The organism is Candidatus Magnetaquiglobus sp. (assembly GCF_058402785.1).
Window position 1 is genome coordinate 1 of sequence record NZ_JBZVFG010000014.1, and the last position, 57,671, is coordinate 57,671.

A 57,671-nucleotide genomic window follows, 5' to 3' on the forward strand; every position below is an offset into this window, starting at 1 on the left:
CACCTCCTGCGAGACAGGATATGGATCAAATTATTGAATGTCAACACGCCCTAAGGGAATTTTAATATTTCCGCCTGCAAGCGATCTCCCGGATGGAGTTTTATTGCAGCGCAACAAGGATTTTTCGAAGCATGGAAAGGAGTGATCGCGAATTAACTTTGACAAAATCCTGATCTTCCCTTATGTATAGCTTCCCGTGAGGGCGGGATACTCGTTTTGTAAACCGAACGAGGAAAATTCAAGGCAGTTCGCGTGGGAAGGCCGAGAATTCCCGGGGGACACAAAGGGTTTGATGTTGCATTGCACTATAATTGGAGCGAGAATTATGCTGCATTGCACCATGATCATCTTTCCATGATGGTACTGCCGGTTGTAAATCGAGGAATATCACTTCCAACAATGTCACCCGAGCAAAGCACGTTTCCAAGGAGTCCATGGTATGAGCAGTGACAAAATCTATTCCGTACCCCCTCAGGTTGCCTCCAACGCATGGATCAATCGTGAGCAATACGATGCCATGTACGCCCGTTCCGTTCAGGATCCCGAAGGGTTCTGGGCCGAGCAGGCCGAAAAGACGATCCACTGGTTCAAGAAGTGGGACACGGTTCTCGACTACGATTTCAACAAGGCGCACATCCGCTGGTTCGAGGGGGCGCAGGTCAACGTCTCCTACAACTGCCTGGATCGCCATCTGGAGACCCGTGGCGATCAGACCGCGATCATCTGGGAAGGGGATGACCCGAACAACTCCAAAAGAATCACCTACCGTCAGCTGCATGAGGAGGTGTGTCGCTTCGCCAACGCCATGAAGGCGCGTGGCATCAAGAAGGGCGATCGCGTCTGCATCTACATGCCGATGATCCCCGAGGCGGCGGTGGCCATGCTGGCCTGCACCCGCATCGGCGCGGTTCACTCGGTGGTGTTCGGCGGTTTCTCGCCGGAGTCGTTGAAGGATCGCATCCAGGATGCCCAGAGCTGCGCGGTGATCACCGCCGACGAGGGGGTGCGCGGGGCCAAGAAGATCCCGTTGCGCGTCAACGTGGACGAGGCGATCAAGGTCTGCCCCTCCGTGCATACCGTCTTCACCGTGCGCCTGACCGGCACCCCGATGCCGATGGATCCGGCCCGTGACGTCTGGTATCACGATGCCGTGGCCGCCGCTTCCGCGGATTGCCCCGCCGAGCCGATGGAGGCCGAGGATCCGCTCTTCATCCTCTACACCTCCGGCTCCACCGGCAAGCCCAAGGGCGTGCTGCATACCACCGGCGGCTACATCCTCTATGCCTCGATCACCCATCGCTACGTCTTCGATTATCACGACGGCGATGTCTACTGGTGCACCGCCGACGTGGGCTGGATCACCGGTCACAGCTACATCGTTTACGGGCCGCTCGCCAACGGCGCCACCACCCTGATCTTCGAGGGGATCCCCACCTATCCGGACGCCTCGCGCTTCTGGCAGGTGATCGACAAGCACCAGGTCAACATCTTCTACACCGCCCCGACCGCGTTGCGTTCGTTGATGGCCCAGGGCGACGAGTTGGTCAAGAAGACCAGCCGTTCCTCGCTGCGTCTGCTCGGTTCGGTGGGCGAACCGATCAATCCGGAAGCCTGGGAGTGGTATTATCATGTGGTGGGCGAGGGGCGCTGCCCGATCGTCGATACCTGGTGGCAGACCGAGACCGGCGGCATCATGATCACGCCGCTGCCGGGCGCCATCGCCACCAAGCCGGGTTCGGCCACTCTGCCGTTCTTTGGCATCCAACCCGAGATCGTGGATGAGAAGGGTGTGCTGCAAGAGGGTCCGACCGCCGGCATCCTGACCATCGCCCATCCCTGGCCGGGCATGATGCGCACCGTCTACGGCGACCATCAGCGCTTCTTCAACACCTACTTCGCCGCCTATCCGGGCCGTTACTTCCCCGGCGACGGTTGCCGTCGCGACGAGGATGGCTACCACTGGATCACCGGACGCGTGGATGACATCATCATCGTCTCCGGCCACAACCTGGGTACCGCCGAGATCGAGTCCGCCCTTGTGCTGCACGAGAAGGTGGCCGAGGCCGCGGTTGTCGGTTATCCCCATGCGATCAAGGGCCAGGGCATCTATGCCTTCGTCACCCTGATGGTGGGCGAGACCCCGACCGATGCCCTGAAGAAAGAGTTGGGCGCGCTGGTGCGCAAGGAGATCGGTCCGATCGCCCACATCGACGTGCTCCAGTGGGCTCCCGGCCTGCCCAAGACCCGTTCCGGCAAGATCATGCGCCGCATCCTGCGCAAGATCGCCGCCAACGAATTGGACAACATGGGTGACACCACCACCCTGGCCGATCCGAGCGTGGTTCAGAAGCTCATCGACGAACGCATTCCGACCAATTGATCGGTTGCCTCAAGATCACCGGTCGGTCGGCTGGCGACCGACCGGTATCCGCCAATCGGGTGGCGCGAACCCGGTATTCGTCGCTGGAGGTGCCGTTTTGGTGCCATTCATCGACGTTCCCCAGAATAAATCAGGCTGAGCTTTTGGCGCGGGAACCGCACCACGCACGCGGAAACGAGGGGAGCCTTGAGCAGGTCAATCACTCGAACAGGAGACTGCCCATGAGTACAGATGCTGAGCGACAGCTCATCGAAAGGATTCATAAGAATCCGAAGTATCAAGCACTGCTAGTCAAGCGTTCCAGATTTTCCTGGACCTTGAGCATCATGATGTTCTTCATCTACTACGCGTTCATCTTGATCGTGGCCTTCGCGCCGAAGTTTCTCGGCACGAAGATCATGGCGGGCAGCGTCATTTCGATCGGTATTCCCATCGGAGTGGGCGTCATCGTCTCGGCTTTCGTGTTGACCGGCATCTATGTCGCACGGGCCAACAGCGAGTTCGATGAATTGAATCGTCAGATCAAGGAGGATACGAAATGAAGCAATTGACGGCTCTCGCATCCGGCCTGGTCGCCGGATCCTGGACCTCCCTCCTCTGGGCCGCGGACGCGCCCAAGCCGACGGTGGGTAATCTGAACGTCACCGCCATCATCATGTTTTTCATCTTCGTGGCCGTCACCCTGGGCATCACCTACTGGGCCGCCGCGCGCACCAAATCCACGAAGGACTTCTACGCCGCCGGTGGCGGCATCACCGGTTTCCAGAACGGCCTGGCCATCGCCGGCGACTACATGTCGGCAGCCTCGTTCCTGGGAATCTCCTCCATGGTGTTCGCCAAGGGCTACGACGGACTCATCTATTCGGTGGGTTGGCTGGTGGGTTGGCCCATCATCCTCTTCTTGATGGCCGAACAGCTGCGTAACCTGGGCCGCTACACCTTCGCGGACATCGTTTCCTTCCGTCTGTCTCAGGTGCCGGTGCGCACCATGTCCGCCCTGGGCACGATCTGCACCGTCATTCTCTACCTCATCGCGCAGATGGTGGGCGCGGGTCAGCTGATCCGTACCCTCTTCGGTCTGCCGTATGAGTTCGCGGTGGTGGTCGTCGGCGTGTTGATGATCCTTTATGTGGCCTTTGGCGGCATGATCGCCACCACCTGGGTGCAGATCATCAAGGCCGTTCTGCTGCTCTCCGGTGCCACCTTCATCGCCCTGGGCGCCCTCAATCATGCGGGCTTCAACCTGGAGCACTTCTTTGCCACCGCTCAAGAAGGGATCAAGGCGAGCGTCCTGGCCGACCACAAGAAGATCGTGGCAACAGGACAGGATCTCTTCGCCCCAGGCGCATTGATCAGCGATCCACTCTCGGCCATCTCCCTGGGTCTGGCCCTGATGTTCGGTACCGCGGGTCTGCCCCACATCCTGATGCGCTTCTTCACCGTTTCCAACGCCAAGGAGGCCCGCAAGTCGGTCTTCTACGCCACCGGCTTCATCGGTTACTTCTACATCCTCACCTTCATCATCGGCTTCGGCGCGGTGCTGCTGGTGGCCCCGGAAGCCCGTTACATCGACGCGGTGAAGGGAACCCTGATGGGCGGCAACAACATGGCGGCCATCCATCTGGCCCATGCCACCGGTGGGGACCTGTTCCTGGGCTTCATCTCCGCCGTGGCCTTCGCCACCATCCTCGCGGTGGTGTCGGGTCTGACCCTGGCGGGCGCTTCCGCGGTTTCTCACGACATCTACGCCAGCGCCATGAAAAAGGGCGTCGTGGATGAGCGGACCGAGATGCGCATCTCCAAGATCGCCGCCCTGGTGATCGGCGTCATCGCCATCTACCTGGGGATCCAGTTCGAGAAGCAGAACGTGGCCTTCATGGTGGGTCTGGCCTTTGCCATCGCCGCCTCGGCCAACTTCCCGATCCTGATCCTGTCGGTCTACTGGAAAAACCTCACCACCCGTGGCGCCGTCCTCGGTGGTGCGCTGGGGTTGATCTCCACCATCACCATGGTGGTGCTCTCCAAGACTGTCTGGGTGGATGTGTTCGGGAATGCGGCCCCCTTGTTCCCGTACAAAGATCCGGCCATCTTCTCGATGTCCCTGGCCTTCTTCGGTTGTTGGATCGGCTCCAAGCTCGACAACAGTGCGCAGGCACAGCTCGAGCGGTCTCGGTACGACGCCCAGGCCGTGCGCTGCGAAACCGGCATCGGTGCCTCCGGAGCTTCCGGTCACTGATGTGCCTGAAAAAATCCGATCCGGGAGCGGTTTCGTTCCCGGACCGGAAGCGCAGGTTGAGATGTTGTTCCAGCCGACCCCCTGCATGCAGGGGGTCGGCCATTTGTCAGGCCAGAGGGCGTGTTGACCTGTGCTGGCAGCGCGTCTTCGACATTTGTCAGGCCAGAGGGCGTGTTGACCTGTGCTGGCAGCGCGTTTTCGAACAAGGCGCGACGCGCGTGGCTCGGCCTGTGCGATCGCATGCGGGCGGCGCGGGGGTGTCGAATCGCCGTATCAAGGCCACGGATGCCACAAGTCAACCGACCCTGAAGAGATGCATCGTGGACTCCGAAAACACCGAGAACTCCGACGCCCCCCTGCTCACCTCGCGCATTCGCGATCTGCATCTGACCAAACCGGTCATTCTGGATGCGACCGCCACGATTCGCGACGCCGCCGCCAAGATGCGCGCGCGTCGCATCGACGCCATCCTGGTGCGCGAAGAGGGGCGTCACGGGGTTTTGACCAGCGCCGACATCCGCGACGCCCTGGCCCTTTCCGAACTGCCCGTGGACTCCCCCATCGGACCGATCGCCACCTGGAAGCTGGTGATGGCCTCGCCGGACGAGTTGCTTTTCAAGGCACTCCTGACCATGACCAAGCGCGGCATCAGTCGCGTGGTGATCGGCACGGGCACCCATGTGGTCGGGATCCTGGGTTTGACCGAACTCCTCTCCTTTCTCACCAACCACGCCTCCCTTACCATTCAGCGTATTCTGCGCGCCACGACTCTCGCCGAGTTGGCCGACGCCACTAGCCATCAGCCGATGATGGTCGAGTCCCTGGTCACCAAGGGGCTCAAGGCGCGTCACATCGGTCGCCTGGTGCGCGAGCTGGATCGTCAGGTCTATGAGAAGGCCGCCCATCTGCTGGCCCCGCCGGAGCTTCTGGATCATGTTTGTCTGCTGGTGATGGGGAGTGAGGGACGCGGGGAGCAGATCACCAAGAGCGATCAGGACAATGCCATGATCGCCGACGAGCGTTGCCCCACCGAGGCGTATGAAGCCTTTGCCCATGCGTTCACCGCAGCCATGGCGCAGTTGGGATATCCTCCCTGCCCGGGTAACGTGATGATGACCAACCCGCAATGGTGCGGACGGGTCGCGGACTATGAACGGTTGATTTTATCCTGGATTCGCCAGCCATCCCCATCCAACCTGATGCAGCTGGCGATTTTCTTCGATGCCCGTCCCATGGCGGGACGAAACATCCTGTTCCAAAGCGCGCGGGATTTCATGCTGGAGAATCTGCCGAGCGACCCGAGTTTTTACGCCCATTTTGCCAAGCCGATCCTGACCTTCGATACCCCTCTGGGATTTTTCAATCGGTTCATCGTGGAAAAGGGGAACAAACAGGGGCAGATCGATCTCAAAAGAGGGGGGGTGTTTCCGATCGTTCACGGGGTGCGCAGTCTCGCCCTCGAGCATCGCATCAAGGATCCCAACACGATCCATCGCATCCGTGGTCTGGCGCGGCGCGGGGTGCTCGAGAGCACCTTTTGCACGGATCTGATCGACGCGTTCGATTTTCTGAGTGCCTTGCGGGTGCGGGTGAAGCTGGATCCGCATCTGAAACATGGGGCAGAGGGTGATTATTTGCTAATCGAGAATCTCGGCAGACTCGAAAAGGAGTATCTGCGAGATTCCCTGGTGGTGGTGGATGGGTTCAAGGATTTGATGATTCACCATTTCAGATTGAAGCAGTTGCAATAGAGTCGGTGGGGGAGCCGGGAATGGCGATTGAGATTTTGATCGTGGACGATGCGCCGAATATCGTTTTGTCCTTGGAGTTCTTGATGAAGAAAGAGGGCTTTTCGGTGCGTTCGGTGGGGGATGGAGACTCCGCGCTTCTGGCGGTGGAGGAGAAACGACCGGATCTGGTGTTGTTGGACGTGATGATGCCCAAGAAGAACGGCTACGAGGTGTGCGAGGCGTTGCGCGCCGATCCGCGTTGTCAGGGGGTGAAGATCGTCATGCTGACCGCCAAGGGACGCGAGGTGGAGCAGGAGAAGGGGTTGGCCCTGGGTGCGGACGACTATGTGACCAAGCCCTTCGCCACCCGTGAACTGGTGCTCAAGGTACGAGCCATGCTGGGATTGGCCAACGATTGATGGAACATGAATATTCGTAGTCGTTTTTGGGGAATATTGGGGATCTTTCTGCTGTTGGCCTTGGGGGGGCTGGGCGGAATCGTCTGGGAGGCGTCGCGGAGCATGCCCGAGGTGGATGCCGCCACGTATGCGTGGTTGCAGAGCCGGTTGGTCTATCTGCTGTTGCTGGTGTTTGTGATTTTCGGGGTGTTGGCGCAGATCTGGGGTTGGCTGGATGGCGCGGTGTTCAAGCCGTTGATCCAGGTGACCCGTGATGTGGGGATCATCGCCGGGGCGGATCCGGCCCGCGAGATCCAATTGCGTCCCGATCACCTGTTGGGGGAGTTGCCCGACGCGGCCCGACAGGTGGGGACCGCGCTGCTTTCCGCCCGGCGGCAGGTGCGCGAGGCGTTGGCCAATCAGGTCGAGGGGTTGGAACGGCTGGAAAAGGTGATCAAGCACCTGAACGTGGGGCTGATCGTCATCAACGCCGACGCCGGGATCGTGCTTTACAATCTGGCCGCCCAGAATCTCTTCCGCACCCGCCAGGATGCCTTGGGGTTGGGTCGCTCCCTGTACGAGCTGTGCGCCCGCATGCCCCTGGAGACCACCATGGAGTTCCTCAACCGCTGTCACGCCTCTCCCGAGGGGTGCGCGGACAAGGGGGATGCTCGTTTTTTTTGCGCGGCCCTGCACGAGGACGTGATGCTCGATTGCGCCATGAGCCTCTTCCCCTGCCAACGGGCGGACCAGAACTACTATCTGATCACCTTCGAGGAGGCGACCCGGCGCGTTTCCGGTCTGCGCCGCAGCGACCGGTTGATCCGTCATACCCTGGAGAACATTCGTGGTCCGGTGGCCAACCTGCGCGCCGCCGCCGAGACCCTTATGGATCACGACGACATGGATCACCAGGAACGCGAGAAGTTCGTCAAGGTGATGCATGACGAGGTGGCGGAGCTTTCGGTGCGACTGGACGCCATCGCCACCGAGGCCGATACCCTGGCTGCCGAACACTGGGTGTTGAACGATGTGTTGACCTCGGATCTGATCGAGACGTTGAACCGACGCATGGAACGGCATCACGGCATGTCGGTGCGCGCCGTGGGCGAGGCGTTGTGGATCCAGGCCGATGCCCCGGCCCTGCTGTTGGCCCTGGAGAGCATGCTCGCCAAGATCCGGTTCCACGCCGGGCCGGTGGAGATCGAAATCGAGGCGTTGATGGGCAATCATCGGATCTATCTGGATCTGATCTGGCCCGGCTCGGCGATCTCGGCGCGCATCGTCGAGTCGTGGCATGCCGAGAAGCTCGAGGAAGGTGGCGCGGTGATGCGTCTGGAGGAGATCCTGGAGCGGCACGGTTGCGAAATCTGGAGTCAGGCGCACCGCCGTCCGGGGCATGCCATGCTGCGTCTGCCGGTGGCTCCCTCGGCGCGACAGTGGCAGTTCCATGTGGTGGAGATCTCCGAGCGTCCGGAGTTCTACGACTTTTCGTTGATGAACGGTTTCAGCTCTCTGGGCACCCGCCTGGCCATGCCGCTGGCCAATCTGAGCTATGTGGTGTTCGACACCGAAACCACCGGCTTGCAACCCTCGAAGGGGGATGAGATCATTTCCATGGCCGGAGTGCGCATCGTCAATGGCCGGGTGTTGTACGGCGAGCGGTTCGAGCGGCTGGTGAATCCCGGTCGTCCGATCCCCGCCGAATCGACCCGCGTGCACGGCATCACCGATGCCGATGTGCAGGACAAGCCGACCATCACCGAGGTGTTGCCGCAGTTCAAGGCTTTTGTCGGCGATGCGGTTCTGGTGGCCCACAACGCCGCCTTCGACATGCGTTTCCTGCAACTCAAGGAAGAGAGTTGCAAGGTGCGGTTCGACAACCCGGTTCTCGATACCCTGCTGTTGTCGGTCTACCTGCACGACGAGGTGACCGATCACACCCTGGATGCCATCGCGGACCGGTTGGGGGTGGATGTGCAGATCCATCTGCGTCACACCGCCATGGGCGATGCGATGGTCACGGCGGATGTGTTTCTGAAATTGTTGGTGATGCTCAAGGCCAAGGGGGTTTCCTCGTTGGGTCTGGCCATGCAGGCCTCGGACAGCATGGTGCGGATCCGTCGTCAGCAGGCGGAGGCCAACTACTGACATGCCGATGATGAAACGTCGCAGGGAGCGTCTGGTGGTGTTGGCCGTGCTTGGGGTGCTGGCGATCAACTATCCGTTGATCGCCCTGTTCAGCCAGGAACGGATGGTCCTGGGCGTGCCGATGTTGTGGTTTTATCTGTTCATTTTCTGGTTGGGTTTCGTCGTGTCGATCGCCTTGATCATGCGGCGACTGCCCGGCGACAAGGGCTGAGCGATGTCCTGGCAGTGGATCGTTCCCCTGATGTCGATCGCCTATCTGGGGCTGTTGTTCGCCGTGGCCTACCACGCCGACCGCCAGGCGGCGCGCGGTCGATCCCTGGTCAACAACCCCACCATCTACACCCTCTCCATCGCGGTCTATTGCACCTCCTGGACCTACTACGGCAGCGTCGGGCGCGCGGCGGAGACCGGCATCGGTTTTTTGCCGATCTTTCTGGGGCCCACCATCATGGCCGCCCTCTGGTGGCTTCTGCTCACCAAGATCATCGCCATCTCCAAGGCCAACCACATCACCTCCATCGCCGACTTCATCGCCTCGCGCTTTGGCAAGAGTCCGGTTCTGGGCGGCATGGTGACCTTGTTCGTGGTGATCGGCGTTCTGCCCTACATCGCCTTGCAGCTCAAGGCCGTGACCGTCAGCCTGGATGTGCTCGTCCATCATCTGGACGACTTTCAGGACATGAGGGGTTCCACCGGGGCTGGGTGGGGCGATACGGCGCTTTACGTGGCCATGATCCTGGCCCTGTTCTCGATTCTGTTCGGCACGCGCCATCTCGATGCCAGCGAACGCCACGAGGGGATGGTGACCGCCATTGCCTTCGAATCGATCGTCAAGTTGGGGGCCTTTCTGTTCGTCGGGCTGTTCGTCACCTTCGGTTTGTTCGACGGCTTCGGCGACCTGTTCCGCAAGGCCATGGCCGACCCGTCGCTCAAGCGTCTGATGACCTTCGATGCCATGCCCGGTGGATTCGCCGCCTGGTTCTCGATGACCCTGATCGCGATGATGGCGGTGATGTTTCTGCCCCGGCAGTTCCAGGTGCTGGTGGTCGAGAACGTCAATCCGGTCCACATCCGTCAGGCATCCTGGCTGTTTCCGCTTTATTTGTTGGCCTTCAACCTCTTCGTGCTTCCCATCGCCCTGGCCGGACGGCTGTTTTTCTCCGGCGGGGGGATGGATCCGGACACCTTCGTCCTGATCCTGCCGATCCAGGGCAACCAGGTGTGGCTGGCGTTGTTCGTCTACCTGGGAGGGCTTTCGGCGGCCACCAGCATGGTGATCGTCGAGGTGATCGCCATGTCCACCATGGTCAGCAACGACCTGGTGCTGCCCTTGCTGCTTCGTTTTCGCGCCGCCTTTCGCGAGGATCTCTCCGGCATCATCCTCACCATCCGGCGCGGCATCATCATCGCCCTGATGCTGCTCGGCTATCTCTACTTCCGTCTGATCGGCGAATCCCACACCCTGGTGAGCATCGGCATCATCTCCTTTGCCGCCGTGGCCCAGTTCGCCCCGGCCATCCTGATCGGCATCTACTGGCAGGGGGTGAGCCGGCGCGCGGCCATGGGCGGGCTGATGGCCGGCTTCATCGTCTGGTTCCACACCCTGCTGTTCGCCTCGTTCGCCAAGTCGGGCTGGATCGCCGCGAGCTTCCTCACCCACGGTCCCTGGGGGATCGCCTGGCTCAAACCCCAGGCTCTCTTTGGCCTGACCCTCTTCGATCCCCTGACCCATTCGGTCTTCTGGAGCCTTCTGGCCAACATCGGCACCCTGGTGTTGATCTCGTTGTTCGACCGCCAGACCGCCGTGGAGCAGATCCAGGCGTTGAATTTCGTGAACGTCTTCGAAAAGGGGGCGCGCGGCGGCAACGAGTATCTGTGGAGCGGTTTCGTGTCGGTGGCGGAACTCAAGAAACTGCTCTCCCGTTTCATCGGTCCGGCCCAGGCGGAACTCGATTTCGCCAATTACATGCAACACCGTCTGCTCAAGCTCGAGGAGCATGCCCAGGCGCCGGCCCATCTGGTGGCCTTCGCGGAGAAACGGCTCACCGGCGCCATCGGTTCGGCCTCGGCGCGGGTGATGGTCTCCTCGGTGGTGACCGGCGAGGAGCTGGATCTTCATGGGGTGATGCGCATCCTGGATGAGACCAGCCAGGTGATCGAGTACAGTCAGCGGCTGGAACTCAAGTCCCGTCAGCTGGAGGCGGCCACCCGGCAGTTGCAGGAGGCCAACGAACGGTTGCAGGAGCTGGACCGTCTCAAGGACGAGTTCATCTCCACGGTCAGCCACGAACTGCGCACCCCCTTGACCTCGATCCGCGCCTTCTCGGAGATCCTGCGGGACAACGAGGAGATGGATCACGGGGATCGTCGGCGTTTCACCGAGATCATCATCAAGGAGGCGGAGCGGTTGACCCGTCTGGTCAACCAGATCCTGGACCTGGCCAAGATCGAATCGGGCAAGATGGAGTGGCATCTGGAACGGGTGGATCTGGTGGAGATCGCCCAGGACGCCATCGACGCCACCCATCAACTCTTCGAGAACCGATCGGTGCGCTTGAGCTTTCATGCGCCCCCCTATCCGGTGATGCTGAAAGCGGATCGGGACAAGATCATCCAGGTGGTGATCAACCTGCTCTCCAACGCGGTCAAGTTTTGCGCGGCGTCGGTCGGCGCGGTCGAGGTCCATCTGCGTCAGGTGCCCGAGGGGGTCGGCATCGAGGTGGTGGACAATGGACCCGGCATCCCGCGGGAGGATCTGGAGAAGGTGTTCGAGAAGTTCCATCAGGTCGATCAGGCGCGCGACGAAACCATGGATGTTCCCCTGGGGACCGGTTTGGGATTGACCATCTGCCAGAGGATCATCGAGCGGCATCGGGGGCGGATCTGGGTGGAGAGCGAGTTGGGGCAGGGGGCGACCTTCAAGTTTCTGGTGCCCCTGGATCCGGGTGCGTGAGCGGCGTTCCGGCCCGCGTGCCGGGGGTTCCGGTCAAGAAAACGCCAGGACCATGGGGTGACGGGTTCGTCCATCAGCCAGTTTGTAATCGGATATCACTTGTATTGACAGGGCAAGTGAGTACAATAGCGTCCCATGAAGGGATGCGCGCTTCAATCATTGAAGAACAGGGGAGGTCCAATGTCCGCGGAGTTGATACAACCGATTGCCTGGAGACCCGATTTCACCACCGGGGTGGGGATCATCGACGATCAACACCGGGTTCTGATCAAAATGCTCAACGAAGCGGCCACCCGACTCACCGATCAGAGCAGCCTCGAGGAGTTGGCCAAGATTGTCCAGGGGTTGATCAACTACGCCGATTACCACTTCAAGACCGAGGAGCGGTTCATCGTCGAACAGGGGTACGAGCGGCTGCGTCCCGTGGATGCCGAGGCCCATCTCACCCAGCATCGCGATTTCGTCGCCAAGGTTCTGGCCGTGCGCGAACAGATCCATCAGGGCCAGCGCGTGCCCAAGGATGTGTTGGTTTCGTTCCTTTCCGAGTGGTTGACCCACCACATCCTGCATACCGACAAGGCGCTGGGCGCCTTTCTTCTGGATCAGAAACAGCGGGCGGCCCAGTGATTCGCTCCGGTTGTCCACGACCGAAAAACGTCTGATCGGATGCCTTGCGGCTGGTGGCGTTTCCGTCAAGTTACTGTGATTAAGCTGTTGTCAACGCCTTGGATGGCCCGCGGAGTGGGGGATGCATTTCGGCCTGCGTGAAAAGATGATGCTCTATCTGGTCGGGGGGGTGCTCCTGATCGGTGGCGTCACGCTCACCATGGTGCGCTCCATGCAGGAGCGCATCCAGCTGGAACTGACCCGCTATTCGGTGGAACGCTACGTGATGTTGCACCGGGAGAAGGCCCTCGGCGGCATCCAGGGAGATCTGATGCTGGCGCTCAAGCTGGCCGATTCGGAGGTGGTGCGGCGTTGGGTGCGCGATCCCGCCAACAGGGAGGCAACCGCCCCGGCCATGCGCGAGTTGGGCAGTTTTCTGTCGCTTTTTACCAGTCGCGAGATGTTCGTGGCCTCCAAGCCGACCGGACAGTTCTTTTTCGTCGATGCCCAAGCCATTCGGGACGCGCGCCAATCCCCCATCAAGCCGGCCCAGATCCTCACCGTCGATGACCAGGACGATGCCTGGTTCTTCAAGACCCTCGTGGATACGGCCCCGTATAATTTCAACGTCGATCACAACAACAAACTCAACGTCACCAGGCTGTGGATCAACGTGGTGATGAAAGAGGGGCAAGAGCCGGTCGGGGTGGTGGGAACCGGCATCGACATCACGAAATTCATCGAATCCTTTGTCAAGAGTCGCGAGGAGGGGGTGACCGGGATGTTCGTCGATGAGGCTGGCGCCATCCAGGGGCATGCCGATCCGTCGTTGATCGCCCAGAATGCCCCCATCAACTCGGGACAGGCCACATCGACCATCTGGAAGCTGTTGGCCAACGAACAGGAGGCGGAACGGCTCAAGTCGTTGATGACGCGGGTCAAGGGTGGCGGCCAGGGCGAATTGTTGCAGTTGACCCTGAGTGGCGTGCCGCGCGTGGTGGCCGTGGCCTACATCCCCCCGCTCAAATGGTTCACGGTGGCCGCTTTCGATCGTACCAGCGTGGTCGGCAGCCGCGATTTTCTCACCGTGCTGGCGGTCATGCTGATGGCCATGGTGGTGTCGAGCCTGATGGTCTACGTGGTCGGCAACCGTTTGGTGGTCAAGCCGTTGCGTATGTTGGCCGACGGCACGCGTCGGGTCGCGGAAGGGGAGTTCGACCTGCACCTGCCCGAGGAGCGCAAGGACGAAATCGGCGAGGTGATGGTGGCCTTCAGTCGCATGGCCAGGCAGATCTCGGAGTCCCGTCGTCTGGTGCAGACCAACGTTGCCACCATCACCGCCGCGTTGCAGCGCGCGACCGGTTATTGGGAGCTGTCCCGGATCTTTTTCACCCATGTGGCGCCCCTCCTGGATGTCGGGGTGGGAGGGTTCTATCGGGTGGATCCGTTGCGCCGGGTGCTGGTGGCCTGCGGAGGCCATGCCCGCTCCGGCGCGGATGCCGTGCCGGATGAGATCCCCTTCGGGAGCGGCCTGGTGGGCCAGTGCGCCAGCGAACAACGCATGATTCGCATCGAGAATCCGCCGGAAGGGTATCTCAAGATCGGTTCGGTGCTCGGCGCGTCGCCGCCGCGGGTGTTGATGCTGGTGCCGATCATGCACGCCGGAACCCTGCTCGGGGTGATCGAGATCGGCTCGTTTCGGGAGTTTCGCGACGAGGAGATCACCCTGCTCGAGGGGATTCTGACCGTGGTGGCGATGTGCATGGAGATCATCGAGCGCAACGAGCGCATGGGGGGAGTCCTCGCCCTGGAGGCGACGCGATGAATCGCTTCACCGCCTGGGTGGCGACCCATCCGCGCTGGTCCTGGTCCTGGATTCTGCTGATGAGTCTTGGGATCGCCTGGAGTTCGGGCGAACATCTGCGCGCCATGCAGGAGCGGGAGCGAATCGCGCTGTTGGAACTGCACGCCGAACGGACCGCCGTGGAGATGCTGGCCCTGACCATGAACGGCAATCTGATGGGCTCGGTGGCCATGTTGGGTCTGGTCGATCCGGAAGTCAAGCGCGACGCACGTCTGGAGAGCCGGCTCAACGATCCCGATTTCGTCAGCATGCTCGAGAGCGTCGGTCGTTCCCACGGGGCCGAGGGTGTGTTCGTGGTAGGCACCAACGGCGTGGTGCGCAGCTGCTGGGATGACTCCAACAAGCCCTCCACCGGCATCGATGTCCGTTTCCGGCCCTATTTCAAGATGGCGTTGCAGGGCAAGCAGTCGGTCTACGCGGCCATCAGCCTGGCCACCGGACGGCGTGCGATCTATTTCGCTTCGCCGGTCTTCGGCACGCAGAACGTCACCGCCGAGAAGATCGGCGCCATGGTGGCCCGCTCCGATCCCAAGTCGATCGACAAGCTGTTGTCCAACCAGTCGGATGTCACGCTGTTGCTGTCGCCGCAGGGGGTGGTGTTTTCCAGCAACCATCCGGAGTGGATCTCCTGGCTGGATCATCCTCCCACCCCGGAGCGTCTCAAGGCGATCCGCGACTTGAAGCAGTTCGGGGCACTGTTCGAGAATCGCCAGCCGGATGTGTTGCCCCTGCGGCCCGAACCGGGCTTCATCGAGTACGAGGGGAACCGGCATGCGGTGGCCAGCGCCAAGGTACCCTGGAACGATCCGTCCGGGGATTGGCGTCTGGTGCTGGTGGAGAACCTGGAACGCAGCGCGCCCCTCGAGGGGCGTCTGGGGAGAATGATCGCCAGTGGTCTGGGCGCGTTGGTGATGCTCTGGATGATTTTCAAGGTGTTGCGCGGTCATCACGCCCAGGGGGTGGCCGGGTCGAAACTGCAGATCTATGCGGCCCGCCAGGAGCACAGCGCGCGGCATAAGTCCCGTCTGGCCGAGATGTCGGTGCGCATGCAGCAGGCCAAGGGGATCCAGGAGCTGACACGGATCTTTTTGTCCGAGGCGCATGCGCTTCTGGGGGTGTGTCGGGGGGTGATCTACGTGCGCAACCGACCGGGGAGCGACACGTTGCGGCTGGAAGGCGCTTTCGGGGTGGATCGGGAGGTGCCGCGTCTGCTTCTGGAGGGGGATGGCCTGCTGGGTCAATGCGCGCATGAGGGGCGTCCGGTGATCCTGACTCCCCCCGCGGGGTATTGGGGCAAGATTCGCTCCGGTTTGGGCGAAACCACCCCCGACTCCCTGGCCATCCTGCCGATCCGTCTGGGGGATGTGGTGCTGGGCGTGGTGGAGCTGGCCACCCTCGGAGTGGACGAGGAGCAGTCCGCCGCCATGCGCGACGAAATGGTGGCCATGCTCGCCCTGAACCTGGAGATCCAGCGTCGCAACCGCGATGCCGAGGAGATTCTGGCCGCCACCGCCGAGGCCGAACGCACCAAGGCCGGTCAGCTGGTGTTTCAGCAGGCACTCCTCGACACCATTCCCTATCCGCTCTTCTACAAGGGGGTGGATACCCGCTTCATGGGCTTCAACCGCGCTTACGAGGATGCCTTCGGGGTGAAGCGCGCGCAACTGATCGGCAAGCGGGTGGGGGATCTGGAGTACCTTCCCGAGGCGGATCGCAACGCCTATCAGGCCGAGGATGAATCGGTGATCGCCACGGGCACGACGGTGCGGCGCGAGGTGGCCATGCCGTATGCCGATGGCCAAATCCACGACACCCTCTATTATGCCTCGGGATTCCGTCTTCCGGATGGTTCGTCGGGCGGCATGGTCGGCACCTTCATCGACATCAGCGAGCTGCGGAACGCAGAGCGCAAACTGATGCACATGTCGGATCGCGGATTCAACCTGTTGGCCAAAAGATACGAGGAGCAGACGCGCGCCCTGCGCGACGAGGTGAACGAACTGGCGCTGGCGCTGGGGCGCCCTCCCCCGTATGGTCCCGATGACGCGGAGATCGCCCCATGAAGTCGCTCCTCACGTTTCTGGAGAGGCGTCAGCTCCGCGTGAAGCTGTTGATCGGTTTTGCGGGCTTTCTGGGCGTCACCGTGGGACCGATTCTGTTCTACCTGTGGCATTTGGGTCAATTGCGCGGGGAGTTGCCGTTTTTGCTGCTGGCGGGTGGCATCGGCGTCGGCGTGCTGATGGCCCTCGTGATGGGCGGTTCGGTGCGACGCCCCATCGAACAACTGCGCGACAGCGTGGAGGAGTTGGCCGCGGGCCAGCTCGACATCGTGGTGCCCAGTACCGATTTCCCCAACGAGATCGGTGATCTGGCCCGCTCCATCGCCGTGTTGCAGTCCGGCGCCATCGAAATGGAGGCGCAACGCTGGATCAAGGTCCATCAGGCCACCATCTCCACGGCGTTGCAAGAGGCGGTGGACTTCGCCGATCTGGCGCGACGCTTCCTGGCCGGCGTAGCCCCCTTGCTCCAGGTGGGGCAAGGGGCGATGTACCTGCTGGAGGGGGAGCGGCTGCGCCTGTTCGGCGGTTACGCCTTCCGGGAACGCAAGGGGTTCCATGCCGTTTTCGAGTTGGGCGAGGGGCTGGTCGGTCAGTGCGCCCTGGAGAAAACCCCGATCGTCATCACCCGTCCCCACCCCGACTACCTGCGCATCGGCTCTTCGGTCGGCGAGGCGATACCCCGGGCGATCATCGTGCTGCCGGTGATCCGCAACGATCAGTTGCTGGCCGTGGTGGAGCTGGCATCCTTCAAGATGTTCGACGCCCGGGAACAGACGCTGCTCGATGGTCTGATGCCGATGCTGGCCATGAGCATCGAGATCCTGGACCGCAACCTGCGTACCCGTCAGTTGCTCGAGGAGACGCGCCAGCAGGCGAGCACCATGGAGGTTCAGGCGGCCCAACTCTCCGCGCAAACGGTCGAGCTGGAGGAGCGGCGCAACGCGCTCCAGGCCACCGAGGAGTGGTATCGGGGCATCATCGAATCGGCTCCGGACGGCATGCTGGTGGCGGATCGGGATGGGGTGATCATCCTGGCCAATCCACGCATCCATGCCATGTTCGGACATGCCGACGGCGAGTTGGTGGGCAGACGCTTCGAATCCCTGTTTCCCGAGGAGTCGCGGGAGGAGAACATCACCCAATGGGAGGTTTTCATCACCTCCGGACACGCCAGGGCGCGCGAGTCGGAGGTCGAGGCGCTTCGCGGGTTGCGCAAGGATGGCCTGGTCTTCCCCCTGGAGATCTCCCTGTCCCGGCTGCCGGCCCTGGGCGGACGCGGGATCTGCGTCTGCGCGTCGATGCGCGACATCACCCAGCGCAAGGTCGCCGAGGCGGCGCTGCGCGACAGCGAAGCCTACAACAAGATGCTGTTTCAGGAGTCGGCGCGCCCGATCGTGATCCACGATCCGGCGGGCGCCGGATTTATCGACTGCAACCCGGCGGCGGTGCGGATGTACGGGTATGCCAGCCGCGAGGAGTTGTTGGGCAAGACCCCCCTGGATGTCTCCGCGCCGACCCAGTACGACGGCTCCGACAGCCGTGCCGCCATGGTGCGCATCGACATGCTGGCCCTGCATCAGGGGCCGCAATCCTTCGAATGGCGCCATCGTCGTCCGAATGGGGAGATCTGGGATGCCCAGGTCCATCTGATGATGTTCCATTTCGGTGGGCGCGAGTTGTTGCAGTTCACCCTCGACGACATCACCGAAAAGAAACGGGCCGGGGAGGAGATCGAGCGGCAACGGGCCACTCTGGGTGCGCTGATCGACTCGATTCCGGATCTGATCTCCTACAAGGATCCGGAAGGGATCTATCTCGGCTGCAACTTCGCCTTTGCCGAGCGGATCGCCAAGCCGGTGGAGGAGATCATCGGGCGCAGCGATTACGACATCTTCCCGCCGGAAGAGGCCTACGAGATCCGCCAGGGCGATCACGAGATGATGGAGTCCCTGAAACGTCATGCCGAGGAGGAGTGGGTCACCTATCCGGATGGGCGTCGGGTGCTGCTCGACACGGTGCGGGCGCCGTTCTACGACGGCAAGGGGCGTCTGTTGGGACTGCTCGGGATCGGGCGGGACATTACCGAACGCAAGGCGGTGGAGCAGGCGATGGCCGAGGCGCGTCGCGCCGCCGAGGATGCCACCAAGGCCAAGAGCGACTTTCTGGCCAACATGAGCCATGAAATCCGCACCCCGATGAATGCCATCATCGGCATGTCGCATCTGGCGCTCCAGACCGAACTCAACCAGAAACAGCGCAACTACATCGAAAAGGTCCACCGTTCGGCGGAAAACCTGCTCGGGATCATCAACGACATTCTCGACTTCTCGAAGATCGAGGCCGGCAAGATGACCATGGAGCGGATCGACTTCCGCTTCGAGGATGTGATGGACCACCTGGCCAATCTGGTGGGGATCAAGGCCGAGCACAAGGGATTGGAGCTGCTGTTCGACACCAGGCCGGACGTGCCGATGGGGCTGATCGGCGATCCGTTGCGGTTGGGACAAGTTCTGGTCAATCTGGGCAACAACGCGGTCAAGTTCACCGATCGCGGCGAGATCGTCATCGGCGTGGAGCGGGTCGCCGAGATCGGGCAGAGTGTCGAGTTGCATTTCTGGGTCAAGGACTCCGGCATCGGCATGACCCCGGAGCAGTTGGGCAAGATGTTCCGGTCGTTCAGTCAGGCCGACTCCTCGACCACCCGCAAGTATGGTGGCACCGGTCTGGGTCTGGCGATCTCCAAGAACCTGGTCGAGCTGATGGATGGCCGCATCTGGGTGGAGAGCGAGCTTGGCAAGGGATCGGTGTTCCATTTCCATGCCCGGTTCGGCTTGCAGAGCGAGGCGATGCCGCGACGCATGTTCCGGGCCGACGAGTTGGCCGGTCTGCGGCTGTTGGTGGTGGACGACAACGCGGCGGCCCGCGAGATCTTTGCCGACATGGCCAGTCACCTCGGATTCCACGTCGATGTGGTGCCCGATGGTCAGAACGCCTTGGCGTGCATCTCGGAGAAGGATCGGGCGGGTTCTTCGTATGATCTGGTGCTGATGGACTGGAAGATGCCGGTCATGGATGGGGTGGAGTGTATGCGGCGCATCCGCGACGAGGCGTTCGTGCACACCCCGGCCATGATCATGGTGACCGCCTTTGGCCGCGAGGAGGCGCTCAACGAGGCGCAGCGTCAGGGGGTAGGGTTGCGTCATGTGGTCACCAAGCCGGTGACTCCTTCGGTGTTGTTGGAGAGCATCGGCGAGGCCCTTGGACGTGGTGTGGCGCGGGAGGGCGACGGGCGTCACGAACGACCGGATCCGGCGGGCGAGGCCAAGGCGAAGTTGCGGGGCGCGCGGGTGTTGCTGGTCGAGGACAACGACATGAATCAGGAACTGGCCACGGAGCTTTTGGGCGAGGCCGGTTTTGAGGTGGTGGTGGCCAACAATGGTCGCGAGGCCTTGGATCGTCTGGAGGCGGGTGACCGTTTCGACGGGGTGTTGATGGATTGTCAGATGCCGGTGATGGACGGCTACACGGCGACGCGGGCGATTCGCGAGAATCCGGCCTGGGCCAGGCTGCCGGTGATCGCCATGACCGCCAACGCCATGGCCGGGGATCGGGAGAAGGTGATCGCGGCGGGGATGAACGATCACATCGCCAAGCCGCTGGATGTGGTGGATATGTTCGTCACCCTGGCCAGGTGGATCGTGCCGGCGGTGAGGGGTGGCGGGGCGGTGGTGGAAGCCGGGGATGGCGTGGCGGAACCGTCTGGCGTCATTTCCGGGGGCGCGCCGTCGGGAACGGGCGCGCGGGTGTTCGATGTCGGGGATGGGATCCCGCGCGGGATTCCGGATCTGGATGTGGAGACCGGTTTGAAGCGGATGTTGGGCAAGAAGGGGTTGTACCTGTCGATGTTGCGCAAGTATCTCGTCGGTCAGAGGGATGCCCCGGCACGGATTCGCGCCGCGCTCGCCGCCGGGGATCATGCCACCGCCGAGCGCGAGGCGCATACCCTGAAGGGCACCTCCGGGAACATCGGCGCCGACCCGGTGCAGGCCGGAGCCGCGCGGGTGGAGGCGGCCATCAAGGAGGGGGGGAAGGAGGCGGAGATCCTGGAGTTGCTGGTTTCGGTCGAGGCGCATCTGGGGGTGTTGATTCAGGCTTTGGAGGCGGCCTTGCCGGCGGATGTGGAGGCGGTGGTGGTTGTCCCGGTCGAGAGGCCGGCCTTGGATCTGGAGGCGTTGCGGGTCGCGGCTGGCGCGTTGGCCGGTTTCCTGGCGGATGACAACTCCGAGGCCTCGGATGTCTGGCATGATCGGTTGGAGCTTTTCAAGCAGGCCATGCCGGAGCAGTGGCGACAGGTCGGTGAGGCGATCGAGGGGTTTGATTTCGAGGGGGCGTTGGAGATTCTGCGTGCGGCGTTGCGGCCTCATGGGGTGGCGGTGTGAGTTGACGCCCAAGGGGGGATCGCCGGGGTCCGGCCCGGACCCCGGACCCCGGTGTCCGCGACAGTCGGTTCCTGGCTATCCCTTGGCCGCGTCTCCCCTGGGGATGGTGACAATCACCTCCAACCCCCCGTCCGGACGGTTGCGCAGGGTAAGCTTTCCGCCATGCGCGCGCACGATGTTGCGGGCGATCGGCAGTCCCAGTCCCGTGCCCCCGGTATCGCGGTTGCGGGAGTTCTCCAAACGGGTGAAGGGCTCGAACACCCGTTCCCAATCCGCCTCCGGAATGCCGGGTCCGGAGTCCGCGATCGAGATGCGCAACCGATCCCCCAACAGGTCGGCACGCATGCGCGCCTTTTGACCATAGTGGACCGCATTGTCCACCAGATTCACCAGACACCGCTTCAAACTCTTGGGCATGACCGGAAACGGCGGAAGATTCTCCGCGTGGATCTCCACCGTGTGCCCAAGCTCCGCGAAGGTCTCGCCTATCCCTTCCAGAAGCGCGGTGATGTCCACCCGCGCCACCGGCTCCATGCCCTCCATGCCGCGTGCATACTCCAAGGCCGAGCTGGTCATCCGCTCCATGTCGGTGAGGTTGCGCAATAAATCTTCCCGCAACGGCGACTCCTCGAGCCGCTCGACCCGCAACCGCATGCGGGTGAGCGGGGTCTTGAGATCGTGGGAGACCGCGGCCAGCAGATGGGTGCGCTCGTTGACATAGCGCTTCAACCGCTCCTGCATGGCGTTGAAGGCCGAAGCGGCATGCCTGACCTCACGCGGACCGGTGAGGGGAAGCGGCGCGTGGTTGAGGTCCTGACCCAGCGCGCGGGCGGCATCGGCCATCAGCAGCAAGGGACGGGTTGCCAGTCGCATCGCGGCCAATGACAACATCCCCACCAATACGAACAGCAGCAGCAACGACCATCCCATCCACTCCGGCCATTCGAACACTTCGCCGGGGAGGTGGCTGTGGAACTCCACCCAATCCCCTCCGACCAGTTGCGTGCGCACCAGGAACGAGACCCCAAGCGGCATCAGGGGTTGCATCATGCGCATGTGTCGCCAGTAATGGGGTGGATGGCGCATGCCGGTCGGCGGGATGGCCTGGGGAGGAACCTGGGAGGGGGCGCCGGGCGGCGGGATGGCCTGGGGAGGAACCTGGGAGGGGGCGCCGGGCGGCGGGATGGCCTGGGAGCCGGCGGGCATGCCGGGTGGGGAGCTGGTCGGGTTTCCGGAGGTGGAGGGGCCGGGGGAGATGCGGGCCTGTCCCTCCTCGGAGCGGTTGAGCACCACGATGCGCAACGGGCGCTTGGGACCGAGATAGCGGCGCAACAGTTCGACCAGATGTTCGGCGCGCGGGTCGTTGGACCCCTCTTCCAGCTCCTGGGATGGGGGGCGGGGCGGCAGAAAGCGCACCGAGTGCAAAGGGCTTTCCCAGAGGGCGGCCACGCGGCGGCGTTCGCTGGGTGGGAGGGTGTCGAGCAGATGGACGATGGCCACGAACTCCTGGGCGGTGCGCATGCCGCCGAAGGAGGAGAGAGCCCGGCTGCGGTCGTGCAGATGGAGCACCGCGCCCGAGGCCAGGGCGAGAAACACGCCGGTCAGCAGAATAGCCACGATCCGTCCGGAGAGGGAGTTGGGAAACGGATTGAGTCTCATGGCGTGATCTCGGCGGTCAGCATGTACCCTTTGCCCCAGACGGTCTTGATGAGGGTGGGGTTTTTGGGATCATCCCGGAGTCGTTTGCGCAGCCGGCTCACCTGAACGTCCATGCCGCGGTCGAACACCGTGGCCTCGCGGGCGTGACAGAGTTCGGTCAACCGGTCCCGGTCCAGGGATTCGTTGGGATGCTGGAGAAAGACCTGCAACAGGATCATCTCCCCCTTGGTCAGATCGACGATCACCCCATCCGGAGAGAGCAGATGGCGAGCCTTGACCTTGAGGGTCCAGCCCCCGAAGCGGATTTCGTCGCGATCGGCGGGGGGTGGCGGGATGCGACCGGTGGCGCGGGAACGACGCAGCACGCTGCGGATGCGCGCCAACAGTTCGCGGGAGCTGAACGGCTTGGAGAGATAGTCATCCGCGCCCATCTCCAGCCCCAGGATGCGATCCATTTCGTCGCCGCGCGCGGTGAGCATGATGATGGCGATGTCGCGGGTCGGTTCTTCGACGCTCAACCGCTTGCAGAGCATCAGTCCGTCCTCGCCGGGGAGCATCAGGTCCATGAGGATGAGATCCGGGGTCCAGGTTTTGAGGATCTCCCACATCACGAGGCCGTTTTCCGCCTCGCGCGTCTCCAGACCGTTCTCTTCCAGGTATTCACGGGTCAGGGTGCGGGTTTCGCGGTCATCCTCGACGATCAAAATGCGGTCGGATTGGGGCATGGCCTTGGCTTCCGGTGTTGTTGACCTTGGAACGCCGGAAGGGCGGTGCAAGGTCGGGGGGTGAGGGGGTTCTCCCCCCATCGTGCCAATCTGTAACAAAAGTATGACACCTTGAATCAAGTGTGACAGGAATTGTCGATAAATGCCAAGATTGTGGAAAAAGGGTGACGAAGCGTGGGCGAGGCTTACGGAAAATTTACAATAAAGCAGTTTATTTTCAACGTTTTTTGCACTATCTTGCCATCATCGTCAAGGTTTGAACCGATTCGTTGGACAGGTTTCGTACTCATCAGATAAAAGGAGAATCCCACCATGAACACGCGATTGATCAAAAAGATTCTGCCGTTGGCCGTGACCGTGGCGTTGTATGCCGGTAGCGCCCTGGCCGAGGAGAAGGCCAATACCCCCGTTGCGCCTGCCGCCGCGACCGAGCAGGCGATGCAACCAGGCATGTGGCCGGGTGGCATGGGTGGACCGTGGGGTGGACCGGGCATGCGCGGTGGACCGTGGGGTGGTCCTCATCGGGGTGGACCGGGTTGGGGTGGTGGCGGTCCGGGGATGGAGATGAACGGTCCGTGGGGCGAGCCGGTGGAGTCGCTGACCGCTCGTCTGGCCTCCCTCAAGCAGCAGTTGGGGATCACCGCCGCCCAGGAGGGGAACTGGAACGCCTACACCAAGGCCCTGACCGAGCAGAACGAAGCGCGGAGCAGCATGCGCAAGCAGATGGCCACCAATCCGCCGCGTGATCCCATGGAGATGGAATCGCGCCGCATCGCCGGCATGGAGAGCATGCTCACGCACAAGAAGGCGGTGTTGCAGGGCTACAAGGATCTGATCGCCAAGCTCGACGATCGCCAGAAGGCGTTGATCGGCCCGGCCCAGGTTCCGCCCTGCGCGCAGTGAGCCGCGTTCAGGCTGGAGCAGGCTTCGGCTCCAGATTTGAAAGGTGAGATCCGGGGCGCTCCATGACGGGGCTCCCCGGATCGGAGACGGGTGGATTGGTCCCCACGTCAGGCGGATTGGAACGGTTGGGGGTGGTCATGGCACCATTCGGAACATGCGAGGTGACCCATGCGCTCAAGATCGCGGGGATGGTCTGCGCGGCCTGCGCCGAGATCATCACCGAGGGTCTGACCGCCCTGCAAGGGGTGCGGCGGGTGGATGCCGACTGGCGTCGCAGTCGGGTCAGCGTGACCTATGATTTAACGCAGGTGCGGCTCGAAGCCCTCGAGAAGGTGTTGACCGAGATCGGGTTCCCGCCCGATCCCGGTTTGCCGCACCGTTTGCGGCGCGACTGGTGGCGCTTTGCCGATCAGAACACCCTGGACCATTGCACCCACCGGAGCGCCTGTTGCGGCAAGCCCCCCCGATGACCATGACAAACAGGGACCCGGCGGGCGCCAGGGACGGCTTCACCAGTTTTTTCTACAGCTTGTTCCGTGGATTCACGGACTATTCCCCCCAAAAAAAGCTCTTCGTGAGCCAATGTTCATAATAAACATAAATCATATACAATAGTAAAAAAAAGGGGGCTGTATCAAGTCAAGCCTCCTTTTGTTCGTGTAGTCCATTTCGAACGTATTGGAAACTATGAAGGCTACTCCCACGATCCAGAACGGGCACGCCGTGGAGATTCTCCAGGGGGTTGTGAGAGGGTGACCTTTCTGGCCTGCTCCACTACCGATTCCAGGTGACTTCCGCCCCATGCGCGCGTCGGAACGCATTGTGCGCGTATTTCAAAAATCATAAATCCTCTAGCAGATAGACGACAGAATGCCAAGAAAAAATTGTCAGGTCGTTCAGGATGCTACTGTTTTCGAGTGCGCTTGAATGGTGGCCTGACCGGCTGTCACGGATCGATGAGCGTTTCGATGTCTTGACGGATTGCGTCCGTGCTCGTGCGGGTGGCGGTGGCGGATACGGCGCCGTCGATCAAGGGGTTTCCCTGGCAGCCGAACGGATGGGGCAGGAGCGTGCAATTACATCTGTCGCGCAGCGGCTTCAAAAAAAAATCATATAATGATCTTGCAATGAGTTGAATCGTCGTGGTAACCTCCGGAACACCGAAACAATGGGGGCATGGTCTTATTGTCTGTGCCAAGTCAAATAAAGGGGATTTTGTCGCGAATTGCGACCAATCTTTTTGATCGGCATCGTCCGTACGGTTCCGATCCCCACCGATGCGGGGGCGAAAGGATTTTCATTCAGCGACCGGTATGTTGCAAATAAATAGAATTGCTGGGTAAAATTTTGCCCTTCAACAGCCTTCGACAAAAAAATGTACGGGACACAAGGTGATCGGTCGTGTATGATTCAGCCATGAACGCCAATCACGACCTCCGATCCGGCGCGTGTTGCCTGTCACAACGGTCACCACGCCTTGGAAAAATCCTCTGATTGTCTGCCTGACGGGGATCAGTCCCACAAACTGGTAGGGTTTTTCATGAAAATTGCCATCATCATCACTGGCCTTGGAGTCGGCGGTGCCGAGATCATGCTGTACAAGTTGCTCGAGCGCATGGATCGTCAGCGGTTTCAGTGTCACGTCTTCTCCCTGACGCAACCAGAAGAGATCGGGCAGCGCATTCAAGCCCTCGGAATCCCGGTCGAATCTCTGGATCTGTCCCAAAGCGTATTCAATCTGGGCGCGGTCTTTACGTTGGCGCGAAGGTTGAAAACGCTCCAGATCGATCTGGTCAATACCTGGATGTATCATGCGGATCTGATTGGCGGTCTGGCCGCTCGTGCCGCCGGAGTTCGCCAAGTGATCTGGGGACTTCGGACCGCCGATTTCGTTCTCGGCAAGGAAAAACGAGCGACGCGCTTCATCGTTCGCGTCAATGCACTGCTTTCGCATGGGGTGCCGGTTGGTATCATCAGTTGTTCCGAAGCGGCCAGGGAATTTCATGACAAGCTTGGTTATTGTTTGAAAAAAATCACGGTGATTCCAAACGGATTCGATGTGGCGCGGTTCGTTCCGGACGTGTCGGCACGCATCTCCGTTCGCCAGGAGTTGCGTGTGGACGAGGATACGCCATTGGTCGGGATTGTGGGTCGTCATGATCCTGAAAAGAATCATGACGGTTTCTTCGAGGCTGCCGAACGGTTGCGGCGTACGCATCCCCGGGTACGCTTCGTGGTGGTTGGACGGGGGTTCGCGCCTCTTCGGGAGAGGTTGGCTGGCGCCACGCATGCCACCGGTCTTGACGATGCGATCCACTGGCTGGGGCAGCGTGAGGATATCCCACGCTTGATGGCGTCGCTGGATCTGTTGGCTTCATCGTCCTATCGGGAAGGGTTTCCGAACGTCCTGGGGGAGGCCATGGCTTGCGGCGTACCGTGCGTGGTCACGGATGTCGGCGATTCGGCGTTCATTGTCGGCCAGACGGGTCGTGTGGTGCCCGCGGGGGATATGGCTGGATTGGCCGCCGCCATGGGTGATCTGCTGAGTCTGTCAACTTCCGACAGGCTCGCCCTTGGCAGACAAGCCCGCATCCGGGTTCGTGACCATTTCGAGATTGGCGATGTCGTCCGGAGGTATGAAGCGTATTTTCTTGCGCATCATCCCGAATCCGGTCGTCGCGGGTGATGGGATGGCCTGTGAAGATCGGATGCGGATGGTGGAACCCACGCCTCATTCAAGTTCCATGGGCAGATCGCTGGCAATCTGGTTGAGCACCTCCAGAAGTCGCTTCTTGGCGATCGGCTTGGTCAGATAGAGATTCAAACCCGCATCCTTGCTGCGTTGAATGTTCTCTTCCATGGCATGTGCCGACAAGGCCACGATGATCACCGGGCGCAACCCCGTCTCCTGTTCCCAGGCGCGAATCTGCCGCGTGGCCGAATAGCCATCCAGGTTGGGCATCTGGATGTCCATCAGAACGAGATCGAAACTCTGCTCCTTGATGCGCCGCACCGCCTCCACCCCGTCGTAGACCATCTCCAGTTCATGGGGGGTCTTCATGAGGTAGGTGGCGATCAAGATTCGGTTCTCCTCCACATCCTCGGCCAGCAGAATCCGCAATCCCCGCCCGGTGGCATGCGGCATGACCGTCTGAATCGATGTTTCGATCGGCGCGATCGTCGCGAAGCGCGCCGGCAGGGAGAAGGCGAACAGGCTCCCTTCGTCCAGACGGCTTTCGACCCAGATCCGCCCTCCCATCAGTTCCACCAGACGTTTGCAGATCGCCAGACCCAGACCCGTGCCGCCGTAACGGCGACTGATCCCGGCGTCCGCCTGGGTGAACTGATCGAAGATGATCCCGGCCTGCTCGCTGGCGATGCCGATGCCGGTATCGCGCACCTCGAAACGCAACCGGCTCCGCGCCGGGTCATCCCAGCCAAGCCGGAGGGAGATCCCTCCCTTGTGGGTGAACTTGATGGCATTGCCCAACAGATTGAGCAGAATCTGTCGCACCCGACCATCGTCGCCCAGGATGGCCGCCGGCAGATCCGCGTTCAACTCCGCGTGCAGTTCGAGCCCTTTCTCCTCGGCGACGATCTGCATCAGTCGTACGGTTTCGATCACCACCGATGCGGGGTCGAAGGGCTCTTCGGCCAGCGACAGCCGACCCGCCTCGATGCGCGAAAAGTCGAGTACGTCGTTGATGACGTTCAACAGCGCCTTGCCGGATTGATGCATGGTTTTGGCGAAGTGGCGCTGATTGGGGGTCAGATCGGTTTCGAGCAGCGTTTCGGCCAGGCCCAGCACCACATTCATGGGGGTGCGGATTTCATGGCTCATGTTGGCCAGGAAATCGCTTTTGGCCCGTGCGGCCATCTCCGCCTGATCCTTGGCCAACACCAGATCGATCTCCAGCCTCTTGCGTTCCGAGATGTCCAATCCCATCCCCAGCAGCAGAGGCTCACCTTCGAACTCCACCCGATGCCCCACGAAATAAAAGGGTCGGCTGCTGCCGTTTTTGTGCAGGATGGCCGCCTCGGCATTGGCCGAGCCGTTCGAAAAGACCATCGCCATGCGCTCGGCGATCAACTCCCGGTCCGTTCCCTGGAAAAAATCCAGCGCCAACGCCGCGCCCATCTCCACGTCATTCAATCCGACCACCTCTTCGAACACCTTGTTCCACATGCGGAAGCGTCCCTGGGGGGTGATCAGATAGAAGACGCCGGGCAAGGCGTTGACGAGGCGCAAAATGAAATCCCGCTCCACCCGCAGCGCCTGTTCGGCCTCCACGCGCATGGTCACGTTGCGGGAGACGCTGTGAATGCATTGCACCGCGCCCTGTTCGTTCAGAAGTGGCTTGACCAGGGTTTCCAGCCAGACGTATCCCCCCTCCCGGGTGCGGACGCGGTAGATCAGTTCATCTTCCTTTCGATCCTCGGCCACCTTGCGGTAGGAGGGGTCGAACAGGCGGGTGATATCCTCGGGATGGATGAACTCGGGTGGTTTGCGCCCCAGCAGATCTTCCGGACGGAAACCCAGCATGCTGGTGACGGAGGGGGAAACATAGGTCCATGTCGAATCCGGAGCATGCACGCTGATGATGTCCACCAGGTTTTCGGAGATCAGGCGGTAACGCACCTCGCTCTCCCGCAGCGCCAGGTTGCGTTCTTCGATGAGCCGTTCGTGGATGTTCTGACGGCGTTGATGCAGGAGCAGTCCAAGAACGGAGAGTGTGACGATCACACCGAACAGGCTGACCTGGAAGATGGCGTCCTCGCGCCAGATGGTCAGGATATCGGACAGGAGGCGACTGGTGATCACCACCGGCGGTTTGTCCAGGGGCAGGCTGGCCGACTGCACGGTGCGGAAAGCCACCATGCGCTCCTCGTTCACGGAGGGGGAGTAACCGCTTTGGAGGGTTTCGATCTGACCGCTCTCGACATGGCGGCTGAAAAAGGTGCCAGGCAGACGCAGATCCTTGCCGACCAGTTCAGGACGCGACGGCTCGGTGAGATAATGAATGCCGTCCCCATGCACAACGCTGCTCAACATGTCCGGCGCATAGATCACCGAACTGAGCATCGTGCGGAAATAGTCCGGATCCAGGGCCGCGTTCATCACGCCGGAGAAACGGCCATCCGGTTCCGTCACCGGCAGGGAGAGCACCATGGCCCAGTCATTCATGCGGGTGATGAAGGGTTGGGAGAGGTGGAGTATGGTGGGATCGTTGCTTTGGCGGGCGGTGTGGAAATAGGCGCGTCGGCTGTAATCGCCACCGATGAGTTCGGCGCGGTTGGTGGCACGGATCACCCCATGCACATCCTGCAGGAAAAGGGTGCGCACGCCGGGCATGGCATCGCACAACACGCCGAACTGACGAGACAGCTCTTCGGTCCATTGGGGTTGCGCGCGCAGGGTGGTCAGCGAGTCGCGGACCGTGCGCATGACCTGGTAGGCCGCTTCCAGTTGACGCAGCAGATTGCTGTCGATGACGCGAACCTGGGTGAGGAGACGGTCCTGCTCTTGTTTGACCACCCGATCGTGCTGATGCAGGAGCATGAAGGCGAGCAGACAGCCCAATCCGAGCAGGGGTTGCAGCAGGGCCACCCAATGGGCGAGGTGGGGATTGCGCAGTTGTTGGATGAAATCATGCCTGGAGATGGCCAGGAGGATGGCCCCCAGCAACGAAAGGGCAAGGGCGGTTTGCGGGGCCATGCGGGTGAGTTGGAACCAGCCGTAAACGCTGTCCAGATCCAGGGGATAGCCGACGAATGCGGCCACGCCCATGATCAGGACCAGCAGACCGAGGATCCACACCAGCACGCCCCGGAATGGATTCCGCAGGGCTTGCAGGAGCATGGCCAGGCCCGCGAGGGTGAACGCGAGGGCGCTGTTGGGCGCCATGCGGCCAGGATGGGAGGTGTGCAGGGTGTGGAAGGAGGGATCCAGGAAAAGTCGGTCGATGCCGAGGTCAAGGTGCAGGAGGTATTGGATCAGGGAGAGACCGCCGAGGAGCAGTACGGGCAGGGTGGCGATCGCGGCGAAGGCGTGGCGATCGCGAAAGAGGGCCAGGAGCGCGATGCCGCTTGCCAGGAAGGCCAGGCCGGAGTTGTATTGCACGGCCACGAACTCCGGGCCCATGCTGATGAGGGGCAACAGGCGCAGATGCCAACCGATGAGGACTGTCAGGCCGAGCAGGGTGATTGCAAGCGTGGAAAACAGCAAAAGGCGCTTGCTCATGCCAGGGAAAGGGGGCATCGTTTCTACCTTTGGTTAACGATGATGCACGCGAATGACGCGTTCTGTTTGTCGTGGAACTCCTGCAAGTCCCAAGTCGTTTTTGTTTCTCTTTTGCAAGAGCGAGAGGGCCGATAGGGGTCGCGGTATGCGTTCAGGCGCAACGATTGCCGTCCATGCCCCGGATTCGGCATGGGGGCGGTCCGGTTCCGCGTGGCCATTCGGTCAATCCCCCCCATTCATCTTACGCCACCTTCTTCTTCTGGGGAAGTCCTGCTTCCGTGCGAATCTGGGCCTTGATACCGCCGAGGCTCGTGGGAATGCGGTGCGATACGTCTGAATTGATTCGCGCACACTTCCAAGAAGCGATAGAATTCCGCGAAACGGTTTCTCGACCGGATGGTCGAGGGGGTTCTTGGGTTGGATTCGACATCGTTTCCCTGGAGGCGTGCGGGTCGGACCAAAGGCGTGTGCGGGTCGGAGCATGCCAGGTGCGTTTCCCTGGAGGCGTGTCGGGTCGGACTCTTCCGGATCCGATGGGTTGACTTCGAGCTGCCGTGCGTGCGTGTTCGATTCCGTGGCCAAGGAGGTAAGACATTGACCACTCTTGTGACGGGCGCCAATGGTTTCATGGGCAACGCCCTCTGTCGGCGGTTCCTGGCCGACGGCGCGCGGGTGCGCGGCGTGGTGCATCGACGGCGCGAGGCCATTCCGGATGGTCTGGAAACCGTGGTCGTGGGAGATCTCGGTCCCGACACCGACTGGCGCGACGCCCTGAAGGGGGCGGAAACGGTGATTCATCTGGCGGCCCGAGTCCATCAGGCGGACGATGCGTCGCGCGCGGCATGGGACGCCTGCCATGCGGCCAATACGCTCGGGACGCTTCGTTTGGCTCGACAGGCGGTCGAAGCAGGGGTGAAACGGTTCGTGTTCTTGAGCACCATCAAGGTCCATGGCGAAGAGACCCCGAACAGACCGGACCATCCGGGTTGGAACGAGTCCGATCCCCCGGCCCCGCAAGGAGGGTATGCCGTGTCGAAATGGCTGGCGGAGCAGGCCCTGACCAGGCTGGCTGACGAGAGCGGCCTCGAGGTGGTGGTGATGCGCCCGCCTCTGGTTTACGGAGCAGGTGTCAAGGCCAATTTCCTGCGGCTGATGCAGGCCGTGGATCGGGGTGTGCCGTTGCCCTTTGGCGCGGTACACAATCGACGCAGCCTGGTGTATTCTGGCAACCTCGCCGAGGCCATCATGCTGGCATCGCGTCATCCGGCGGCGGCAGGGAAGTGCTATCTGGTCAGCGACGGCGAGCCGGTTTCGACCCCGGAGCTGATCCGTTCGCTGGCCCGTGCGCTCCGGCGTCCGGCCCGCCTGCTGCCCGTTCCCCCGGGCTGGATCGCGTGGTTGGGCGGGTTGCTCGCCCGCGAAGAGGCGGCAAACCGATTGTTGGGGTCGCTCGTCGTGGACGATGCGGCCATTCGACGCGAACTGGAGTGGCGTCCATCCCACGCCTTGCAGGAGGGGCTGACCGCCACCGTGAACTGGTATCGTCAACGGAGTGCCTCTTGAAACGCGCTTTCGATATCCTGATGGCTCTTTTGGCCGGTCTGTTGCTTCTGGTGCCGATGGTGCTGACAGCCCTGGCGGTGCGTTTCACCTCGTCGGGCCCGATCTTGCATGTGAGCCGCCGGATGGGTCGGGACAATCGGGAATTTCTCATGCCGAAGTTCCGTACCATGCGGGTGGATACCCCGGATGTGGCAACCCACCTGCTCACCGATCCGAAGATCTGGCTCACCCCGATAGGCTCCTGGCTACGCAAAAGCAGCCTGGATGAACTGCCGCAACTCTGGAGCATCCTGCGCGGCGATATGAGCTTCGTGGGGCCGCGACCGGCGCTGCACAATCAACAGGACCTCATCGCCTTGCGCACCGGGGCGGGGGTGCATCGTCTGGTGCCTGGCCTGACCGGTTGGGCCCAGGTGAATGGCCGGGATGAACGATCCATCCCGGACAAGGTGAAACTGGACGTGGAATATCTGCACCGGCGCTCGTTTTTCTTCGATCTCTGGATCCTGTGGCTGACCGTGGCCAGAGTGCTGCAACGCGAGGGAATCGCACATTGATGGAACCTTCATGGCCCTCTCTTCGTTGATTCTCGACATGCCCCGCACCGCGAAACGGTTGATCGTGCTGACCGTGGATTCGGGTCTGTGCGTGCTGACCGTTTGGCTGGCGTTCTATCTGCGCCTCGGAGAGACGGTCACGCTCTTTTCCGGTGGTCCGTGGAAACCGGAATGGGCGGTCCTGATCTCCATCGCCCTGGCCCTGCCGATCTTCATCTCGGAAGGGCTTTACAGAATGATTTTCCGGTATTCGAGCGTTCTGTCACTCAAGATCATCTTCCGCGCCAACATCTATTATGCCGTACTCTTTGTTTCGGTGGTCATGGTTGTCGGCATTCCTGGGATTCCGCGCACCATTGGTATCATTCAGCCTATTCTGCTGCTTCTGACCCTTGGTTTGACCAGGGGCGTGGCCCATTATTGGCTGAGCGGAGGGTATCAACAAAAACTTAAATTATACGATCAGCCCAACGTCTTGATTTACGGTGCCGGAAGCGCGGGCTGTCAGTTGGCGGAGGCCATCGCCAACAGCCGGAAAATGCATGTGATGGGTTTTCTGGATGACGACACGCAACTGCAAGGTCAGATCCTGAGCGGCCTGCCGGTGTTCGATCCGGCCACCCTTCCGGAGTTGATCCACACGAAGCGGATTCGCACCATTCTGTTGGCGCTGCCGACACTCTCCCGCAGCCGGCGTCACGCGATCCTGAATCGGCTTGCCGAGATTGCGGTGGCGGTGCGTACCCTGCCGGATGTGACCGAATGGGCGCACGGACCGATCGGCGTTGCCGATTTGCGGGATCTGGCGATCGAAGATCTTCTGGATCGGGAACCCATGGCTCCTGATCTGGAGTTGTTGGGCCGCAGCATCGCCGGGAGAACGGTTCTCGTGACCGGCGCGGGAGGCTCGATCGGACGGGAGTTGTGTCGTCAGATTCTCTCGGCGGCTCCAGCCGTGCTGCTGCTGGTGGAACTCAACGAATTCGCCCTGTATGAGATCCATCAGGAGTTGCTGGCCAGACAGGTCAGAGGGACGGTGCGTTTGGTGCCTCTGCTCGCCTCGGTACGGGATGAGCGCCGCATGCGGGAGATTCTGGCCGATTGGCGTCCGGTCACGGTGTATCATGCGGCGGCCTACAAGCATGTCCCCCTCGTGGAGGCCAATCCCGCCGAGGGGATCCGAAACAATCTCTGGGGAACGCTCGCGGTGGCGCGTGCCGCTGCGGAATATGGGGTGAGCGCTTTTGTTCTGATCAGCACCGACAAGGCGGTACGGCCCACCAACGTCATGGGGGCCAGCAAACGACTGGCGGAGATGGTGTTGCAGGGACTGGCGGCCAACGGCTCTTCCACCTGTTATTCGATCGTGCGTTTCGGCAATGTTCTCGGATCCTCCGGCTCGGTGGTTCCCAGCTTTCTCCAGCAGATCCGCACGGGCGGTCCCCTGACCTTGACCCATCCCGAAATGATCCGGTATTTCATGACGATCCCGGAAGCGGCGCAACTGGTGATGCAGGCCGGGGCGATGGCCACGGGTGGGGACGTGTTTGTGCTGGATATGGGGGAACCTGTCAAGATCATGCATTTGGCGCGCCGCATGATCCAATTGAGCGGCCTTTCCGTTCGGGATGCATCCAATCCGAATGGGGATATCGAGATTCGCATCACCGGTCTCAGACCCGGTGAAAAGCTCTACGAAGAGCTTCTGATCGGCGATGATCCCCAGGGAACCGAACATCCGCGGATCATGAAAGCCCACGAACCCTTTCCGGCCTGGTCCGAGTTGTTGTCCAGACTGGAGAGACTGGAAAAGGTGCTGGAGACTCGGGACGAGGCGTCGCTCAAGCGCCTGTTGTGTGAATTGGTGCCGGGTTACAGGCCAGGGAGTGCGATCCAGGTGGAGGAGAACGCCATCGGGGAGCCTCCGGCGCAGGCCCGATCATGAGAAGGCGTGACATGGGGATTGAAGAATTCGGGATGAAGGGAGGCTGGGCAGGAGGCCGTTGGCGTGGATTGGCGGCGAGGTGGTCCGGAGAATGCGGATCTTCCGAACAGGGGAGATGGGAGGGATGGACGAGGAGACGGCGTATTGTCCGGGCCTGATGGTGATCGGGGACGAGATTCTTTCTGGTCGGCGTGCGGATGCGCATCTGCCTCACGTCATTGGTCGTTTGCGGGAGCGCGGTTTGACCCTGGCCTGGGCGCGGTTCGTCGGCGATGACGCGGAAGCGTTGATCGGGCAGTTCACCCAGACCCTGGCCGAGGGAAGACCGGTTCTCTGTTTCGGCGGCATCGGCAGCACACCGGACGATCGTACCCGTCAGTCTCTGGCGCGGGCCGCAGGTGTGGCGTTGGATCGCCATCCCGATGCGGTGCGGGAGATCGAATCCCGCTTTGGTGCGCAAGCCTGGCCGATCCGGGTTCTGATGGCCGATTGGCCTCAAGGCAGTACCATGGTGCCGAATCCGGTCAATCGGATTCCGGGCTTTCATTTTCGGGGTCACTTCGCGCTGCCGGGTTTTCCGGAACTGGCGTGGCCGATGCTCGAATGGGTGCTCGAACACCATTTTCCGCCCTGCCGTCCGTCAGAGATCCTGCGCTGTCTGCGGATCGAGGGGGTGGCCGAAAGTCTGGTTGTGTTGCCCATGCGGCGCGTGGTGGAGCGTTTTCCGCACGTACGCCTTGCCAGCCTCCCCAGATTGGGGTCGGATGCGCACATCCTGCTGTCGGCACGGGGACGTGGCGTCAGCGTGGAACGTGCTTTCGAGGCTCTGTGCGCCGAACTGACCCGCGCGGGAATGGTGTGGAGGATCTGCCCGGACGGTTGAAGGAGGGATGCGTGGTCGATCCCGACTCCCGACTCCGGCGGCGTTGCGTCATGACGTGTGGCGGTGGAGCGTTGCGTCATGACTCGCGGCGGCGGGTGGAGAGGCGGTAGTTGAGGGTTTGGCGACTGATGCCGAGCAGCGTGGCCGCGATGCCCTGATTGTTCCCGCCCCGACGCATGGCCTCCTGAATCAGAAAATCCTCCGCGTCCTTCAATGTCGGGAACCTGCCCGGTATCTCCAGGCAGCTCTCGCCCTCGCCATCCCCCTCGTCCAGGTTCTCGCGCGGCGTGCGTTGCGTGGCCAGGATCACCTCCTTGAAACTCTCCATGGAGAGGATCGCGCCAAACCGATGCTTGGCCACGGCATTGAAGATCAAGGCGCGCAACTCGCGAACGTTTCCAGGGAAATGATAGACCGACAACAGCGTGTACAACTCCTCCGGCACGCGCAGCCCCGGTTTGTCCATGGCCGCGCTGGCCTCCTGGAGAAAGAAATCGATCAACAACGGCAGATCATCGGCGCGCTTGCGCAGTGGCGGAATTTCGAGGGGGTGGCTCGAAAGTCGGAAGAAGAGATCCTGCCGGAAACTCCCCTTGGTCATCAGTTGTTGCAGGTTGCGGTTCGTGGCTGCCACGATGCGCGCGCGGCTCAATTTGGGAATGTCCGAACCCAGGGGATAGTAGGTGCCATCCTGCAACAATCTCAGCAGCTTCACCTGCGAGGCCGGGGTCAGGTCGCCGATTTCGTCGAGAAACAGCGTCCCCTCCGCGGACTGGGTGATCAACCCCTCGCGATCCTTCTCCGCCCCCGAGAAGGCCCCTTTCATGTGACCGAACAGGGTATCGGAAAAAAGGGTGTCGTCCAGCCCCGCCACGTTCACGGTCACCAGACGTCCGGCGCGTCGGCTCAGGCGGTGGATCGCCTCGGCGATCATCTCCTTGCCCACGCCGGTCTCCCCGGTGATCAGGGCCGGCTCCGGCGACTCGGCGATCGCCTCGATGTATTGGAACACCGAGATCATCTTGCCATGCCGGGTGAGAATTCCGGCGAACGCCTCGGGATGTTTGAGTTTCTGGTTGAGCAGGGTGTGACGCAGCACGCCGATGTGACGCCGCAGGGCGCACACCTCCAGGGCGTGGCGCACCGAGGAGACCAGCCGGCTCTCCTCGACCGGCTTGATCAGGTAGTCGAAGGCCCCTTCCTTCATGCAGACGATGGCGGTTTCGACATCCTGGGAGGCGGTCATCACCACCACCGGCACCGACGGGTGCTCGCGCACCAGACGGGTGAGCAGTTGCTGACCCGGCAGGTGGGGCATGATCAGATCGATGATGATCATGGCCGGAGGGGTGGCGGCGACGAATGCCAGGGCCTCCCGCGGATCTTCGAGCGTGGCCACCGGCGCGATGCCGTGGGCCTCGAGCAGATAGCGCGTCGCGAGCAGTTCGTCGGCCTCGTCGTCCACGAACAGCACCAGCGGCGGTTGTGTGGTTTGCGTCTGGAGTGGATTCATCATGATCCCAGCCGTGCGTGGTTGACCGGCAGCGTCACCTGAATGGTGGTGCCCTGGCCAGGCCGGGAGGTTGTTTCGATCGTCCCCTTGTGGCGTTGCACGATCTCCCAGACGATGGCCAGCCCCATGCCGAGTCCTCCCTGTTCCCCCTTGGTGGTGAAAAACGGCGTGAACATGTTCGCGAGCGTCTCTTCCGTCATGCCGCTTCCCTCATCCGTCACCCGAATGGTGATCCATTGTCGGTCCTCGGACACCTGGCCGTCAAGTGTGACCCGTGCCGACCGGTTGGGAAGGGACTCAAGGGCGTTGAGAACCAGATTGATGAACACCTGCTCCAGCTTCAGTGGATTTCCCTGTAGATCAGGAAGATCATCCGGAAGTTCGACGCTGAAGTGGTCGGTGTGCTTGCGGATGGGGTGTTGCATGATCGACAGCACGTTGCGGATCACCTTGTGGAGTTCCACCTTGAACAGCCGGCCCTCGGGAATGGGCTTGGCCATGTGTTTCAAGTTTTGGACGATGCCGGTGATCCGTTTGGCATTGCCCAGGATGCTCTCCATGAGTCGCGGCAGCATCTCGCTTGCCTGATCGACCGGCACGCCTCCCACGGCGAAATCGCCGTGTTCGAGACGATATTGACGCAACACCGCCGCCATGTCCGGCCAGGCGCGGATCAGGGTGGCGATGTTGAACTGGATGGTGTTGTTGGGATTGTTGATCTCGTGGGCCATGCCGGCGGCGAGAATGCCCAGCGAGGCCAGACGGGCGTGGCGCAGGGCTTGCTCCTCCTGGGCATGCTTTTCGGTGATGTCGGAGCTTAGAATCATCACCTCCGCGATTACCCCATCCACGCGGATCGGCACGAAACGGACCTCCCGCCACTGGGTGTCGGAACAGGGATACTGAAAGTGATCCATCTCTCCGGTGGCGTGGACCTTGCGCAGCGCCTGGGCATGCCAGTCGCGCGGTTCGGTTTGTTCCGGGGAGAACAGTTCCTCCATGTGGCGCAGATCGGGTTGGTTCGAGAGCAGCACCGTGCCGTGCCGGTCCACGCTCATGATGGTGTCCGGGGATTGATTGAACAGAATCTTGAGCTTCTGGATCGATTGTCTGAGTTCCAGGTTCAGCCGGTTTTTCTCCTCCAGATTGCTTTCGACATGGAGCAGAAAGACCACCAGGATCGTGGTGATGATCAGACCGACGGCCAGCATCAACCAGGGCGTTCGCGGGAACTCCTCGCCGCTCAACAGGCGGCTGGCCGGGGTGGTGATGATGGTCCAGCGTCGGTCCGCGACCACGATCTCCTGCTTGAGCAGATGCGGTTGACGGGTCAGCCATGCCTGCCAGTTGTAATCGCCCACCGGATCATGCGGTCTGGTATCCAGACGGCTGAAATAGGACTCGATGAAACGTTTCCGTCCCTGGTCGTCGGTCTCCAGGATCAGGATCTGCACCCCACGCGGCTCCAGCAGACGAATCGCGTGTTGGACGATGAACTCCAGATCGAAAACGCCCAGCAGAAAATGGAGATCCCCGAGTTGTTGGTTCGATGCGGACGGATCGCCGCCTGCGATGGGCACCAGAACCAGCAGGGCCCCGCCGATCTCGTTGTCGTGATCCGGAAAGGCGTGATCGATGGTGGTCGCCACCGTGCGGCGCCGTTCGACCGCGCTGACCATGAGGGAACGGATCCGTTCGTCGGCACGGAAGTCGTGTCCGGTGGGAAACGGCGAAGTGCCGCAGTGGTCGCGGGGCATGGGGATCTGGTGGTCTTGGGGGAGGATCCAGACCAGATCGTGCAGCGCCCGTTGTTGTTCGGAGAAGGGTTTGACCAGTCCGGGAAATTCAGTGGGTGCGTGTTCGTGGACCTTCATCAGCTTGCCCAGAAGTTCCACGGCCTGAATCGCCTCCTCCAGTCCGCGCTGCACGGCCTGGGCCCGGTCGTGGGAGAGCCATTGGAACTCCAGTCGCGAGTGGTGGTCGAGTTGCGTTCGAAGGGTGTCGAAGGCCAGAAGGGAGAGCGCGGTGCCGAGAACGGCGATTCCGAACACAATCCGATGATGGGTGATCCGTTTGAAGAGATTCATGGTTGACATGACACGCGGTGCGCGGTCCATTTGACTGGCGTGATGATTCGGGGGGCGGATCGGGCTTTGGATCGGGATGGCCCGGCGATCGGAAAACGGTATGGGTCGGAGCTGGAGACTGGGATATCGTGGCGGCATCGCCGGCGAGAGACAAGAGTAGGGCCTGGCCTATCGAATGTCAATATCTTCCATGGGTTGGTGCGGGGTGGGCGGGGCGCGCGCCGGCGCCTCCGCCCACTTTGTCGAACGACGGTCCGGATCAATAGGCGATGGTGGCGAAGATCCAGTAGGTGAGGGCCGAAACCGCGCCGGAGCCCGGAATGGTGATCACCCAGGTGCTGACGATCTCGGAGGCCTTGGCCCAACGGACTGCCTTGGGTTTTTCCGAGGTGCCCACGCCCATGATCGCGGAGCTGGCGATGTGGGTGGTGGAGACCGGCGCGCCCCACAGGGCGGCGCCGAAGATCAGCGAGCCGGCGGTGAGTTGCGCGGCGAAGGCGTGTTGCGGACGCACCTTGTAGATGCCGAAGCCGATGGTGCGCACGATGCGCCAGCCGCCGGACATGATGCCCATGGTGATGCAGAGGGCGCAGGCGAGAATCACCCAGTTGGGCACCTCGAATGTGGGCAGGGAACCGCCCAGAACCAGGCAGAGGGTGATAATGCCCATGCTCTTCTGGGCGTCGTTGGAGCCGTGGGAGAAGGCCAGACTGGCCGCGCTGACATACTGGAAGCGCTTGAGCCAGGTGTTGGCCCTTGGGGTGAACGGGATCAGGATGAAACCAATGATGTTGTTGAAGATATATCCAATCACGAACCCGAGGATCGGAGAGAGGATCAACGACAGAAACACCTTGGTGACCCCGGTGAACTTGCCATGCTCGGCCAGTTCCGTGAAACCCCAGAGCACATGATCGGTTCCGGCAGCCACGATCACCGCGCCGGCCAGACCGCCCACCAAAGCATGGGAGGAGGAGGAGGGCAACCCCACCCACCAGGTCAGAAGGTTCCAGAAGATCGCCCCGAACAGTCCCCACAGCAGCACGACGATCGAGATGTTGGGAGGCAGATCGTTCAGGGTGATGAATTTGCCGATGGTGTTGGCCACGGCGGTGCCGGCCAGAAAGGGCCCGAGCATCTCGAAGACCGCCACCACGATCACCGACTGGATCGGTGTCATGGCACGCGATGCGATGATGCTGCCGACGATGTTGGAGGCATCGTGAAAGCCGTTGGTGTAGTCGAAGATGAGGACCACGATGATGGTCGTCCACATCAGATTGTGAATGAGACTGGTGTCCATGTGACTCCGGGTTGGTTCCCTGGTTGGATGCGCTTCGATACTTAGAATGGTCAGCCTGGCCGGGCCTCAAAGCCCTGGCGCGGCACGAGGCTCAGGTCTCGCCGTGAAATGTCAGGCGACCTGGACCACGATGTCATGCAGCACCTCGCCCGCATCTCCCATGTCGATGGCCGCATCGAAAATGTGACGATAGACCTCGCGACGCTTGAAGATGTCCATCACATACATCATGGCCATGGCCTCGGCGCCATCCTGCTTCTCTTTCATCATCTGCACGTATTTGTCCCCCTCGAAGAGTTTGGCGAGGGCGGCGCGGAAGCTTTTCTCGATCTTCTTCTTGGCCTTTCTGATCAACTCGGCATCTTTGTCGGAGTCTGCCGGGGCGGTGGCGAGCTTCTTGTAGCCGGCACTCAGGGTCTCAACCGAGTTGCGCAGGGTGGCGATCATTTCGGTGATGAACGGATCGGTCTTGATGCCCAGCGTATCCATCTCGGAGACGATGTTGTGGGCATGGCTGATCACGCAGTCCACGGTCATGTAGGCGCGGTAGATGTCCTCGCGATCCATCGGGGTGGCAAAGGCGTTCTTCAAGACATCCAGGTTGCGACGGCGCAGGGCATCGGCATCCTGTTCGAGTTTCAGGATCATGTCGGCACGGGATTTGTTGCCGGTTTGTACATAATCCTCCAGCAGGGCTGCGGTCTGGTTGGCCAGTTCGCACTGCTCTAAAATCAGGCCGTAGAAGTTCGGCATGCGGGGAAAGACGCGGTTGGTGAGTTTGGAAAAAGTGGTGCTGGATCCGCCCATGGTGATGTCTCCTTGGTTTGTGATGATTGTGGGGGTGATTTGATGTTAACGGTTGATTGTTTATGACAAAAAGTATCATTCAGGCCCGATACCGTGCAAAAAGGCGCGCGCCCTCGCACACGTTTCCAGGCTTGTCTCACATCCCGAAACCCGCCCCGGCGGCGGCAGCCGCCGCCGGGGCGGGTCCCATGACCCTCGGGACCGGAGATCAGTCGTAGAGCATGCGCAATTTGTTGTCCGCGTTGCGCAGCCGCACGGTCAGGGTGCGGGTGAGCGCGGTGAGAATGTTGATCGCCAACCGCTTGTGCCGCTCGGCCAGCATCATGAAATTCTCCCGTGACAACACGTAAAGTTCCACGTCTTCGACCACCAAGGCCTCGTTGCCGCGCGGCTTGCCATCCAGGAACGACAAACCGCCGAAGAAATCGCCCCGTCCGATCGTGGAGAGGTGATGCAACCGGTTGTCGCTCAGATAGGACTGCACGTTCACGCACCCCTTGCGCACGAAATAGATCTCGTTGCCCGCCTGTCCGAACTTGTAGATCAGCCCCCCGGCCTTGACCGTGCGTTCGGTGATGCAGGCGCGCAGATCTTCGAGGGTATCGTCGGCGTGACTCTTGAAGACTTCGATCTCGCCAAGGGACAGAGGGGATTGATCGCCATTGCCGCTATGGCCGTCGGTGGCCAGAATGGCATTCTCGACCCATTCGATGGCCGATTCGACGCCGGAGAAGATCAGCGCGTTCGGATCGGTGGTGATGCCGGTCTGGTCGAGGAATTCGCGCAGGTTCTTGCCGTTGGGCAGGGCGGAACGCACATCGCTGAAGATCAGGGTGGCATTGCGTTCGCGCAGGCTCTCCTGGATGACGTGCAGGGTATGGGCTGCGGTGACATCCATGGAGGTGACGCGCCGGAGGTCCAGGATCAGATAATCGGCCTTCTTCAGATCCGGTTCCAGGGTGGAGTAGAACTGATAGGTGGTGCCGAAGAAGAGGCTTCCTTGGAGTTCGTAGACCACCGCCCGTTCGCCGGTTTGGTCGAGCACCATGGTCTCCTCCTCGGAGCGGACGCGGCGCGAGGGGAATTCGTGGATCGAGTAGCGGTTGCGCACCACGGCGCCACCCACCTGTTCGCGCACGAACAGCAGGATCGACAACAGCACCCCAACCGCCGAGGCGGCGATCAGACTGACGGTCAACGCCACGATCACCACGGCGGCCACCACCGCGAAATCGAAGACCGTATCCTTGGCCTTGAGGAACAGCAGCGGCTCCTTGTCGATCATGCGCACGCCGACCACGATCAGGATGCCCGCCAGCGAGGCCACCGGGATCCAGGAGATGAAGGAGTTGAGCAGCAGAGCCGCGACCAGTGCCGCGATCCCCTCGACGATGCCGGAGATGCGGGTTTGCGCGCCGCTCACCATGTTGACCAGGGTGGAGCCCATCTGTCCGGCTCCGGCCACGCCGCCCACCGCCGAGGAGAACATGTTGGCCACCCCCTGGGCGACCAGTTCCCGGTTGGAGTCGTGGCGGCTGCGGGTCATCTGATCGAGCACCACGCAGGTTTTCAAGGTGTCGATGGAGAGCAGGGCGGCCAGGGTGAGGGCGCTGCCGAACAGCTTGGCCAGTTCGCTCAGACGCAAGTCACCGATCTCGCTCCAGCGGTTCATGATCGAGTCGAGAAACCCTCCGCCGACCGATCCCAGGGAGCCGATCACCAGTTTGTTGTTTTCCAGCACCAACAGGTTCGAATCAAAGGCCGCGGCACCGAAATAGACCAGCAAACCGGCCAGAATGCCCATGATGGTACCGGGTATCGCCTTGGTCAGCTTCGGGCCGAAGGCCATCACCAGGGCCGTGGTGGCTCCCACCGCCAGGGCGCGATGATCCCAACTGGCCGGGGTGAGGATGGTTTTCCACCAGGAGAGTCCGGAGGAGACGCCGAAGAATTTCGGAATCTGACTGCCGATGATGGTGATCCCGACGCCGGTGAGGTAACCGCTGACCACGGTATACGGAATGTATTTGATCAGATTGCCTACCTTGAGCATGCCGATCATCACCTGGAACGCTCCGGTGAGGATCGACATCACGGTCACCATGAGCACCACGGTAAGTGGGGCGGTATCCTGTTGCACCAGACCCAGGGCGAACGCCGACAACAGGGCGGCAGCCGGTGCGCATGGCGCGGTGATGAGGCGGTCGGTGCCGCCCAGGGTCGAGGCGACGATCCCCAGGGCGAAGGTGCCGATGATGCCGGCCAGGGCGCCGAAGGGGATGAAATCCGGTCCGATCACCCCGAAGATGGTCACGCCGAAGGCCACCGCCGAAGGCAGCGCGACCATCATGGCGGTCACCCCTCCCCAGACATCGCCGGGGATCTGCCACCCTTTGAAACGGGTGAGGGGGTTGTGGATGAGAGGCAGCAGGGAGGTTTGCATTTTTTCGGTCATGATTTGTGTATTCATGGTTTCGATCTATGCGTGATGTCCTGAAAAACAGACGTGAATGGCGAAAAATAAGCTCGGAATCAGGAGCCGGGGTCGTCCGTTCGAACGACCCCGGCGGACGCTCAGGCGGCGGCCATCAACTCGGTGGCGCGCAGCGAGGCGCTGGCGACCTGTTCGGAGGTGAGGCGCTGTTTGAGCAGGTTGTGCTCGACACGGGCGATTTCGTCACCCTGGGAGGAGGCCCGTTCCAGCCAGGCCAGCGCGCCGATCGGATCGGCGGCGCGTCCCAGACCGTCGCGCAGCATGATTGCCAGGTTGATCTGGGCCTGGGGGTCATCCTGGCGGGCGAGGCTTTCGAAGGCGGTGAAGGCCTGTGCGTAGTCCTGACGTTCGAAGCTGCGCACCGCGTTGGTGAACAGTTCATCCTGCTGGTCAAGGAACAGGTCGATGATCGGGGTGAATTTCATGGTGATCTCCTTCTTTCGTTTTATTGAGTCACAAACCCGGGTCGGAATGGCCTCGGGCCACGGTTCGCGCTTCGGAGTGTCTCCGGCGCGTGGAAAAACGGGTTAAAGCGGCCTGCACAGGTTGAGAACATGGGTAACCAGAAACATCACGACAAAGGTGACGCAGGCCGCGAACAGCGGGACCAGCAGCATGCCCGCGGCGGTGCGCAACCAGAAACGCCAGTCGATGAAACGGAGACCGTGGATCGAGGTGATGCCGGCCACGGCCCCGGCCATGGTCTGGTCGAGCGAGAGCGGCACCAGGGAAATGGCCGGCAGTCCGGTGGCCGCGAGCAGGGATGCCAGGGATTCCGAGGCGAAGAGCAGCAGGGTGAGCCCGGATGAAAAGGTGGCGACCGCCATGCCGAGCGGTGAGAGGGGCATGGGAGCCACCGGTGGCGCGTCGCGATCGGCGCGGGCGTGGATCAGACCCGCGGCCATGGCGATCCCTCCGAGCAGGGGCAGAGCCTGAATCCCGAGTCCCAGGGTGTCGAAGGGGGTGCTCCAGGTCGTGGAGTGGACCGCCAGGAAGGGACCGGTGATCGCGGCCAGGTTGTTGGCGCCCAGGGCATAGGCGGTGAACAGGGATGCCAGCAGGAGCGCCTGACGGGTCAGGGCGTCGCGGGTGAGCAGATGGATCCGACGGCGCGCCAGCCAGGACAAACCGGTTTGGTAGAGACCGCGACCCAGCAGTGCGGCCACGAGCGGCGCGACCAGCCAGCCCGCCAGGATCGGCGCGAAGCGGATCGGTTGGCTCGGGAGTGCGTCGTGGAGCAGACAGCCGATCAGCGCGCCCACCAGGGTTTGGACGACCGGGAGCCGATGGCCCTGGATCCAGGCCAGGGAGTGGAGCATCACCGTGATCCCTGTGGCGATCATGGCCGTGCAGGAGGCGTGCAGTGGGCCGGACATGGCCAGTGTGCGACCGACGCCGGCTCCGTTCAAGGTGGCGCCGAGGAGCACGAACAGTGCGCAGGCGAGTGCCGCATGACGGTAAGGGAGGACGCGGTTGATCTGGATGGCGCCGCACGCATGGGTGGATTCGCGTCCGCCCAGCAACCAGCCGAGCGGCATCCCTCCGATGAGAAACAGAAAGAACGGCGTATCCATGGAAGCCTCCGTCGGCCCGTCGTTTTGCTCAGGCCGCCCGTTTGATGGCATGCACGGCCAGGGCGTCGCACACCTGTTCGCCCAACAGGGCCAGATGCCAGATCCGGTCGATGAAGGTCCGTTGATGCATTTTCTGCTCGAGTCCCCGATCCGCGTTGAAGATGGTGGATTTCAGGCGCATGGCGATCTTGTGGGCCTCTTCGTGGTGGAGTTTGGCCATGTGGATGTGATCGCGCTCGGAGCCTGGATCGCGGAACAACGAACGGGCGGCCATGACGCAGGATTCGACGCTCAGGGCGACCTGTTCTCCGAGCAGTTTGATATCCTTGTGGAGTTCCAGGGCGAAACCCGGATTCTCGATGGCAAAGTGCTGGAGATGTTCGCCGAATTGCTGGATCAGGTTGCCTTGCGCATGGAGCAGGCCCACCATGTCGGCGCGCAGGTCCGGGATCAGGATCCACTCCTGGAGTTCCGCCTCGATGTGGCGTTTGAGATTTTCCGCCCTGGATTGAATGCCGCCGATCTCCTTGACCTTTTGTTGGAACACGGCGGCATGATTGCCGCCGGCCTCCAGAAAGTAGGTGATGCCGGCGCGAAAATGGATGTTGGACTCGGACAACATGTCGAGAAACTCGTCAAGGCGGTTCTCGAGGGCCTTGATGCGTCCAAAGAGGGCGTGAGACGTGGCTGGCATGGCAATCCGATCCGAATGAGATGCGCCGAAATGATCTGGAGAGGCCCCCGGTGGGGAGCGACACTGCATGCCAAATGACTTTCCATGAATCGTGCCACGCGGCTTATTTTAGAATAATTATTTAATTTCAAATACATGGAATGTATCTGTGCGCGGATTTCCGGGAAACACGGGTGCAAGATTTTTTTCTGGAGAACTGGATTGAAATGGTTAACGTGTTGTTTGTTAATATGAAAATCCCTGTGCTGAATTGAATGTCTTGACAGGGGAACGGGTGCGCTTGTCGGTGTTGATCAAGCCTTGTCCCGTCCCCGGTTCGACGGGTGGCGGCGGGTTGGCTATTCCCATTCCGGGCGTGATACCCGCTCCGGGCGCTCTGGACGAAACAAGCACGTCTGGTTGTGGGAGTACGACGCAAGGGATGCTTGATTTTTGGTGTTTTTAATTCTTATGACGTATTTTACCACCATAAAAACAATTTTACTGTTTCCTAAATCCATCTGGCGCGATGCACGCAGCTCGTGCGACTGATCGGTGAGAGTATTCTGGATGCATGGGGTGATGTGTCAGATATGGCGATTACGGGGTTCAAATAGAGTGCAATCTTGGTTGTTTTAAAGTTTCTTCAACCAAAAAATACATTCTCATTTTGCTTGGCGGCAATTCTCATTTTGCTTGGCGCGTTACAGATTTTTAAATCCATCTGGCGCGATACAACGGGGGTGATTCAGGAGGGCGATTTTTTTTCGATGCTTGCTGTTTGCATGCTGGAACAAAAAGGGCCACCTTGTGAGTGGCCCTAAGTGCTTGATTTGATTGGTGGGCGGCACAGGGATTGAACCTGTGACCCCTGCCGTGTGAAGGCAGTGCTCTCCCGCTGAGCTAGCCGCCCGCATGCGGTTGGGAGGGGGGTCGAGAGAATGCCGACTCGTCTCCATCCGTGCAGAACCCGAATGATAGGCGGGTTCGGGTATGCTTGTCAATGGTAATTTTGTGGCTTCCATGCGAGCCCGGACGGTCGGGTTGGCCTGGCGATCCGGTTCCTGGAACGCCGAAGGGATGGGGTCAGCCTGTTCCCGAGGGGGTGGTGAGCCGATCCAGTTGCGCCTTCTTGTGCGCCATGTCCGAATCGGAGTCGGCATACGTGGCCGCGATGGAACGAAACTGGTCCTGCAATGCCAGGAACGCATCCAGGGCATCCGGGTCGAAATGGGTGCCGCGCCCCTCGATCATGATCCCCACCGCCTTTTCGTGCGGCATCCCTTCCTTGTAGACCCGACGGCTGATCAACGCATCGTAGACATCCGCGATCGCCATCAGGCGCGCCGACCAGGGGATGGCATCCCCGGCCAGACCGCGCGGATAACCGGAGCCGTCCCATTTCTCCTGATGACCATAGGCGATCTCCTTGGCCATGGAGAGAAACTCCACGCTCATCCCCAACTGCTGCTCGGCGTGTTCGATGGCGTCGCGACCCAGGGTGGTATGGGACTTCATGATCTCGAACTCGTCCGGCGTGAAACGACCCGGCTTGAGAAGAATGCGATCCGGAATGCCCACCTTGCCGATGTCGTGCAGGGGGGCGGATTTGAACAGCAGCTTGATGGAGTTGTCGTTCAGGATCGACGCGAAGCGTGGATGATCGCGCAGATGTTCGGCCAGGGCCTTGACGTAATATTGGGTGCGACGGATGTGATTGCCGGTATCCGAATCGCGGGTTTCCGCCAGGGAGGCCATGGCCAGGATGGTCACATCCTGAATCGCCGTCACCTCGCGGGTCCGCTTGACCACCTCCTGCTCGAGAAAGTCGTTCTGATTGCGCAGAAAGTCCGCCGACGCCTTGAGCGCCAGATGGTTCCTCACCCGTACCATGACGATCGGGGGACTGACCGGCTTGGTCAGATAGTCCACCGCACCGAGTTCCAACCCCTTGCGCTCGTCTTCGACCTCGGCCTTGGCGGTCAGAAAGATCACCGGAATGTCGCGGGTGGTCGGATCCTCCTTCAACTGCCGGCACACCTCGTAGCCATCCATGCCGGGCATCATGATGTCCAGAAGGATCAGATCCGGCGGGTTCTCCGACTTGGCGATCCGCAGGGCCCGTTCCCCGCTGTTGGCCACCTTGACCTTGTAATGGTCCTTCAACAGGCCGCTCATCAAGGAAAGGTTGTCCGGGGTGTCGTCCACCACCAGTACCGTGGCCCGTTCCAGCAATTGAGATTCGGCGTTCATCGTACCAGGAGATCCTCGTTCAGGCTGGCGATCCGGTGCGCGCAGATGGTCCGGTTTCAGGGAAACATGCAAAAACCACAATGATTGTAGCTATTTCGATACGATTTGTCAATCTCTGCCCGCCTGGGATGTCCACCCGGAGGGCGGGTTGGCAAACCAGGCGTCTCCGGGAGGCGTGTCTGGGGTGATTTCCCGAGTGATCGTGACAAGAGCCTAAACCACTCCAGGTGGAAGTGCAAAGACCTGCATCGGTTTTCGTCCGCGCCAATCGCCTGGGAGGTGGCCTGTCTCCCTGGGCGTCGGGTTGGTGGCGTTTCGGGGGGGTGGCGGCGTTCTGTCGGGAAATACCGCTCAGGTTGCCAGACCAATCGGACGATATGCCCTCAACGGAGGCGTGCCATGCGGCGGCGGTTGTGTCGTCTGCTTTCGGAAACGGGGATCATCGTCAAGGATTGGATGCCATGTCGGATCGGTCTGTACATCCTGGAAATCTGGAACGGTTCTTGACCGGAGCCGTGCTGTTCCTGCTGCTCTGGTTGCCGGCGGGCTTCGCGCGGGCCGATGTGGCGGCCTTCTGGCGCGCGGTCGATACCGCCCAGGCGCGCAATCCCCAGATCCAGCGCTCCGAGGCCCTGCTGCGCGCCGCGCGGGAGTCCAATCCCAAGAGTCTGGCGCGTCTGCTGCCCCAGGTCAATGTCCGCGCCGTGGACGTGCTGCGCGAAGGGACCCACTACAAGAGTCTGGGCACCTCCCAGCACGCCGACCCGCGCACCGTGGCGCTCACCGTGGATCAGAGAATCGTCAACGCCCCCTCCTGGCTGGGCTATTCCCAGAGCGATCACCGTATCGAAGGGGCCTTTGCCGACCTGATGGCCATGCGCCAGGATATCGCCCTGCGGGTGGCCACGGTCAGCGCCAACTGGCTCGAAGCCAAGGGGGTCTACGATCTGGCGCGTCAATACATCAAGATCACCCAGCATCACCTCGATGAGAACACCCTGCGCATGAACGCCGGGGAATCGACCGAAACCGATGTGCAACAGGCCGCCTCCCGCGCCCATCAGGCCAAGGCCAATCTTCAGGACGCCATCAACACCCTGGAGAAGGAGACCGCCTTTTTCCGCGAGGTGGTGGGCGCCAATCCGGATCCGGATCTGGCTCTGCCCGATTTGACCTGGGAGGAGCCGAAGGATCTGGATGCCCATGCGTGGAAGTGGATCGAGGACCGTCCCGAGATCTGGGCCGCCCGCGCCCGTCTGCAAGAGAGCGCCATGAGCGAGAAGATCGAACGTTCCGCCCATCTGCCGACCGTCGATTTCAACTACACGGTCAGCCGTACCTGGGATGCGGAGTTGGGCGGCTCCACGGGACGCTCGGTCAAGGAGGACGAACGGGCCCATTCGGTCAGTCTGGTGATGAACGTGCCGATCTTCAACGGTCTGGAGACCGTGAGCCGGACCCGTGAGGCCCAGGCGCTCAAAGAGGCCGCCATGAGCGAACTCGACCGGCTGCGCACCCTGGCCCGTCGCGAGATGGAGGAGGCCCGTTTCGACCTCAAGAACAACAAGGCGGCCATCGCCTCCCTGGAACAGGCCCTGTCATTCAGCGAAAAGGCCGCCGCCGGTCTGGTGGAGAGCTTTCACGCCGGCACCCGAACCTTGACGGATGTACTCGACTCCCAATTCGAGGTCCACACCCTGCGCACCAATCTGGTCCGGCATCGCTATCAGGCCCAGTTGGCCGTGGCGCGGCTGTGGAAGGCCCTGGGACGCAGTTTGCAGGCGACCACCCCATCCCGCGACGGAAGTCATGTCGAATCGGTGCGTGCCACCGAAAGCGGACGCGACGAGATGATCCGCATGGCCCACGAGCAGATGCTGGCCGATCTGGGGGAGCGCGTGTCGGGTGAGGTGGAGGAAGGGGTGGCTCTGCTCCTGGAGGAGTTGGCCGCCGATCGGGCTGCGCCCGCGGTCACCCACGGTCATCAGGCGCGTCCCCTGGCCGAGTTGCATGATCCCAAGCCCACCCGCGAGACGCCGCGCATGGTCGGGGTGTTCATGGTCGCCAACAAACCGGACGGAGCGCTGGCCAAGGGGTTGCCACCCCTGGATGACTCCGGGGCGTACATGGTGCATGTGGGCACCTTCGGCGATGCGGAGTCGTTGGAAAAACGGATTCAGGCGCTCAAGAAGTCGGGCATTCCCAGTTGGTCGGAGCGGGTTCTCTCGCCGGACGATCGGGAGATGGTTCGTCTCCTGGTGGGGCCGTTCGATACCCACGGTCAACTTCGTGAGGCGATGACCCTGGTCAACCGGCGCATCGGCGCGCAGGTGGGATGGGTGCCGGTGTTGCATCGGGGGCGGGAGAGCGATGCGGTGGCCAAGAAGTTCTCCGACGCGCTCGAGAAGTTGATCGAGTAACTTGCAGGGTGGGGTGAGGGGATTATGCCCGTCACGCCCGTATCCGGTGAACGGTCAGCGCCGCCCTCTCACGCCTGCAACGCCCGGATCAATGCCGGCACCGCCTGGCGGGCGTCGGCGATCAGCGACAGATCGGCCACGCTGGAGAGCGGGGCACCGGGATCGGTGTTGATCGACACGATGCACCCTGCGGCCTTGATGCCGGCCAGATGCTGCACTGCGCCGGAGATCCCCAGGCCGATGTAGAGTTCCGGCGCGATCACATGGCCGGTCTGGCCGATCTGGCGGTCCGCCGGGGCCAGACCGGCATCCACGGCTCCCCGACTGGCCCCGACCGCCCCGCCGAGCGCGGCGGCCAGCGCTTCCACCGGTTGAAAATCCTGCTCCAAACCGGCCCCCCCGGCCACGACGATGCGCGCTCCGGTCAGCTCCGGCTGTCCCGGCGGGCGTTGGATCGTCGTGATGCCGAGGGAACGGGAGAGTCCCGAACCCGCCAGCATCCCGACGGCACGGATCGGCGCGGGTGTCGTCCCGGTGGCGACCGGGGCGAAGGCCCACGGTTGCACGGTCAGCAGTTTCAAGACGGACCGGGAACGGATTCTCGCCAGCACCGCGCCGGCGTGGGTGGGGCGGATGAAGGTGTGGTCCGGGCCGATTTCGATCACCCCGGTGAGCGGGGTGATGCCCAGAAGACCGCCGACGCGCGGGATGATCTCGGCGCCGAACGGGGAGGCGGCGGCCAGGATGGCGGTATGTTCGGCGTGGTGGGCTGTCAACCATTCGGCCAGCGCTTCGGGTTCCGGCGGTTGATCGGGCGCGGCGGGGGCGAGACGGAGCAGTTGGGATACGCCATCGAGGGTGGCGAGGCGTTGACAGCGCGGACCCTCCGCGGCGTCGATCACCAGCAGCGCGACCGGACCCGGCAATCCTCTGGCCGCGCCGACCAGGCGGGCCACGCGGCTCTCTTCGGCGTCACCGGGAAGCGGATCGACGAGAATCAGGACGGACATGGCATCCAACCGCCGGCCTTGAGACGTTCGGCCAACTCGATCACCGAACCGAGGCGCACTCCCGGCGGACGCGGTTTGGGAGGGAGCAACTCAAGCCATTCGAGATCGCTGGTCAGCGCCACGCCGAGGGATTCCGGGTCGAGGCATTCCACCGGTTTGGCGCGGGCGCGCATGATGGCGGGCAGACTGGCGTAACGGGGGGTGTTGAGGCGCGGATCCACGCTGAGCACGGCGGGCAGAGAGGCCTGGCGGGTTTCCCGACCGTGATCGAGATCGCGGGAGAGGGTGATGGACGTTTCATCCACCGCATCGATGGCCGAGACGAAGGCGATCTGGCTCCAGCCGAGCAGGCCGGCGGTCATCGGGCCCACCACCCCCTGATCCCGATCCACCGCCTGGCGACCGGTGATGAGGAGCGAGGCGCCCTCTTTCCGGGTCGCGGCGGCGAGCAATCGGGCTACGGGCAGGGGATCGAGATCGTCCGGTGCTGCGATGCGCATCGCCCGATCCACGCCCAGGGCCAGGGTGGTCTTGAGGCTTCCGTCCCAGCTTTCCGGACCGATGGCCACGGCGATCACCGTCGTGGCGACGCCTCGCTCCTTGAGTCGCAGCGCCGCCTCCAGGCCGTTTTCATCCACGGGGTTGATCACCACGCGGGCGTCCGACGGTTCGAGTCCCCGGCCATCCGCGCGGATCCGCACCGGCACCAGTGGATCGGCGAGGGGTTTGACCGCCACCAGGACGATCATGTTCCCGGCTCCCGCGTCAGGGGGTTTTGGGAGTGGCGGAGGCACCCTCTGGAGCCTTGGCGGCCAGGGCTTCCACGATCTGGAAGAATTTTTGGTAATCGCCCTGATCGTGTTTGCCGGGAATCACCTTGTAGCGACCATTGACCACCACCGTGGGGGTGCCGGAGATGCCGAAGGCCTGCGCGAGGGCCTGTCCCTGGGCGATCTTGCCGCCGACCCCGAAGGAACTCATGTGGCTCTGGAATGCGGCGGATTCGAATTTCATCCCCTCGGCGATGAAGGCCAGTTCCTGTGGGGAGTCGATGTTCACCTGATCCACGAAGTGGGCGTTGAACAGGGCGTGTTTCATCTCCGCCTCGCGGTCGAAGAACTGCGCGGCATGAAAGGCGCGCACCGGCGCGTCCGACTGGTTGGAAAAGGCGATCGGCAGGCTCTTGATCGTGTAGCGGTCCCTGACCTGTTCGCTCCATTTCTCCATGTGCGGATGGAGATAGAAGCAGTGCGGACATTTGAAATTGAACACCTCGACCACCTCGGGCTTGGATCCGGAGACCGGCACGGGCGGATTGACGGGTTCGAAGTGTACGCCGGGTTTGGGCTCGAACGGCTCGTCGGCCTGGAGTGACCCCAGGGATAACAGCAGGGTCGCGGCCATCAGGAAAGCGCGTCGCGTCGCGGGCAGGCTGGACGACATGGACATCAGGGCTGCTCCACGATCTCGAAGGAGGTGCGGATGGTGGCGGTTTTGGCCAGCATGGCCGCTGCCGAACAATATTTTTCCTCGGAGAGCTGAATGGCCCGTTCCACCGCCTTGGAGGGAATATCCTTGCCGGTGACGGTGAAGTGCATGGTGATGGCGAGGTAGACCTTGGGATCCTCTTCGGCCCGTTCGCCCTGGATGGCCACCTGGCAGTCGTTGACGGCGTGGCGTCCCTTGCGCAGGATGGAGAGCACGTCGATGCTGGCGCAGCCGCCGAGACCGATCAGGAACAGTTCCATGGGACGTATCCCCATGTTGCGGCCTCCCACCTCGAGGCTGCCATCCATCACCACGGTATGGCCGGATCCGGACTCACCCAGCAGTTGGATGCCCTCGATGTATTTGACGCGCGCCGTGACTTTCCCCATGGGGGTTCTCCTCTCAAGACCGATGAAACGATGATACGGATGAAATCCGAGTACGAAACAGAGTGCAACCTGGACGGCTTTTTGGCAAGATGTCATCATCGAATCGACGATGCAAGGATTCGTCACTTTTCCCTGGGACTCCCGCAAGGGAGGTCCGGAACCGGGGGTTGAGGGGTCCCACCCCCATCGGGCACGTTCCGTCCAGATGCCGAGCGAGGCAAGAAAATGGAAGAATTGACCGCAAAAAGCAAGGCCATGCAACTCGAGGCGATGTTGGCCCATCGCGAAGGGGAGCGTCATGCCGTGGTGTTGCAGGATTTTCCGGATCCGGACGCCATCGCGTGCGGGTTCGCCTATCATCTGTTGGCCGCGGAGCGGGGCATTCAGTCCGAATTGATCTACGGTGGTCGCATCAGCCATCAGGAGAACATCGCGCTGATCAACCTGCTGGAGATTCAGCTCACCGAATGGAGCGCGGAAGAGATCGCCCCGGGCTACTTCCAGGGTGCTGTTTTCGTGGACAATCAGGGGACGACCAGCAATCTGGTCGATCGACTGGATGAGGCGGGCGTGCCGGTTCTGGCGGTGGTCGATCATCACGATCTTCAGCACCGGTTGAGCGCGCCGATCTTCACCGACATTCGCCCGGTGGGGGCCTGCGCGACGATCTTTACCCACTATCTGGCCGAGGGGTTGCTGCCGCTGCGCACCTCCAAGCCGGAGCATCGCCGCCTGGCCACGGCGTTGATGCACGGCATCATCAGCGAGACCGGTTCGATGATCCGTGCCCAACCCTCGGATTTTACCGCCGCAGCCTTTCTGCAACCCTTCTGCGACATCGATCTGCTGATGGATATTCTTCATCAACGTCGCAACCACAAGGTGATGGAGGTGATTCGTCTGGCGCTGGCCAACCGGGTGATCAAGGCGGGGTTGTGTCTTTCGGGGGTCGGCTATCTGCGCGGCGAGGATCGGGATGCCATTCCGCAGGCCGCCGATTTTCTGCTGACCGAGGATACGGTACAGACCGTGGTGGTTTACGGGATCGTCACCATGGCCGATGGTTCGGAGAGCATTCACGGTTCGTTGCGCACCAGCCGCAACAGTCTGAGTCCGGATGCCTTCTTGAAGGAGGTTTTGGGTCGCACCGAACAGGGGATCTTCTACGGCGGCGGCAAGGCCGGAGCGGGAGGATTCGAGATCCCGTTGGGCTTCTTGTCGGGCAACGACAACGAGGAGTTGGCCCAGCTCAAGTGGAACGCCTTTGACGGCAAGATCCGCAAGAAGTTCTTCAAGAAGATCGGCATGGAGGAGGCGTAGTGATCTCTCGTGACGTGTCGGACCCGGAGGCGCGCGCCTCCGGGGTGAGTTCGGAGCCTTCCGGCGGGGGTGCGATTCCGGCGCGGGGCAAACCCCGCTGGCTCAAAGTGCTGGCCCCCGGCTCCGAGGGGTATCGGCGCATGCGCGCCCTGACCGGGACGTTGCGTCTGGAGACGGTCTGTCAGTCGGCGCGCTGTCCCAACATCGGCGATTGTTGGCAGGCCGGATCCGCCGCCTTCATGATCCTCGGCGCGCTCTGTACCCGCTCCTGTGGTTTTTGCGATGTCAAGACCGGGCGTCCCGCGCCCCCGGATCCGGATGAACCCCGGCGTCTGGCCGAGGCGGTGACCGCGCTCGCCTTGCGCCATGCGGTGATCACCTCGGTGACCCGCGATGACCTGGAGGATGGCGGGGCTGGCCAGTTCGTCGCTTGCGTGGCGGCGATCCGCGTCCGCTCTCCCGGCACCACGGTGGAGCTGCTGATCCCCGATTTTCGGGGCGCGCCGGCCCCTCTGGAGGCGGTTTTGAACGCCCGTCCCGAGGTGTTGAACCACAATGTCGAGACCGTGCCGCGTCTCTATCCGCGCGTGCGTCCGGCGGCCAGCTACGCCGGATCGCTGCAACTCCTGGCCCGCGCCGCCAGACATGCCGGAGCGGGACGGGTCAAGTCCGGGATCATGCTCGGTCTGGGCGAGGAGGAGGCCGAGATCGAGGCGGTGCTGGTCGATCTGCGCCGCGTGGGGGTGGATCTCTTGACCATCGGCCAGTATCTGGCCCCGAGTCGCGATCATCTGCCCGTGGTGCGCTACTGGGAACCGGAGGTGTTCGAGGGGTGGCGGAAACGGGCGCTGAAGATGGGGTTTGCCGCGGTGGAAAGCCATCCCCTGGCCCGCTCCTCCATGCATGCCGAACGGTTGTTGGAGACAGACGATCACGATTGAACATCGCTTAGCATGGAACGGGTGATTGCAGGCGCTTCCTGAACGGTCGGGTCTCGAATCATGCCGCATCGTCACCGGACGCATGAGGCCTTCACGCTGGCTGCCCTTGAAAATATTGGGGCGCGTGGGCGGATGCGCGATTGGGTGCCTTGGGGTGTCCCCGGATTCGCTACTGGATTCGGGATCCGGATTGTACGTTTCAATCCCAAGAATTGAGCAATCGGACCCCGGTTACGCTTCGTCTCGCGCCATCGTCAATCAGAACCGTGCCGATCCGGGTGCGGGGCTCGGTTCTTCCTCACGGTTGTTCGAGCTTGTCCACCGCCGCGCGCAGCATTTTTTCGACGGTTGTCAGGCGGCGCGGATCGAGCTTCAAGCCGAACATGTCGCGCAGATAGAACACATCCACCACCCGTTCGCCGTAGGTGGCGATCTTGGCGGCGCGGATCTGCACCCCCTGGTTCTGCAACACCCGGGTGATGGCGAACAACAGGCCGGGACGGTCCAGGGAGGTGATCTCCACCACCGTGAAGGTGTCCAGGGAGTCGTCCACCTCCATGGAGAAGGAGATGTCGAACGGTTTGCGTCGGAAGCCCGCCGGGGGATTGGCCAACAGCGCGCTGGGGCGGAGTTTTCCCTCCAGCACCCGCGTCAGGGTGGATTCGATTCTCTCCAGCCGCTCCGGGGTTTCGATCGGCTCGCCGTTCTGGGTCTGGATCACGAAGGTGTCCAGGGCCATGCCATCCTTGGTGGTGGTGATGTCGGCGGAAAGAATGTTGGCCCCCGAGGCCGACAGGCTCCCGGAGATGCGCGCCATCAGACCCGGATGGTCCGGGGTGTAGACCAGCATGCGCGTGGCGTTGATCTTCGGCACCTGCTTGAAGACGATCACCAGCGGTTGCTCATCGATCTCCTTGAGGGCCACGAAGTGTTCGGCGAGCATCTCCGGGGCGTAGTGGGTGAAGTAGTCGGGATAGAAGCGGTCCAGATGGCGCCGCACCCGTTCCGGATCGTGCTCCTTGGCCAGGATTTCGAAGGTGGCGCTTTTGAGAATCTCCGCGCGCCGCGCGATCTCCTCGGGGGTGAAGATGATCCCCTTGTCCAGGGTGTCCAGGCTGCGTTCGTAGAGTTGACGCAACAAGTTTCCCTTCCACTGGTTCCAGACGCCGGGCCCCACGGCGCGGATGTCGGCCACGGTCAACAGCACCAATAAATTCAGTTTGCGCACCGTGCCGATCTGCTTGGCGAACGAGGCCAGGGTCTCCGGATCGTTGAGATCGCGGCGGAAGGCGGTGCGCGAGAAGATCAGATGGTTTTCCACCAGCCAGGCGATCATCTCGATGTCGTTGGCGGGGAGTTCCATCCGTTCGCAGATCTTGCGGGCGATCTCCGCGCCGCGGATGTGGTGGTTCGGACCCAGCCCCTTGGCGATGTCGTGGAACATGACCGCCAGATAGAGCAGGGCCGGATTGTTGAGTTTTTGCATCAGTTGCGTGGCGATCGGCAGTTCGTGGGAGAACTTGCCCGAGCTGATGTGGCGCAACGATTCCACCGCCAGGATGGTGTGCTCGTCCACGGTGAAGACGTGATACATGTCGTGCTGGGTCTGTCCGATGATGCGTCCGAACTCCGGGATGTAGCGTCCCAGGACGCCGGCATCGTTCATGCGCCGCAACACCCAGGCCACCGCGCGCTTGCCGTTGAGCATGGAGAGAAAGATCGCCGTGACCTTGGGGTCGGCGCGGAAAGTCCGGTTGATCAGCGAGAGATTCTGGGTGACCAGCCGCATGGTGTCCGGGTGGATGGAGAGCAGATTGCGTTGCGCCACCTCGAACAGACGCATGATGCGGATTGGTTTTTCCTGGAGCGCCTCCGGCGAGGTGAGACTCAGCTTGCCGCCGATCACCTCGAAGGCGTCCTCCAGGTGACGGCGGTCCCAGTCGAGCACCTCGCGATGTTCGTCCTGATACTTGCGCAGAAAGATCCAGGAGAGATGTCCCACCCGGCGCGCCACCCGGTAGTAGCGCCGCATGAATCGCTCCACCGCCAGCATGCCCGGCTGGTCCTGATAGCCGAACTCCTGGGCGATGGCCACCTGGTGGGCAA

The 57,671-nt window shown here is 61.9% G+C and carries 39 protein-coding genes and 1 tRNA gene (1 of these 40 running past the window's edge); 22 read left to right on the forward strand and 18 right to left on the reverse strand.

Going from position 1 to position 57,671, the window contains the following annotated elements; all coding sequences use genetic code 11:
* Nucleotides 1-439: 439 nt before the first annotated feature.
* From acs to ACV4UY_RS06825, 12 genes are all read left to right on the forward strand, one after another.
* The gene (gene acs, locus ACV4UY_RS06770) at nucleotides 440-2,380 is read left to right on the forward strand and encodes an acetate--CoA ligase (protein ID WP_491606857.1); all 1,941 of its coding nucleotides are present in this window, start codon (nucleotides 440-442) and stop codon (nucleotides 2,378-2,380) included.
* A gap of 221 nt (nucleotides 2,381-2,601) precedes the next feature.
* A complete protein-coding gene (locus tag ACV4UY_RS06775; RefSeq protein ID WP_491606858.1) occupies nucleotides 2,602-2,922 on the forward strand; it encodes a DUF485 domain-containing protein in 321 nt (106 codons plus the stop codon).
* Complete coding sequence (locus tag ACV4UY_RS06780; RefSeq protein WP_491606859.1) at nucleotides 2,919-4,616, forward strand: cation acetate symporter; 1,698 nt, start codon at nucleotides 2,919-2,921, stop codon at nucleotides 4,614-4,616. The genes ACV4UY_RS06775 and ACV4UY_RS06780 overlap by 4 nt, the downstream gene beginning before the upstream one ends.
* A 320-nt stretch (nucleotides 4,617-4,936) precedes the next feature.
* A complete protein-coding gene (locus ACV4UY_RS06785) occupies nucleotides 4,937-6,367 on the forward strand; it encodes a putative nucleotidyltransferase substrate binding domain-containing protein (RefSeq protein ID WP_491606860.1) in 1,431 nt (476 codons plus the stop codon).
* 20 nt (nucleotides 6,368-6,387) lie between these two features.
* Complete coding sequence (locus tag ACV4UY_RS06790) at nucleotides 6,388-6,765, forward strand: response regulator transcription factor (protein WP_491606861.1); 378 nt, start codon at nucleotides 6,388-6,390, stop codon at nucleotides 6,763-6,765.
* 6 nt (nucleotides 6,766-6,771) lie between these two features.
* Nucleotides 6,772-8,895, forward strand: coding sequence for a 3'-5' exonuclease (locus ACV4UY_RS06795; RefSeq protein ID WP_491606862.1), 2,124 nt, complete (start codon nucleotides 6,772-6,774; stop codon nucleotides 8,893-8,895).
* 1 nt (nucleotide 8,896) lies between these two features.
* A complete protein-coding gene (locus tag ACV4UY_RS06800; RefSeq protein WP_420905276.1) occupies nucleotides 8,897-9,106 on the forward strand; it encodes a hypothetical protein in 210 nt (69 codons plus the stop codon).
* A 30-nt stretch (nucleotides 9,107-9,136) separates the two neighbouring features.
* Nucleotides 9,137-11,848 (forward strand): ATP-binding protein, encoded by a 2,712-nt coding sequence (locus ACV4UY_RS06805; protein ID WP_491606863.1) that lies wholly within the window; start codon nucleotides 9,137-9,139, stop codon nucleotides 11,846-11,848.
* A 180-nt stretch (nucleotides 11,849-12,028) separates the two neighbouring features.
* Entirely contained in the window at nucleotides 12,029-12,475 is a 447-nt protein-coding gene (locus tag ACV4UY_RS06810; protein WP_491606864.1) for a bacteriohemerythrin, read from the forward strand.
* Nucleotides 12,476-12,596: 121 nt separating this feature from the next.
* Nucleotides 12,597-14,279, forward strand: a complete 1,683-nt coding sequence (locus ACV4UY_RS06815; protein WP_491606865.1) for a GAF domain-containing protein — start codon at nucleotides 12,597-12,599, stop codon at nucleotides 14,277-14,279.
* The gene (locus ACV4UY_RS06820) at nucleotides 14,276-16,381 is read left to right on the forward strand and encodes a PAS domain-containing protein (RefSeq protein ID WP_491606866.1); all 2,106 of its coding nucleotides are present in this window, start codon (nucleotides 14,276-14,278) and stop codon (nucleotides 16,379-16,381) included. Before ACV4UY_RS06815 ends, ACV4UY_RS06820 begins: the two co-directional genes overlap by 4 nt.
* Nucleotides 16,378-20,817: a PAS domain S-box protein gene (locus tag ACV4UY_RS06825; protein ID WP_491606867.1), complete on the forward strand. Its 4,440-nt coding sequence runs from the start codon at nucleotides 16,378-16,380 to the stop codon at nucleotides 20,815-20,817. Before ACV4UY_RS06820 ends, ACV4UY_RS06825 begins: the two co-directional genes overlap by 4 nt.
* A 75-nt stretch (nucleotides 20,818-20,892) precedes the next feature.
* Here the strand turns inward: ACV4UY_RS06825 and ACV4UY_RS06830 are convergent, their stop codons facing one another.
* Together ACV4UY_RS06830 and ACV4UY_RS06835 are read right to left on the reverse strand one after the other, a co-directional pair.
* The gene (locus ACV4UY_RS06830) at nucleotides 20,893-22,476 is read right to left on the reverse strand and encodes an ATP-binding protein (RefSeq protein WP_491606868.1); all 1,584 of its coding nucleotides are present in this window, start codon (nucleotides 22,474-22,476) and stop codon (nucleotides 20,893-20,895) included.
* Nucleotides 22,473-23,201 carry a response regulator gene (locus ACV4UY_RS06835; RefSeq protein WP_491606869.1) on the reverse strand — a complete coding sequence of 243 codons (729 nt, stop codon included), beginning with the start codon at nucleotides 23,199-23,201 and terminating at the stop codon, nucleotides 22,473-22,475. The genes ACV4UY_RS06830 and ACV4UY_RS06835 overlap by 4 nt, the downstream gene beginning before the upstream one ends.
* Nucleotides 23,202-23,513: 312 nt before the next feature.
* Between ACV4UY_RS06835 and ACV4UY_RS06840 the strand changes: the two genes are divergently transcribed.
* The 3 genes from ACV4UY_RS06840 to ACV4UY_RS06850 all read left to right on the forward strand — a co-directional run bounded on the left by ACV4UY_RS06840 (nucleotide 23,514) and on the right by ACV4UY_RS06850 (nucleotide 26,790).
* Nucleotides 23,514-24,104, forward strand: coding sequence for a Spy/CpxP family protein refolding chaperone (locus ACV4UY_RS06840; protein WP_491606870.1), 591 nt, complete (start codon nucleotides 23,514-23,516; stop codon nucleotides 24,102-24,104).
* Between the two features lie 137 nt (nucleotides 24,105-24,241).
* A complete protein-coding gene (locus tag ACV4UY_RS06845; protein ID WP_491606871.1) occupies nucleotides 24,242-24,574 on the forward strand; it encodes a heavy-metal-associated domain-containing protein in 333 nt (110 codons plus the stop codon).
* Between the two features lie 1,145 nt (nucleotides 24,575-25,719).
* The gene (locus ACV4UY_RS06850; protein ID WP_491606911.1) at nucleotides 25,720-26,790 is read left to right on the forward strand and encodes a glycosyltransferase; all 1,071 of its coding nucleotides are present in this window, start codon (nucleotides 25,720-25,722) and stop codon (nucleotides 26,788-26,790) included.
* Nucleotides 26,791-26,835: 45 nt separating this feature from the next.
* On the opposite strand, the gene ACV4UY_RS06855 is transcribed toward ACV4UY_RS06850, so the two are convergent.
* A complete protein-coding gene (locus ACV4UY_RS06855) occupies nucleotides 26,836-30,363 on the reverse strand; it encodes a PAS domain S-box protein (RefSeq protein ID WP_491606872.1) in 3,528 nt (1,175 codons plus the stop codon).
* 576 nt (nucleotides 30,364-30,939) lie between these two features.
* Here ACV4UY_RS06855 and ACV4UY_RS06860 point away from each other — a divergent pair.
* From ACV4UY_RS06860 to ACV4UY_RS06875, 4 genes are all read left to right on the forward strand, one after another.
* Nucleotides 30,940-31,908 carry a UDP-glucose 4-epimerase family protein gene (locus tag ACV4UY_RS06860; RefSeq protein ID WP_491606873.1) on the forward strand — a complete coding sequence of 323 codons (969 nt, stop codon included), beginning with the start codon at nucleotides 30,940-30,942 and terminating at the stop codon, nucleotides 31,906-31,908.
* On the forward strand, nucleotides 31,905-32,465 hold the full coding sequence (locus tag ACV4UY_RS06865) for a sugar transferase (protein WP_491606874.1): 561 nt from the start codon (nucleotides 31,905-31,907) through the stop codon (nucleotides 32,463-32,465). Before ACV4UY_RS06860 ends, ACV4UY_RS06865 begins: the two co-directional genes overlap by 4 nt.
* 10 nt (nucleotides 32,466-32,475) lie before the next feature.
* Nucleotides 32,476-34,410 (forward strand): polysaccharide biosynthesis protein, encoded by a 1,935-nt coding sequence (locus tag ACV4UY_RS06870; RefSeq protein ID WP_491606875.1) that lies wholly within the window; start codon nucleotides 32,476-32,478, stop codon nucleotides 34,408-34,410.
* A 124-nt stretch (nucleotides 34,411-34,534) separates the two neighbouring features.
* A complete protein-coding gene (locus ACV4UY_RS06875) occupies nucleotides 34,535-35,293 on the forward strand; it encodes a competence/damage-inducible protein A (RefSeq protein WP_491606876.1) in 759 nt (252 codons plus the stop codon).
* A gap of 76 nt (nucleotides 35,294-35,369) precedes the next feature.
* On the opposite strand, the gene ACV4UY_RS06880 is transcribed toward ACV4UY_RS06875, so the two are convergent.
* The 10 genes from ACV4UY_RS06880 to ACV4UY_RS06925 form a co-directional block, all read right to left on the reverse strand.
* A complete protein-coding gene (locus ACV4UY_RS06880) occupies nucleotides 35,370-36,809 on the reverse strand; it encodes a sigma-54-dependent transcriptional regulator (RefSeq protein ID WP_491606877.1) in 1,440 nt (479 codons plus the stop codon).
* On the reverse strand, nucleotides 36,806-38,893 hold the full coding sequence (locus ACV4UY_RS06885) for a sensor histidine kinase (RefSeq protein ID WP_491606878.1): 2,088 nt from the start codon (nucleotides 38,891-38,893) through the stop codon (nucleotides 36,806-36,808). The genes ACV4UY_RS06880 and ACV4UY_RS06885 overlap by 4 nt, the downstream gene beginning before the upstream one ends.
* Nucleotides 38,894-39,152: 259 nt before the next feature.
* Nucleotides 39,153-40,196: an inorganic phosphate transporter gene (locus tag ACV4UY_RS06890; RefSeq protein WP_491606879.1), complete on the reverse strand. Its 1,044-nt coding sequence runs from the start codon at nucleotides 40,194-40,196 to the stop codon at nucleotides 39,153-39,155.
* Between the two features lie 111 nt (nucleotides 40,197-40,307).
* Complete coding sequence (locus ACV4UY_RS06895; protein WP_491606880.1) at nucleotides 40,308-41,003, reverse strand: DUF47 domain-containing protein; 696 nt, start codon at nucleotides 41,001-41,003, stop codon at nucleotides 40,308-40,310.
* Nucleotides 41,004-41,211: 208 nt separating this feature from the next.
* The gene (locus tag ACV4UY_RS06900) at nucleotides 41,212-43,473 is read right to left on the reverse strand and encodes a SulP family inorganic anion transporter (RefSeq protein WP_491606881.1); all 2,262 of its coding nucleotides are present in this window, start codon (nucleotides 43,471-43,473) and stop codon (nucleotides 41,212-41,214) included.
* 104 nt (nucleotides 43,474-43,577) lie between these two features.
* The gene (locus ACV4UY_RS06905) at nucleotides 43,578-43,922 is read right to left on the reverse strand and encodes a hypothetical protein (RefSeq protein WP_491606882.1); all 345 of its coding nucleotides are present in this window, start codon (nucleotides 43,920-43,922) and stop codon (nucleotides 43,578-43,580) included.
* Nucleotides 43,923-44,024: 102 nt separating this feature from the next.
* Nucleotides 44,025-45,071 (reverse strand): inorganic phosphate transporter, encoded by a 1,047-nt coding sequence (locus ACV4UY_RS06910; protein ID WP_491606883.1) that lies wholly within the window; start codon nucleotides 45,069-45,071, stop codon nucleotides 44,025-44,027.
* Nucleotides 45,072-45,099: 28 nt separating this feature from the next.
* Entirely contained in the window at nucleotides 45,100-45,765 is a 666-nt protein-coding gene (locus ACV4UY_RS06915; protein WP_491606884.1) for a hypothetical protein, read from the reverse strand.
* A gap of 817 nt (nucleotides 45,766-46,582) precedes the next feature.
* Nucleotides 46,583-46,657 (reverse strand) — tRNA-Val (locus ACV4UY_RS06920).
* 173 nt (nucleotides 46,658-46,830) lie between these two features.
* The gene (locus ACV4UY_RS06925) at nucleotides 46,831-47,997 is read right to left on the reverse strand and encodes a response regulator (protein WP_491606885.1); all 1,167 of its coding nucleotides are present in this window, start codon (nucleotides 47,995-47,997) and stop codon (nucleotides 46,831-46,833) included.
* 461 nt (nucleotides 47,998-48,458) lie between these two features.
* Here ACV4UY_RS06925 and ACV4UY_RS06930 point away from each other — a divergent pair, with 461 nt between their 5' ends.
* Nucleotides 48,459-50,417 carry a TolC family protein gene (locus ACV4UY_RS06930; RefSeq protein ID WP_491606886.1) on the forward strand — a complete coding sequence of 653 codons (1,959 nt, stop codon included), beginning with the start codon at nucleotides 48,459-48,461 and terminating at the stop codon, nucleotides 50,415-50,417.
* Between the two features lie 68 nt (nucleotides 50,418-50,485).
* Here the strand turns inward: ACV4UY_RS06930 and ACV4UY_RS06935 are convergent, their stop codons facing one another.
* Genes ACV4UY_RS06935 through ACV4UY_RS06950 form a run of 4 tightly spaced genes read right to left on the reverse strand, consistent with a single transcriptional unit; the run spans nucleotide 50,486 to nucleotide 53,304 of the window.
* On the reverse strand, nucleotides 50,486-51,427 hold the full coding sequence (locus ACV4UY_RS06935; protein WP_491606887.1) for an electron transfer flavoprotein subunit alpha/FixB family protein: 942 nt from the start codon (nucleotides 51,425-51,427) through the stop codon (nucleotides 50,486-50,488).
* The gene (locus tag ACV4UY_RS06940) at nucleotides 51,415-52,176 is read right to left on the reverse strand and encodes an electron transfer flavoprotein subunit beta/FixA family protein (RefSeq protein ID WP_491606888.1); all 762 of its coding nucleotides are present in this window, start codon (nucleotides 52,174-52,176) and stop codon (nucleotides 51,415-51,417) included. Before ACV4UY_RS06940 ends, ACV4UY_RS06935 begins: the two co-directional genes overlap by 13 nt.
* Before the next feature lie 16 nt (nucleotides 52,177-52,192).
* A complete protein-coding gene (locus ACV4UY_RS06945; protein WP_491606889.1) occupies nucleotides 52,193-52,876 on the reverse strand; it encodes a thiol:disulfide interchange protein DsbA/DsbL in 684 nt (227 codons plus the stop codon).
* Nucleotides 52,876-53,304 (reverse strand): OsmC family protein, encoded by a 429-nt coding sequence (locus ACV4UY_RS06950; protein WP_491606890.1) that lies wholly within the window; start codon nucleotides 53,302-53,304, stop codon nucleotides 52,876-52,878. The genes ACV4UY_RS06945 and ACV4UY_RS06950 overlap by 1 nt, the downstream gene beginning before the upstream one ends.
* Nucleotides 53,305-53,529: 225 nt before the next feature.
* Between ACV4UY_RS06950 and ACV4UY_RS06955 the strand changes: the two genes are divergently transcribed.
* Both ACV4UY_RS06955 and lipA read left to right on the forward strand, forming a co-directional pair.
* Nucleotides 53,530-54,624: a DHH family phosphoesterase gene (locus ACV4UY_RS06955; protein ID WP_491606891.1), complete on the forward strand. Its 1,095-nt coding sequence runs from the start codon at nucleotides 53,530-53,532 to the stop codon at nucleotides 54,622-54,624.
* The gene (lipA, locus tag ACV4UY_RS06960; protein ID WP_491606892.1) at nucleotides 54,624-55,565 is read left to right on the forward strand and encodes a lipoyl synthase; all 942 of its coding nucleotides are present in this window, start codon (nucleotides 54,624-54,626) and stop codon (nucleotides 55,563-55,565) included. The genes ACV4UY_RS06955 and lipA overlap by 1 nt, the downstream gene beginning before the upstream one ends.
* 298 nt (nucleotides 55,566-55,863) lie before the next feature.
* Here lipA and ACV4UY_RS06965 read toward each other — a convergent pair whose 3' ends face one another.
* Nucleotides 55,864-57,671, reverse strand: partial view of a [protein-PII] uridylyltransferase gene (locus tag ACV4UY_RS06965; protein WP_491606893.1) — the 3' portion only. It continues 895 nt past the right edge of the window; the window shows 1,808 of its 2,703 coding nt (coding positions 896-2,703); the start codon falls outside the window, past its right edge; the stop codon is at nucleotides 55,864-55,866.

Excerpts from the sequence above, each read along its gene's own strand:
- ACV4UY_RS06940 (WP_491606888.1), bottom strand. The coding sequence starts at position 52,176 with ATGATCGTCCTGGTGGCGGTCAAACCCCTCGCCGATCCACTGGTGCCG.
- ACV4UY_RS06800 (WP_420905276.1), top strand. The coding sequence starts at position 8,897 with ATGCCGATGATGAAACGTCGCAGGGAGCGTCTGGTGGTGTTGGCCGTG.
- ACV4UY_RS06890 (WP_491606879.1), bottom strand. The coding sequence starts at position 40,196 with ATGGACACCAGTCTCATTCACAATCTGATGTGGACGACCATCATCGTG.
- ACV4UY_RS06830 (WP_491606868.1), bottom strand. The coding sequence starts at position 22,476 with ATGAGACTCAATCCGTTTCCCAACTCCCTCTCCGGACGGATCGTGGCT.
- ACV4UY_RS06925 (WP_491606885.1), bottom strand. The coding sequence starts at position 47,997 with ATGAACGCCGAATCTCAATTGCTGGAACGGGCCACGGTACTGGTGGTG.
- ACV4UY_RS06840 (WP_491606870.1), top strand. The coding sequence starts at position 23,514 with ATGAACACGCGATTGATCAAAAAGATTCTGCCGTTGGCCGTGACCGTG.
- ACV4UY_RS06855 (WP_491606872.1), bottom strand. The coding sequence starts at position 30,363 with ATGCCCCCTTTCCCTGGCATGAGCAAGCGCCTTTTGCTGTTTTCCACG.
- ACV4UY_RS06835 (WP_491606869.1), bottom strand. The coding sequence starts at position 23,201 with ATGCCCCAATCCGACCGCATTTTGATCGTCGAGGATGACCGCGAAACC.
- ACV4UY_RS06900 (WP_491606881.1), bottom strand. The coding sequence starts at position 43,473 with ATGAATACACAAATCATGACCGAAAAAATGCAAACCTCCCTGCTGCCT.
- ACV4UY_RS06880 (WP_491606877.1), bottom strand. The coding sequence starts at position 36,809 with ATGATGAATCCACTCCAGACGCAAACCACACAACCGCCGCTGGTGCTG.
- acs (WP_491606857.1), top strand. The coding sequence starts at position 440 with ATGAGCAGTGACAAAATCTATTCCGTACCCCCTCAGGTTGCCTCCAAC.
- ACV4UY_RS06915 (WP_491606884.1), bottom strand. The coding sequence starts at position 45,765 with ATGCCAGCCACGTCTCACGCCCTCTTTGGACGCATCAAGGCCCTCGAG.
- ACV4UY_RS06930 (WP_491606886.1), top strand. The coding sequence starts at position 48,459 with ATGTCGGATCGGTCTGTACATCCTGGAAATCTGGAACGGTTCTTGACC.
- ACV4UY_RS06795 (WP_491606862.1), top strand. The coding sequence starts at position 6,772 with ATGAATATTCGTAGTCGTTTTTGGGGAATATTGGGGATCTTTCTGCTG.
- ACV4UY_RS06805 (WP_491606863.1), top strand. The coding sequence starts at position 9,137 with ATGTCGATCGCCTATCTGGGGCTGTTGTTCGCCGTGGCCTACCACGCC.
- ACV4UY_RS06945 (WP_491606889.1), bottom strand. The coding sequence starts at position 52,876 with ATGTCCATGTCGTCCAGCCTGCCCGCGACGCGACGCGCTTTCCTGATG.
- ACV4UY_RS06850 (WP_491606911.1), top strand. The coding sequence starts at position 25,720 with ATGGATCGTCAGCGGTTTCAGTGTCACGTCTTCTCCCTGACGCAACCA.
- ACV4UY_RS06845 (WP_491606871.1), top strand. The coding sequence starts at position 24,242 with ATGGCACCATTCGGAACATGCGAGGTGACCCATGCGCTCAAGATCGCG.
- ACV4UY_RS06905 (WP_491606882.1), bottom strand. The coding sequence starts at position 43,922 with ATGAAATTCACCCCGATCATCGACCTGTTCCTTGACCAGCAGGATGAA.
- ACV4UY_RS06825 (WP_491606867.1), top strand. The coding sequence starts at position 16,378 with ATGAAGTCGCTCCTCACGTTTCTGGAGAGGCGTCAGCTCCGCGTGAAG.
- ACV4UY_RS06820 (WP_491606866.1), top strand. The coding sequence starts at position 14,276 with ATGAATCGCTTCACCGCCTGGGTGGCGACCCATCCGCGCTGGTCCTGG.
- ACV4UY_RS06950 (WP_491606890.1), bottom strand. The coding sequence starts at position 53,304 with ATGGGGAAAGTCACGGCGCGCGTCAAATACATCGAGGGCATCCAACTG.
- ACV4UY_RS06815 (WP_491606865.1), top strand. The coding sequence starts at position 12,597 with ATGCATTTCGGCCTGCGTGAAAAGATGATGCTCTATCTGGTCGGGGGG.
- ACV4UY_RS06775 (WP_491606858.1), top strand. The coding sequence starts at position 2,602 with ATGAGTACAGATGCTGAGCGACAGCTCATCGAAAGGATTCATAAGAAT.
- ACV4UY_RS06955 (WP_491606891.1), top strand. The coding sequence starts at position 53,530 with ATGGAAGAATTGACCGCAAAAAGCAAGGCCATGCAACTCGAGGCGATG.
- ACV4UY_RS06810 (WP_491606864.1), top strand. The coding sequence starts at position 12,029 with ATGTCCGCGGAGTTGATACAACCGATTGCCTGGAGACCCGATTTCACC.
- ACV4UY_RS06910 (WP_491606883.1), bottom strand. The coding sequence starts at position 45,071 with ATGGATACGCCGTTCTTTCTGTTTCTCATCGGAGGGATGCCGCTCGGC.
- ACV4UY_RS06875 (WP_491606876.1), top strand. The coding sequence starts at position 34,535 with ATGGACGAGGAGACGGCGTATTGTCCGGGCCTGATGGTGATCGGGGAC.
- ACV4UY_RS06935 (WP_491606887.1), bottom strand. The coding sequence starts at position 51,427 with ATGTCCGTCCTGATTCTCGTCGATCCGCTTCCCGGTGACGCCGAAGAG.
- ACV4UY_RS06895 (WP_491606880.1), bottom strand. The coding sequence starts at position 41,003 with ATGGGCGGATCCAGCACCACTTTTTCCAAACTCACCAACCGCGTCTTT.
- ACV4UY_RS06870 (WP_491606875.1), top strand. The coding sequence starts at position 32,476 with ATGGCCCTCTCTTCGTTGATTCTCGACATGCCCCGCACCGCGAAACGG.
- ACV4UY_RS06885 (WP_491606878.1), bottom strand. The coding sequence starts at position 38,893 with ATGAATCTCTTCAAACGGATCACCCATCATCGGATTGTGTTCGGAATC.
- ACV4UY_RS06780 (WP_491606859.1), top strand. The coding sequence starts at position 2,919 with ATGAAGCAATTGACGGCTCTCGCATCCGGCCTGGTCGCCGGATCCTGG.
- ACV4UY_RS06790 (WP_491606861.1), top strand. The coding sequence starts at position 6,388 with ATGGCGATTGAGATTTTGATCGTGGACGATGCGCCGAATATCGTTTTG.